We start from the raw sequence: 52,798 nt of genomic DNA on the forward strand, positions 1-52,798 counted from the left end.
CGAGCACGAACGTTCGGGCGACGACTGGGTCACTGAATCCGGCGACGAGGACGATTCCAACGGCGACTGCGGGGGCGACGGCCATCTTCAACACCGCGACCAACCCGACTTCTCTGAGCGTCGCCCCGAGGTCAGCACTGGCGAGTTGGATGCCAAGGATGAGGAGCATGACCGGAATCGAGGAGTCGCCGACGAGTTTCAGTGTCTGCATCGCTGGAATCGTCGTCGGTGGGACGACACCGAGCCATCGTGCAGCGAGTGCGGCGACGACGGCGTATACCAGCGGAATCTTGAGGACGCGGGTGAGGCCGATGCGCCACGCGGCGGGGCCTTCGTCAGTACGGGACGCTCCACGTCCAGCAATGTACACACCCAATGTGTAGACGAGCACGCCCTGTACAGCGAGATAGACGACCGCTGTGGAACGGCCGGTGTCGCCGAAGGCGAACGAACTGACCGGGATGCCGTAGTTACCGGAGTTGGGAAAGGCAGCGACGAGAACGAGCGCGCCGAGAAGCGGTTCAGAGATGCCGACGAGTCGCGCGACGACCCCTGCCACGAGAATCATCAGGACGTGGAAGGCGACGACGCTGCCGACGATGGTCGCGAGCGTGGACCCGGCGAGCTCGGTCGTCGCGAGGCTGTAAAACACGAGTGCTGGCGCGAGCACGTAGACGGTCACGGTGTTGAGCGGGTCGGGGTCGATGTCACGAGTTCTGCCCAGGACGAACCCCACCGCCCCGATCGTGAGGATGGGCAAGAGCGCCGTGACGAAGATAGAGAGAAGTGACGACATACGCGTGGCGACGAAGGTGACACTCTCCAAGGTTTCGCTTCGCTGGCGAGGCCACCTGTATGAGCGCACAAGACGCTCGCGTCGAGATGCAGTGTCGAAACGAGATGGTGGCGGCCGAGGTTAGGCACCGAGGCCGTCGTTGTCGAGGAGACGCCAAGCACCGTCGCCGGCGGATTCGACGACGTCGCGTCGTTCCATCTCTTGGATGACTTCGGTCATCCGGTCGGGTTGGGCGATCTCCATCTCGATACGGTCTACGTCGTGGAACTCAGCGAGGTAGTGACGGATGTCGTCCAACTCGAACGTCTCTTCGTCGGCCTTCGACATGACGCCAGAGATGAGGTCTATCATGTCTTCGATGAAGTTCCACGGGTAGACGACCCACGCCCACTCTTCGAGACGCTCACCGACGTAGTCGGGTTCGAACTCACTCGTCTGGAGGAGTTGAAGCGTCGCGGTGCGGACTTCACCTGCGTTTCGGTCGGTCACGTACTCGTAGGCCCGTTCGATCGACCCGCCGGTGTCGGCGATGTCGTCGATGATGAGCACGTCTTTGCCTTCGACGCTCCCCTCTGGCATGGGGTAGCGTACTTCTGGTTCGTTCGACTTCTGAGCAGTACCGACGTAGTGCTCCATCTTGAGACTCGTCAGGTCGTCGAGACCGACGAAGTCACAGATACAGCGCCCCGCAAACCAACCGCCGCGTGCCAGCGCGACGATGACTTCGGGTTCGAACTCGGACGATTTGACGTCGTCTGAGACGTCACGACAGAGTCCGTAGATGTACTCCCAGTTTGTGATGGTGCACTTAAATTCGTCGGGGAGGTCGCCCATAACTTCTGTTCACCGTCCGTATTGGGGTGCCTGACTCCCTTTAATCTGTACGACTCGCCTCGCCCATGTGGGACAGTCACAACACACGGAAAAATCCCATTAAGATGCCATTAATCGGGTGCTGAAGCGTTCAGGCACTCTATAACCCATGTTAACAAGAGTCATAGTTATAGTGGAATAGCGAGTATCCGACTTCGTAGGTGAAAGACATATGCACACGTGTGGTAACTGTGGTGAGTTCGTGTCCCGAGATTTCGTCCGGGTCTTTGGTAACGATATGGACGAAGTAGTCGGGTGTCCCGCTTGTATGAACATGCGAGAAGTGATGCAGGGCTACGGCGCGGCGGCCAGCGAGAGTCGTGTTCGCTGGACGCGTGCGTAAATCGGCAGTAGATCCCCGCTTTTTCTCGCCCTCCTCGGTTCATTGCTCCCCCGCTCGACCCACGGGTTTGATACAGTCCCATGCAGTGCGCATGTGCATGGACCGCCGACGCGCCCTCCTCGTCGATGCATTCACGACCGAACCGATGTCAGGCAACGTCGCTGGTGTCGTCCCCGACGCCGACGGCCTCGACGCGGAGCAGATGCGCGCAATCGCGGCCGAACTCGGCGCGAGCGAGACGGCCTTCGTCTGTTCGTCGTCCAGCGCCGACCGCCGAATTCGATACTTCACGCCGACACGCGAAATCGACCTCTGCGGGCACGCCACGATTGCGGCCCACGCCCACCTCGCTGCTGAACGCACGCTCGACCCGGGAACCCACACGCTCGAAACGAACGTCGGAACACTCGACATCGACATCGGCGAACTCGGTGAGGTGTGGATGACACAGGACGCACCGACGATTCAACCGCTCGACGTCGACTACGGCCGAATCGCGACCATGCTCGGCATCGACGTCGCCGCACTCCAGGACGTTGGTGAAGACCTCCCCATCGCGCTCGCATCGACCGGACTTCCGTTCGTCATCGTCCCGGTGAACTTCCTCGAACATCTCTCCGGTGCCGCTCCTGACCTCGACGCTATCGACGAATTCACCACCGAGCACGACGCTGCAGGCATCTACGCGTTCACGTTCGACACCATCGACGGCGACTCGACGCTCCACGCTCGCTGTTTCGCCCCTGGCGTCGGCATCCCCGAAGACCCCGCAACCGGAACTGCCAGCGGTGCCTGCGGCGCGTATCTCCGGCAGATGGGTGCGTTCGACTCCGTGCCAGACGAACTCCGGTTCGAACAGGGACACTTCGTGGACCGCCCCAGCCTCGTCCGCGTCACCGTCGACGAACAGATACAGGTCGGCGGACGGGCAGTGCAGTCGCTCGATGGAACACTCACCGTTCCAGCGTTCGAAGACGACGATATCATCGAGGCGTAACGCCCCGAGCGTCGGTGGCCGACGCCGAAATCAGAGTCCGGGCGTCGAAGAACGAGCGTACCCGATGTACCGCAATTACCCGATGTACCGCAAGTCGTCGTCGCTCGCGATTCCGCCCTGTTGTTGCTGCTGCATCTCTTGAATCTTCGCGGCGACTTCTTTCATCTCTTCTGCCCGGTCTTCGAGCGCTTCGAAGTCGACGCTGAAGTCGAGGAAGTCTTGCAGTACCTCGATGACGGCCTGTGCGCTCTGTGGGTCGACCAGATAGCCACTGGTCTCGCCCATGAGACACGCCGCCTCGAAGCCGCGACGGCCACCGAGGCCGAGAAGCAGCCCGGAGACGCCGACGATGCCGCCTGCTGGTTCGTCTTCACGGAACTCGACGCCAACGTCTTCGAGTTCCTCGCGCATCGACTCGTCGGTGACGCCACCGAGAACGGACGGTTCGTCGACGAGCTCACCGGTCGGAACGCCGCCCAGTGCGAACAATCGTTCGGCACCGAACTCCTCGGCAACGTCGAGGAAGGCGTCCGTGAGGTGGTAGTGCCCCTCGTTCGACTGTGCCTGGTGGTCGCCGGTGAGTAACAGCAGGTCAGGTCCCTCGCCCGGTGTCACGACGGCGTGGACTTCGGCGTGGGTCAGTTCGGCGATGCCGTCGTCGAGGCTCACCTGCGGTGGGAACACGTCGGCGTAGATGCGACGGACCAACGTGGCGTCCTCGAACTCTTCGAGCAGGTGCTCGACGGCGAGTTTTCCAACGTTGCCGACGCCCGGCAGTCCCTCGATGAAGACGGGGTCGGTGAGGTCAGCCTCGGCGACAGCCTCGATTTCGATGTCGTCCATGCACATAGTGCCGAACGCACCGGTTAAGAGGGCGTCGGTAGCCGAATCCGAGACTACTCGTCTGCGACCCGGCGCTTGCGCGCACGACGGTACTCGCCGTACGGGTCCTCAGGGTTGAACGGAGCGGGCGCGCTGTTCTCTGTGGATGCGCCACACTCAGGACACGAAGAAGAAAGTGAGTACACCGGGCGTTCGTGGCGGTCGCGCCACACACTACACACCCGGATGTCAGATTTCATTACTCGTCGTCGCCGCTGCGTTCGCGGTGGTACTCTGCGGTGCCACCGGCCGCTTCGATAGCTTCGCGGGCGCGAGCGACACTTGCGTCGAGTTCCGATTCGGCGGTCTTGTAGTCGGGCGCTTTCACCTTGATGCGGTATTCGGGCGCACCGACGTACGTGACCGTCAGTTCGATTTCGTCGCTGACTTCATCGTCGCCTTCGGCGGCCTTGAGCGCCGCCTTCACGTCGTCGACGCCGGTGCCCGCGGGCGAGCGCAGGTCGACGTAGCCCGTGACGTTAACGTACGGGACCGAGACGTTCTGGCGTGCGGTGTCGACGATGGCTTCGATTTCGTCGTCGTCCAGCTCGACGTCTTCGAGCGATTCAGTGCCGTGGATTGCGGCCTGTTCGAAACTGTCGTAGAGCGTCTCGAACTCGGCGAGCAGGGCGTTGGCGATAGCGCCATACCGGTCGTCGTCGATGTCCTCGCCGAAGGCGATGGCCATCCACTTGTCCGCTTTCTGCTCGTTCTTCCACTCTTGAATCTTCTCTTTGCGCTGGTGCTCGTTGACGTCCTTGATAGAGAGGTCTATCTGCTGCGAACTCTCGTTGACGTCGAGCACTTTGGCGACGACGGTCTGTCCCTCGCGGACGTGGTCGCGGACGTTCTTGATCCATCCGCTCGCGACTTCGCTGATGTGGCAAAGCCCACGTTTGTCTTCGTACTCTTCGAGGTCGACGAAGACACCGAAGTCAGTGATGTCGTCTACCTTCCCGACGACGAGTTCGCCGGAGTCGGGCCATCCGCTGTACTTCATGAGAAGTCCTCCAGGACGTTACGCCTCAAGTTCGTCGGTGTCTCGGCGTTCGACCGTCTCGACGACTTCGCCGTGGAACTCGGCGTTGCCGCCGGTTGGCGTGGCGAGGGTCGTCCCGCAGACGGCACAGTTGACGACCGAGGAGGCCTTACCGAAGACGATCTGTTCGTTCTCACAATCACTGCATGCGACTTTGTAGAAATTTCCTGCCATGTGTTTACTCCTGGAACTCGAGACGGCCTGCTCGCCAGCCCTTGCGCATGTGGGCCTTTCCGCAGTCAGAGCAGATGTACTTCAGGTGCGTCTTCTTCGTCGGCTTGTCTCCACCGGGAACCTTGGAGAACTTACCGGCGTTACCGATAGTGGCCTTGCCGCGTCGAGTCTGACGGGCGTTCCACTTCATGCCGGTTGGACGGCCTTTTCGGACTTTTTCGACTTCGTGCTCGTGGTGACCCTTGCAGTTAGGGCAATACGTGTTGAAACGGCGTGGCATCTGCATAGATATCGACCTTGTGGATGGGTTTGGTGTCGCCCGTTAAAACCCGTTTGGTTCGCCGCGACCGTCAAACCCGCTCTCGAAGCCCAGTTCACCCCCTGTGGTACGTGTGGGCAGATACCGCGAACTCGGAGGTCGACGCAGATTCGAGACGGCGCTCGTGGCGTTGTGGTTCGCGGTGGTCACAGCTCGTGACGACTCACGAGCAGCCATCGCACGCAGGCGCGAGAAAAACACTGGTCGACCGTCACTCCACGCTCGAAGCCGAAGCGATTAAGCGGTGACTGTGCCAATCCCGGCACATGAAGAAGCTCATCATCCACGGCGACCCCGGAATTCGGCGCGACGCCGTCATCAAACACGACGGTGAAGAGTACATCTGCTTCGCCATCGACCGGCAGGGCGACTGGCACGGCCCGGACCGCGTCCAACTGTGGTGTACCGTGGGCACCGAAGACGAGCGCGAGGCGTTCGAAAAGCGCGAGTTCGTCCCGCACTGGCTCGAAACCGAGGGCGTCGACGCCGAGGCTATCGAGGTCGTTCGCAAGAGCGGCCAGGTCGCCTAAGGTAGTCTCGCTTCTTCTACCTCGTAGACGACGACCGACCCAGAGCGGTGCACCGGCGTCAACCACGGAACGTCGGTCTCTATCTCTCCGTAGCGGGCGCGTTCGCCGGGACCGACCCAGACGTACTGCACGTCGTATTCCCTGATGAGACGCGTTCGCGTCGATTCGTCGCCCACGTACATCGCGTCGACATCGCGCACCCGGTTGTAGTACGCCTCTGGACCGCGATAGCCGACTTCGTGTGCCCATCCCGCGACTGTCGGAACCCCGGTCAGACTCGATTCGGGATTTCCACGCCACGCGTACATGACGTACTCTCGTTTGTCGTCGACGGTGTCCGACCACTCGGTCCCCGGGGCAGTGAGCATCGTTGGGTTGCCGTCAACGTTCTCGTCGAGCCACGTAATCGCCGTCGCCTCGTCCGAGTGATACCACGTTGCGAAGGCAGTCGCGTCGAGCGTCGTCTCTTGCCGGGGCGTCTGCGTGTGGTCGGAGACGGCGAGGCCGGCGTAGACAGACGTTGAGGCGACGAGGGCGACGACGACGACGATGCCGAGCGCTCGAACCGCCTCGCCACGAATGTGGAACGTCGTGTTCGGCAGCGACAGGTTGCTCACATCGGCCGTGTCGCGGACGAGACCAGCGAGGACCGGCCCCATCGCACACCCCCAGAGCACCCACACCTGCATGTACGTCTTGAAGACGGTGTTCATCCGCCCCGGCCCGGCCTGTTCGTTCACGAAGACGACTTCGACGAGCATCACGAGTCCCGCCCCCGCGACGACGAGCACCGTGTCGAACCGTGGGTCGTCGCTGCGTCTGAGGATGACCCACCCGACGACGACGAACGGAACGACGAGTGCGAGGGCCGCGAAGGAGTGGATGACCGCGACGATGGCCACTGCCGTGAGGCCGGCGACGACTGGCAGGATGCGTCTCGGGCCGAGTCGCGTGGCGTAGTGAAGCGCGAACGCAGCGAGGAACGCGCCGTGAACGAGGACGAGTGCGCCGAATCCAGTTCGTTGGTCCGGCGTGAGAATCTCGATGGTTCGAGTGCTCCCACCGCCTGCGACGCTTCCGAGGAGGAACGGACTGGCGAGAACGAGGGCGACGACTCCTGCGAGCCCGACGACGGCGGTGGTTCCGACGAGTCTCGTGACCTCCCGAGAGACCGGGGTGCGGTCGGTGAGTGCTCGGAGCCGTTCACGACCCGGAACGAGGGTCGATGGCCGCGTCGGTGCGAACACCATCGCGAGGAAGAGGACGCCGAATATCGACGGGAAGCTCCACGTGTCGACGACGACCTGGAGGGCACCGACGACGGCGATGACGCCGACGAGCAGGCGACGTTCACCCACCGCGTCTTCGGGCGTCCGGAAGTACGCGAACGCGAGGCCGGCAGCGAGGAGCAAAAACGGCGTCCCCATCATATGTGCGTGTAAGTCGCCGTTGAGCCACGCGAACAGCGGGAATTCGTTGATGGTGCCCGGAATGACGCGACTGGCGTCCCAGTACGAAAAGTCGGCGGCGCTGGCGAGAATCTTCGAGACAGAATAGCGCGAGCGTTCGGCGACGGCTTCTGCAATCGGGCGCTGAACTCCGTCAGGGAGCGCGAGGAGGACGAACCGACCTGCCGTGACGAGGTTGCTCGCGAACCCGACGAAGAACGCGGCGAGGACGCCACCGAGGCGACCATTCGCGCCGGTCGCAACCGAGATACTCCGCCCCAGTTCGAACGCCGCCGCGACGAGGAAGCCGAAGAACCCGGCCAACGCGAGGTTGTACGCGAATTCGGGTTCGGTTCCAGTCAGCCACGCCAGGAGAATCGACACGAGGTGGCCGCCGTAGTAGTAGCGAACCGGTTCACCGGCGAACCACATGTCTTCGGGTGGCAACACCGCTGCCCGAGAGAGCGACTGGAGAAGTCCGAAATCGAGAAATTTCTCGCCGCCGCCGGCGTGGACCGACGGGTCGAGTGCGCGGAGTCCAACGGCGAACAGGAAGGCGATGGCGAAGACGACTGCCGCCTCTGCGACTGCTCGCCTGTCGATGTCGAGGTCAGCTGCGAGACGAACGTCGCCACTGCGGAGTGCCGTCAGGTCGAGACCACTCGCGGCAGACGCGGCGACCAGCGCGACGACGCCGACCAGCATCGTCGCGGGACCGAACGAGAGGTGACCGACGTAGTAGACCGGCAGCGTCACGACGACGAGCGATAGCGGAAGTGTGAATCCAGCACCGTGGCCGGGGAGGCGGCGGAACAGTCGTGCAGCGAGGGGCAGGCCGACTGCCCACAGGGCCGCGAACATCACCAGCCAACGGACCACGAGGGCGTACTCCATCTGACCGAGGAAGGTTCGGCCGACGCAATACGTTTTGTGATGACTGGTGCGCACGAGAGCGGTTTGCTTTTTACCCCGTTGGAAGAATGGACGTGCATGATGCAGTCTGTCGGGGTCGTGGTGCCAGCCTATCGGCCCGATCCCGATCGCCTGGTTCCGTACGTCCACGCACTCGTCGAGGCGCTGGACCCCGACGCCGTTCGGGTCGAACTCGACGCTCCGCTGGCAGACACACTCGACGCACTCGATGCCCTCCCATCGGTTGCTGTGGTGAACCCGGTCGGCGCCCGTCGTGGCAAAGGCGCGGCCATCACCGCCGGATTCGAAGCTCTCGACACGGATATTCTCGCCTTCGCAGACGCCGACGGCAGTACGCCCGCGAAGTCGATGGCACACGTCGTCGACGCAATCTATCAGGGTGCCGACCTCGCGGTCGGGTCACGGCGACATCCGGACGCGACTGTCGCGTCTCACCAGACGGTCGCACGTCGCTACCTCGGCGACGGATTCGCATGGTTGGCTCGACACCTCACTGAAGTCCCGTTGTACGATTATCAGTGCGGTGCGAAGGCAATCACTGCGGAGGCATGGGCGGACGTGCGAACACACCTCTACGAACCGGGATTCGCGTGGGACATCGAACTCATCGCCGTCTCGGGCGCGTTCGACCACCGAATCGTGGAGGTGCCAGTCGTCTGGGAAGACCAGCCGAACTCGACCGTCTCACCTGTCGATACGACGCTCAAGATGGCCCGTGGACTCGTTCGCTCGCGACACCGAGCGCGGACGATTCGCGAGGACAGAATCCACTCGTTCATCGCCGCCCGCAACGACCAACGGACCCTCGTCGACGACTCCTCGCCAGAGGTCACAGATGACTAATCGCTTTTCTGCGTTGCTGTCGGGTGCTCGAATCGGGAAGTTCGCGTCCGTGGGTGCGGTCGGCGCGGTGTTCGACCTGACCGTGAGCAGTCTGCTCATCGTGCTGTTCGGTGTCGTCGGCGAGGTGGCCAAACTCGTCGGTGCAGAAGTCGCCATCATCATCATGTTCGTCATCAACGACCGATGGACGTTCGCGGACGCGGGGTCGGACCACCTCGTGGCGAAACTTCGCCGATTCGTGAAGTCGAACCTCGTCAGGAGCGGTGGCCTCGCCGTACAGGTGCTCGTCGTCCGTCTCCTCAGAGAAGTCTCGCTGTCGATTCCAGTCGGTGGTATCGACCTCTGGCAACTCATCCCGCTCCCCATCGCAATCGGCGCGTCGATGTTCCTGAACTACGTCGCTGAGAGTCTGATTACGTGGCGTATCGGCACGGGTTCGCGTCACGGTGACTCACGGTGAAAATTGCCACACAGCTAGCGAAACAGAAGCCTTAACAGTAAACGTCGCATTTGTTGATTCAGCGGGATGGGATAGCCAGGAGATTCCGCCGGGCTCATAACCCGGAGATCGGTAGTTCAAATCTACCTCCCGCTATGTTTTTGCCGACCTCAACTCCTGAACGTCGAGTCTCGTCTCGGTGTGATCCACTGAGGTCGGCGTCATAGCTCGGAGTAGTTTGAACACGTGGAACGGAGTGCCGCTGCGTCGACTCCAACACAGGTTCAGTTTTCGACCACGACGACAGCGCCACGCATACCCATCGTTCGGTGAGGTTCGCAGACGTAGCGGTAGGTTCCCACGTCGTCGAACCGGAGGGTGTAGCGGTGGCCGGCGTCAGCGACGAGTGGTCCGCTGTCGAACGCATCGTCTTCGGAGACGACGTTGTGACCGCCGCCGTTGCCCGTCCACTCCCAGACGACCGTCGTCTCGGGAGAGACAGCGACTGCGGCCGGGCCAAACCCGAGGGCACCCATGTTACCCTTCACGCCGACGTGAACGAGTACCTCCGCCTCACCCCGGTGGTCAACAGTGCCGTCGTAGTTGCTGACGTTCTCGAACCAGTCGCCGTACTCCGGTTCGACAGGGAGCGTCGATTCAGTCGTCTCTGGAGACGGTGACTCGCCAGCCCCTGCTGCGACACAACCGGCGAGTGTCGTGAGGGCCAGCAGTCCCGCAGTCCGAAGGTAGTTACGCCGGTCCACGTCTCGTCACCTCCGCAGACAGTCTCGATGCAGACGTGTGTCGTGTTTCGACCACGAAGAGATAGCCGAGCACCACGATGAGTGCGATTTGCACGGCTTTGTCGAGAACGCCGAGCCAGAGCGGCCCCATCGGGAACAACAGGTACCCGACTATCTGAGACGCCGTGAACAGCATGCCGGCCACGTACAAGGGCCGGCGGTGGCGCGGCAGCACGACGAACAGTGCGATTGCGCCCAGGAACCCGACACCAGCGAACAGGAAGGGAAGCCAGTCGTCGGTGACGTACAGGGAGAGATGGATCACACCGGTGATGGCTGCCAGACCGATGGCAGTCCAGTGGATCGGGGTCAGTTCAGTGTTCGTGTTCGACGTGATTGTCGTCGATGCATAGGTAGATGACATACCAACTGATATATGGTTTTATGTAGAGATAATGATATTTAGCGCAACTATTTCACTAGCTTCGCAATAGTTGCCCACCACGCAACCCACTCAGATTGAGAGGGTATCGGCCGTCAGCGCAATCGAGTTCTCGATGTACTCGTCGATGGTTTTGTCTGCCCACGAGCGGATGGTTGGGTTCGTCGTCTCGATAACTGCAGCAGGGATGCCCTGGTCGTCGAAGGGAACCAAGAATGCGACTCCGTCTGCGACTCCGACCATCTGTGGGATGGTCCCTTCGTACAGATAGAGCCGTACTCGGTCGAACGACATCACCTCCGCGAATATGTCTGCTATCTCCGGGTCGGCGAAAGACTGGTCGAGTGTGTTTATGGTGAGAACCGATTCGACCACCTGGTCACCGGCAAGAAACTTCTCGATTCGTTCCAGATGGTCTTCGGGTGACCCCGGGGCAACTGTCGTACTCAGGAGTCGCAGGTGGTCGGCATCGTAGACGAGGTCCTCGACTCGGCGAACGTGTCGGAACGCATCGCCGGTCGTTGGCGTCGTGACGGTGGCGTCACCGAACAGACGAACGTCGAAGTCCATCTGTTCGGTGGGCAACAGCGAGATGACCTTCCCGAGGCGCTGGACGGTTTCGACTGTGTCCAGCAAGTCAGTGAACTCTTCTGCGACGAGTTCACCGAGTGCGGTGAGCGCGTACGTGCGACCGGTTTGTTCGACCCAATTACGCTCCTGAAGTGACCCGAGGACGCGACCGAGCGTCGGCTGAGAGATGCCTGTCTCGTCGTGGAGGTCGGGGCGAGACCATGGCCCCGACATGAGAGTCTGGAGCACCTCCACTCGGTGGGGGGACCGAGCGAGGAACTCTACGTCGTCGAGGGGGGTTTGGTTCGTCATTGACAAACAGTTGCGTAGTATTTCGACTGCAGAGAGCATAACCACAGCAGGTGTCAACTCACAGACGACCGACCGTACGCCGCTACTGGACGGCGCACCCTATCGACTGTTCCATCTCCACTGTGCCGGGTCTCCGTGCCATCCACTTCCGAAGGAGATTTTCCACCCCACACCAACCTCACGCCAATGAGTGACCTCGAACGAATCTGTTCGGTCGGCGACGTGCCTGCGGACACGACGTTTCTCTTTCGCGTTCGCGACGACGACGAGGTACGCGAGGCCATCCTCGTGCGAGACGACGGCGGAATCAAGGGCTGGTTGAACTACTGCATGCACCTGACGCACATCAAACTCGACAAGGGCTCTGGCGCGGAGATGCGCAACGGCGAGATAATCTGCGAGAACCACGGGGCGTACTTCGAGGCCGACACCGGATATTGCAACTACGGACCGTGTGAGGGTGCAGTTCTCGATGGACTGGACATCACCATCGACGGCGAGCACGTCTTCCTCTCGGACGACGATTTCTCCTTCGAGGCGACGGGCGGCATCGAAACCGACCCTGCTGACAGAACGTCGCGTTCGAACGTCGAGTTCTGACGTTTCGGTTGCGTCTACCCCTCGCTCACGGCTACGTTTCGTTCGCGGCTATTTTCCACTCGCGGCTACTCTCCACTCGCGTCGTTCCCGTAGTGCCGTCGTTCGACGTAGTCGTCGTACAGTCGTGAGAGGAGTTTCGTCACCGGGCCGTCGCCGACACCGATGCCATCGACCGTCTCCACGGGCCGGAGTTCCCACGTCGAATTGGTGAGGAACGCTTCGTTCGCGCCGCGCACGTCGTCTGGAGTGAAGCGCCGTTCACGAATCGGGATGTTCTCCTGTCGAGCGAGGTCCAAGACGACCCGACGGGTGATTCCGGGGAGCACTGGGCCGTCGAGACTCGGCGTACAGAGCGCCTCGTCGTCGACGAAAAACAGGTTGCTCGTCGCGCCTTCCGTGGCGTATCCGTCTGAATCGAGCATGAGTGCTTCGTCTGCGCCGGTGACACGGAGTTCGGTTCGGGCGAGGATGCCGTTGAGATAGTTGTGCGTCTTCGCCCGGGCGGGAATCGCGCGGTCTGGAATCCGGCGAGTGCGGACCGTCTGAACCGTCGCCGGACCGTCCCAGACGGGGTCTGACCCGCGACCACCGCGTGGGAGTGGTTCGACGATGACGACGACTCTGGGGTCCACGTCCTCGGCAGGGGTGAGGCGACCCGGTTGACTCCCGCGCGTCACCGAGAGTCGGACGTACGCCTCCGAGAGGTCGTTCGCGGCCAGTGTCTCGTCGATATGGCCTTTCAGGTCGTCGTCTGAGAGGCCGTGGGCCATCCCGAGAACGTCGCAGGTTTCGGCGAGACGGTCTGCGTGGGCCTCCCAGTGGAACACGTCGCCGCCGTACGCTCGAAGCGTCTCGAAGGCAGCGTCGCCGTAGAGAAACCCGCGGTCGGTGACGGGAATCGACGCCTCGTCGGCAGGGACGATGTCGCCATCCACGTAGTACAAGCGGTCCGAGTCGTCACTCATCGGTCAGTCTCCGGTTCCTGGGCGTGCCATGCATTCATCGCCGGCCCCTCGCCAGCGGCGAGCGCGACGAAGTTTCGAACGATAGCTTTCCCCGACTCCGTGAGGATGCTCTCGGGGTGGAACTGCACGCCGATGTGTGGTTTCTCGCGGTGGCGAACACCCATCACGACCTGCGTTTCGTCGGCATCCGTGTTGGGAGCATCGCTGCGAGCGCGCTCGTCGTCGACTGTCGACGCTGTGACGACCAACTCGTCTGGGATGTCGTCGAGTTCGACTGCGAGCGAGTGGTAGCGACCGACTTCGATTCGGTCTGGAAGGCCGGCGAAGAGTCCCTTCCCGTCGTGTTCGATGACCGATGGCTTCCCGTGGACGACTTCGGGAGCGTGGCCGACGTGCGCATCGAGTGCGGCACACAGCGACTGGTGGCCGAGACAGACGCCGAGCGTCGGGTAGGCGAGGTCACGAAACACCGAGATGGAGATACCCGCCTCGGCAGGCGTTCCGGGCCCCGGCGAGACGACGATTCCGTCGGGGTCGATGTCGCGTATGTCGTCGGTCGTCACGGCGTCGTTTCGGTAGACGACGACGTCGTCTGCGAACTCTCCGACGTACTGGACGAGGTTGTAGGCGAACGAATCGTAGTTGTCGACGACGAGGATGCGCGTCATCGGGCGGCCTCCACAGGTATCATCGGTCTGCCCTCACGGGCGTCATCGGTCTGCCCCCACGGTCATCTTCGCGCGCTCACCCAGTGCCTCGTCGATGGCGGTGATGAGCGCACGGGCCTTCGCCAGCGTCTCGTCGTACTCGCTGTCGGGGTCCGAATCGTGGACGATACCGGCACCGACTCGGAGGTGGTACTCGTCGCGGTAGCGGACGAGCGTCCGGATGACGATGTTCAACACCGCCCGGTCGTCGAACCCGATGGCGAACATGCTCCCGGTGTACGGCCCGCGTCGGGTCGATTCGAGTTCGTCGATAATCTGCATCGTTCGGGGCTTGGGCGCGCCGGTGATGGTCCCGCCGGGGAACACTGCCGCGATTGCGTCTGCGAGCGTCGTCCCCTCGCGTCGGCGGCCTTCGACCAGCGACACGAGGTGCATGACCTCGGAGTAGCGGTCGACCCGACGGTACTCGGTCACGTCCACCGACCCGTACTCCGAGACTTTCCCGAGGTCGTTTCGTTCGAGGTCGACGAGCATGGCGTGTTCTGCTCGCTCTTTTTCGTCGGTCGTCAGGTCGACTTCCAGCGCGTCGTCCTCTTCGGGTGTCGCACCCCGCCCCCGAGTACCAGCGATGGGTTCGGTGACGAGTCGGTCGCCATCGATTCGGAGTAAGAGTTCGGGACTGGCGCTCACGAGGTCGAGACCCGGAAGTTCGAGGAGTCCGGAGTACGGCGCGGGGTTGACTGCTCGGAGGGCAGCGTAGGCATCGACGGGGTGGACTGCGGCTGGCGCGACGAGCCGTTGCGAGAGGTTCGCCTGGAAGGTGTCGCCGTCGCGGATGTACTGCTTTGCCGCCCGAACTCGGTCGGCAAACACCGCGCGACCACAGTCACTTTCGAACGCTGCTTCGTGGGATTCGACAGGAGATTCGACTGGGTCTGGCGTCCCGTCGACTGCATCGATTGCGAGTGCAGTTGCTCTCTCGCGTGCGTCGTCGTACAATTCGTCGAGGTCGGCGTCTGCAGAGATTTTGGGGCAACACGTGACTCGAACCGTCGTCTCTCCCGCTGGCCGGGGTTCTTTCCACGATGCGACGAGGTCGTACAGGCCGAGTTGGAGGTGCGGGAGGTGTCGGTCGTCGGTCGTCTGTTCGGGGAGTGATTCGAGTTCGCGGGCGACGTCGTACGAGAGCCACCCGAACAGGCCGCACGGGTAGGGAACGTCGCACGACCCACGGACGAGCGTCTCTGCGTCTGTGAGACCTTCGAGGGCGGCGAGCGTCGGTGCGGTGTCGTCTCGGGAGACGGCCCCTGCCGAGACGGTCAGGCGCTCGGCCGGTTCGACACCGAACGCGCCCCACCCGGGTTGGCCACCGGTCGTCTCGTAGAAGAACCCGCCCGAGTCCCGACGGCTCCGCCGGTAGGCGTCGAAGGGGTCCGAAACCCTGACGCGAACTTCGACGGGGACGCGTGCACCGACGGGTGCGGTCCCGGCAGTCGCGCGAAAGTCGTCTCGGTCGGTGACGACGGTCGGTGCGGTCATTACTCGCACCAATCGTTGCGACAGGTAAACGGTTTCGTGATGTGTCAGCGGTTCTGTTTATGCTTCGTTCGCGCGGTCGATCCAGCGCTGGACCCGCTTCGGCGACACGTCGATTGCGTCGCCAACTTCGTCTGCGTCGGCGACGGCGAGGTCGTCGACCGTCTCGATGCCGATTTCGGTGAGTCGGTCGGCGTAGGCCGGGCCGATTCCGCGAATCATATCGACAGATACCGATTCAGATTCGTCAGCGTCTGCGGTATCGTCGTCAACTTCGGTTTCTTCTTCCTCAGGAACCTCTTCGGCTTCTTCAGCTTCTTCTTCTTCAGGAACCTCCTCGGCTTCTTCAGCTTCTTCTTCTTCAGGAACCTCCTCGGCTTCCTCAACTTCTTCTTCTTCAGGAACCTCCTCGGCTTCCTCAACTTCTTCTTCTTCAGGAACCTCCTCGGCTTCCTCAACTTCTTCTTCTTCAGGAACCTCCTCGGCTTCCTCAACTTCTTCTTCTTCAGGAACCTCCTCGGCTTCTTCAGCTTCTTCTTCTTCAGGAGCCTCTTCAGCTTCCTCAACTTCTTCTTCTTCAGGAGCCTCTTCAGCTTCTTCAGCTTCTTCTTCGTCTTCGACTGCAGGCGCTTCCTCGGCCGTCTCTTCGACCGGTTCTTTCACTGCTGCTTCAGTCTCGACGTGTGCGGTCCCACTTCTATCGCGCGCTTCTCGCTCTTTCGTAACAGTCGCACGCTCGTCACGTCCACTCGATTCGGAGGAGGACTTGTCGCCACCAAGGAGCGATTTCAGGAACGACGAGATACTGTCAAGTAAGCCCATATTGGTTTGTTCTATGCAACCCCGTTATTTAAAAACCGGCGGCCTCACCCGATAGAAAGGTGGTCCCGAAGCGCGGCGTTCATCACTTCGACCGGTGCATCGACGCCAGTCCATAGTTCGAACGCCTCCACGCCCTGCAGCAACAACATCCACGCACCATCGATAGTGACGCCACCCGCGTCGGCCGTTTCTCGGAGGAGTCTCGTCTCGATTGGTGTGTACACGGCGTCGAGAACGGCGAGGTCGGCGTGGAGATACGACGCCGGCACTGGCGTCTCGTCGGGTGCGTCCATGCCGACACTCGTCGCGTTGACGAGCACGTCGGCGTCGCAAACTCGGTCGAGTGTGTCTAATCCGCCACTGGTCGCACCGGGGACGACACTGGCCAGTTCGTCAGCGTTCGCGACGGTTCGATTGGCGATGTGGACCGTTGCACCGGCGTCTGCGAGCGCGAACGCGGCGGCGCGCCCTGCGCCACCCGCACCGACCACGACGGCAGCCGCCCCATCGAGTTCGACGCCGTGGCGGTCGAATGCACGAGTGACACCGGCGGCGTCGGTGTTGTACCCCGTCGGTTCACCACCGCCGAAGTCGATGGTGTTGACCGCCCCAATTCGCGCTGCGAGTGGGTCGGGTTCGACGAGTTCGAGAACGTCCTGTTTGAACGGTATCGTGACGTTCAGTCCGGCGATGCCGAGCGCGTCTGCGCCGGTGATGGCTGCGTCGATCGCCGACCGTTCGGGTTCGAAGGTGACGTATCGCGCATCGATACCGGTCGCTTCGTAGGCCGCTTCGTGCATCGGCGGCGACAACGAGTGCCCAACAGGGTTCCCGACGAGACCGTACACTTGCATGGACGGGTGGAGTCCCGCCGTCGATATAGTTCGCCCGCCCCCGTCGGATTCCGCCGCGACCCGAGTCGGTGCCGTGTCATATGCTGACGCTCGCTTTGTGTACCGGCGTACTTTTACTTCCGCGTCAGACTACCTCCGCGTATGTCGGCACTCGCAACCCTGGTTTCCGTCGATACCGCTATTCTTCTGGCAGGTATCGCCGCACTCTATCTCGGGGCAGAAGCACTCGTCGAGGGTGCGTCACGCCTCGCTATCGGGCTCGGTCTTCGCGCCGCAATCGTCGGTGTGACCATCGTCGCGTTCGCGACGACGACGCCCGAACTGTTCGTCGCCGTGTTGAGTGGACTGGGGTACAGTTCTGACCTCGGACTGGGTGCAATCGTGGGGTCGAACATCGCGAACATCGGCCTCGTGCTGGGTATCTCCGCACTCATCCAACCGATGGGCGTCTCGACGGCGACGCTCCGGCGTCACGTTCCGTTTATGATTGCTGCTGCCGTGGCGCTCGTCGTCCTCGGACTCGATGGGAACCTGAACGCGTACGATGGTGTCGCACTCCTCGTCATCCTCGTGGCGTTTACTGGCTTCTTGCTCTACCGCGCTCGCTCCACGAAAGCCGACGCTCTCGGTGTAGACGAACTCGATATCGACGACGAAGACGAGGTGTCCGCACGGTTCAAAGACGTCGCCTACCTCGGCCTCGGCCTCGTCTTGCTCTTCCTCGGGTCGAACTGGCTCATTCAGGGCGGGAAAGGCCTTCTCGAAGCGTACGGCTTCAGTACGCGATTTATCGGCCTGACGATTCTCGCGTTCGGGACGTCACTTCCAGAACTCGCGGCATCCGTCATCAGTGCGGTCCGCGGCGAGTCCGAGTTCAGTATCGGAAACGTCGTCGGGTCGAACATCTACAACGTCGTCGCCGTTCTCGGTATCCTCGCCATCATGGTCCCAGTGAACGTCCCAGCGCGAACCATCTCGCTGGACTTTCCGGCACTCCTCGCCTTCACGTTCGGCGTCATCGCCTTGATGCTCCGCAACCGTGACGTGTCCCGACTCGACGGGGGGATTCTCGTCGGTGGATATCTCGTCTTCTTCTGGCTCATCCTCCCGTAACGAGAGCGCTCACTCTTCACGGCGGGATTTTCTTCTCACAAATTTGAAACGCAAAAGCTACCGGCCTCCCAGTCACATCTGTAGCAACGATGGTACGACGACGACTGAGCCACCCGTTGGTCGCGGTGTTCGGCGCTGCGTTGCTCACAGTACCGTGGCTGGGGCTCCACACGCTGTTCGGCATCGAGCTACAGACTGCCGTCACTGTCGCGCTGAGCGGTATCGCAGTCCTCGGTGCGTCGTTCCTCCTCGCGTGGGGTGCCGAGACGGCGGAAGCGGACGTTCCACGCGCCTTCGCGCTGGCGATTCTCGCAGTCCTCGCTGTCGCCCCCGAGTACGCTGTCGACGCGCTCTACGCGTGGGAGGCCGGTATCAATCCGGGCACGCCAGAGTCTGCAGAGGCCGCCAGTCTGGCCGTCGCCAACATGACCGGAGCGAACCGAATCCTCATCGGCATCGGCTGGTCCGCAATCGCGCTCTTCACCGTTTTCCGGGCGCGTGACACCGGGGACAAAGCAGTCGAGAACCGACCCGGGTTCCTCGCGGACGCCGTCCGCCTCGACAAGGACATCTCGACAGAGATTCTGTTCCTCTTCGCGGCGACGGTGTTCGCATTCTTCGTCCCGCTCGGCGGTGGCATCGGCGCGTTCGACATGTTCGTCCTCGTCGGTCTCTACGTCTCGTACATCCTCGTCGCGTTGAACTCCCCCCACAAACACGATGAGCAGATTGGCGTCCCCGCGTATCTGCAATCGTACGTCAAACCGAAACGCATCGCCACGACACTCACGCTCTTCGTCTTTTCTGGCTTCGTCATTCTCGTCGCCGTCGAACCATTCGCTCACGGTCTCGAAGAACTCGGCACCGCCGTCGGCATTCCGCCTTTCTTGATGATTCAGTGGGTCGCGCCACTCGCGAGTGAGAGCCCCGAACTCATCGTCGTCGCCTATCTCGTCAACAAGGCGCGGTCTACCGCCGGGTTCAACGCGCTCATCTCGTCGAAGCTCAACCAGTGGACGCTCCTCATCGGGACGCTCGTCCTCGTCTACAGTCTCTCGCTCGGTTACTACGCCCCGCTTCCCCTCGACACGCACCAGATGGGTGAAATCTGGCTGACTGCGGCACAGAGCTACTTCGCCATCGCCATTCTCATCACGCTCGCTATCAGCGTTCGTGAGGCACTGGTTCTCCTCGGACTCTTCTTCGCCCAGTTCGTCTACGCTGTCACTGGGACGACAGTCTCGCTCACTATCCCTCCCCTCGGACTCGTGACGTTCGACGGAACGACGTCACTCATCGCTTTCGCTGTTATTTACATGGTGCTCGGGACGGTGCTGTTCCTCGTCAGATGGCGGCAACTGATATCGGTCGCAAAACGGTCAGTTCGACGGGTCAGAGGGGATTTCACCGACCCACCAGGCGACACTGTCGCCCCCGCCGAAGACTGAACGACCCGGCCGCTGAACGACCCCGCCGAAGACTGAACGACCCGGCCGCTGAACGACCCCGCCGAAGACTGAACGATCCGACTGCCGGAGAGTGAACTGACCGGTCGCCGGTTCCGACGCTCTTTTCGCCACCCTCAGCGACTCACGAGTCGTGATTGGAATCGTCGTCAGCCGCGCCGACAGCGCATCGGTTCACATCGGTGAGCACCTCTTGTCGCTCGCTGACTGGGACGTACAGACAGACGACGAGCGGTCGGACGCCGATGGTGGTGGGACAGTCTACCGACGTGACGGGTTCGAACTCCGCGAGTTCGACGACTTACACATCTATCTCGACGACCCTGTCGAGGCGTTTTCTGCTGACCTCGACCTGCTCGTCGTCGTCTCTCGGCACTCCGGTGAGACGGGGCCACTGCTGACCGCACACTTCACTGGGAACTTCGGCCCCGCCGAGTACGGTGGTGAATCCGGACAGTTCGCTCGTGCCTGCCCGAACGCACAACGCGCCGTCGTCGCGGCCCTCAGAAACCACGCCCCAGCGGGATACGACGTTGGAATCGAAGCGACGCACCACGGCCCGACTGAACCAACCGTCCCTTCGATGTTCGTCGAACTCGGGAGCGGCGAGAACGAGTGGGACGACCCGGACGGTGCGCGTGCCGTGGCGGCCGCCGTCCTCGACATCGAGGGTGTCGAGCCCGATACGCACCGACAACTCGTCGGGTTCGGTGGCGGGCACTACGCACCACGGTTCCTTCGCGTCCTCGAAGACACGGACTGGTGCATCGGGCATATCGCCGCCGACTGGCAACTGAAGGCGATGGGCGACCCAGACGCGAATCGAGGCGTCATTCGTCGCGCGTTCGACGCGTCGGCGAGCGATATCGCGCTCGTCGATGGGGACCGTGACGAACTCGCGGCCGTCCTCGACGACGAGGGGTACCGAGTCGTCTCCGAGACGTGGGTTCGCGAGACTGCTGGCGTCCCACTCGAACGCGTTCGCGAACTCGAATCTGACATCACGCGAATCGAAGACGGCCTCAGGTTCGGCGCGGATGTCGACGCCGAGTCGTACGAGACTGTCTCGCTCCCAGACGGCCTGCTGGGCGAGGCACAGGGCATCGACCTCGACGCGGCACTCGACGCCGTCACAGCGACGACAGTTGCCTTCCACACGACCGAAGGCGGAACGCGCGCCCTCGGACGCGCCGCAGTCACTGGCGACAACTACGACCAACTCGTCGAGCGCCTCTGTGAGATTCTCCGTCGAAAGTACGACACTGTCGTTCGTGAAGACGGTCACGTCACCGCGAGCGTGAGCGCGTTCGACCCTGCGGCCGCCCGAGACCGTGGCGTCCCCGAGGGGCCGGCGTTCGGTAAACTCTCGTCTGGGCAGCCAGTCGACGTCGATGGGACGACGATAACCCCCGCGGACGTCTCGCGCGAGCGGGTTATCGAGTTCACAGTTTGACTCAGATAGTCATCAGTTAGCTGCAATCTCCCGGTTTCCCCGGAGAAAATGTCATTGAATACCAATTAAATGCCCCGAATATCGTCAATGTCAGACGCATGTCTGACACAAGGGGGAAAGATAATTAGTCATCCTCGTAAACCATCTGCTCAAATATGGACTCAATCGTCGACGACGCAATCGATGAGGCCGAGGACATGGGGGATGGGGCGACCGACGTCGGCGGCCCAGAGAACATCAACCGGTCTGGTACGATGACTGATGACGAGTTGAAAGCGGTTCTCAAGGACCTACAGACCAACATTACGGTGGTCGGGTGCGGTGGTGCGGGTGGCAACACCGTCAACCGAATGCACGACGAAGGCATCAAGGGAGCCAAACTGGTCGCCGCGAACACCGACGTGCAGCACCTCGTCGAAATCGGGGCTGACACGAAGATTCTCATGGGCGAGCAGAAGACCCGTGGCCGTGGTGCAGGGTCGCTTCCGCAGGTGGGTGAAGAGGCCGCACTCGAATCGCAAGAGGAGATTTACGACGCCATCGAGGGCTCTGACATGGTGTTCGTCACGGCCGGCCTCGGCGGCGGAACCGGGACTGGCTCTGCCCCCGTCGTCGCCAAGGCGGCACGCGAATCCGGCGCGCTCACGATCGCGATCGTGACGACGCCGTTCACGGCAGAAGGCGAAGTTCGACGCACGAACGCCGAGGCGGGTCTCGAACGTCTTCGCGACGTCTCTGACACCGTCATCGTCGTGCCGAACGACCGCCTGCTCGATGCCGTCGGGAAACTCCCCGTTCGGCAGGCGTTCAAGGTCTCTGACGAAGTGCTGATGCGCTCTGTCAAGGGTATCACCGAACTCATCACCAAGCCCGGCCTCGTCAACCTCGACTTTGCCGACGTGAAGACGGTCATGGAACGTGGTGGCGTCGCCATGATTGGTCTCGGTGAGTCCGACTCGGAGTCCAAGGCTCAGGAATCTGTGAAGTCTGCGCTGCGCTCTCCGCTTCTCGACGTGGATATCTCCGGTGCAAACTCCGCGCTCGTCAACGTCACTGGTGGGACGGACATGAGCATCGAAGAGGCAGAAGGTGTGGTCGAGGAGATTTACGACCGCATCGACCCCGACGCCCGTATCATCTGGGGGACGTCCGTCGACGACGAACTCGAAGGCATGATGCGGACGATGATCGTCGTCACCGGTGTCGAGTCGCCGCAGATTTACGGGCGAAACGGGCAGGTCCAACAGCAGGCCCAAGAACGCCTCGAAGACATCGACTACGTCGAGTAATCGACGCCGGACCGCGACTTCGACGAGACGGCATCGTCAGTCGCGAACACGCCCGTTTTTTGCGTTCGACCGTCGTGCCAGAGTCGTGAGTACTCAGCAGTCTGCATCAATAGATAGAAAAAGCCGGCCGTCTTAGCCCCCACCAACATGGACGTCAAGTACGATCTGAACAGTTACGTTCGCGTGCTGAAACTCGCGAGCACACCCTCCTGGCAGGAGTTCTCACAGATCTCCAAAATCGCCGGTGCGGGTATCTTCCTCGTCGGGTTGCTCGGCTTCATCATCTTCGCGGTCATGAGCTTCCTCCCCGGGGGCGTCTGAGATGCCAATCTTCGCCGTAAAGACGACCGCTCGACAGGAGCGAACGGTCGCGGACATGATCGCCACGAAGGAGTTCGCGGAGATTCACGCCGTCTTGGCTCCCGACTCACTGACGAGTTACGTGATGGTCGAAGCAGACTCCGACGCCATCGTTACCCGCGTCCTCGAAGAGATTCCGCACGCCCGTGGCCTCGTCGAGAGCGGTGGGATGGTCGGCACCTCCAGCATGTCCGAAGTCGAGCACTTCCTCTCGCCGACGCCGGACGTCGAAGGGATTGCAGAGGGAGACATCGTCGAACTCATCGCTGGGCCGTTCAAAGGCGAGAAGGCGCGCGTCCAGCGCATCGACGAGACGAAAGACCAGGTCACCGTCGAACTCTACGAGGCGACGGTCCCGATTCCGGTCACCGTCCGCGGCGACCAGATTCGCGTCCTCGACTCCGAAGAGCGATAATCTCGCGTTCGGTCCGTTTTTCTTCTCTCTTCGCGTCGCACGACCACCACAGACGAGCGACGGGGTCGGTTCAGCGAGGGTGCAGGTTACAGCGCACCTTGTTCACGGAGCGTCTGGACGACGTTGTTGAGATTTGCCTCCTTTTCGACAGTCGATTTGACGTCTTCTCGGATACGGACCGCCGTCGAGTCCGCTTCGTACGCCCGGACGAACTCCGCGCGCGTGTGTTCGTCGAACGCGTGACGAATCGCGAAGTATCCCTCGGGGACGATGGTTCCACACACTTTACACTCGTGTCGTTCGTGTTCCGTCGTCTGGTGGATGATGACGCTTTCGACGTCTTCGAAACGTCCACCGCACCCTTCGACACCGCACTTCCACCTGGACATATTCTCCCCGACGGACCTAGGGGACAAAACCGTTTCTTCGGTCTATTTGCGTCGTAGAACTGACATCCCCCATCGTAGACGGCGGGATTCTCTCTTGCAGAAAGATAGCAACCACTAACTATCATCTACCCGGAGGTGGTCGTGTGACCGCGAGCACGACGACTCGGGTAGACATGCACGTGAAGATTCTCGACGAGCGGGTCGTCTCGCGTGCGAAAGCCCGGGGCATCGACGTACTGGTATACGCTCCCCACTTCGTCCGTCTCCCCACCATCCGTGCTCGTGCCGAACGATTTTCTGACGACGAACTCCTCGTCGTCCCCGCGCGTGAGGTGTTCACCGGCGCGTGGAACGACCGCAAACACCTCCTCGCAATCGGACTGTCGGACCCGGTCCCCGACTTCATCACACTCGATGGCGCACTCGACGAGTTCGCGCGACAGGAAGCGGCGACGCTCGTTCCCCACCCGGAACTCCTCACGGTGAGTCTCACCGCCGACGACGTCGCCGAACACCGCGAATCCCTCCACGCCGTCGAGACGTACAACGCCAAAGCGTTCGCGCGCCACAACCGACGCGGCCGTGAAATCGCTCACGAGGTTGGCCTCCCGGGATTCGGGTCGTCGTACGCCCACCTTCGCGGAACGATTGGCGAGGCGTGGACCGAGTTCGACCGCGACATCGACTCGGAGGCGGACCTCGTCGACGCGCTTCGTGAGGGTGCAGACCGCCGCGTGAAACGACGTTCTGGCCTCTCGCACACACTTCGCGGCGCAATCGAATTCGCTCACCTCGGCTACGAGAACTCGTGGGGGAAAGTCGACCGATTGCTCCTGTCGGGGATGGAACCGACGCATCCGAACCACATCGCGTACGACGGTCGATTCGACGACGTGAGCGTCTACTGATTCTGCAACAATGGCGCAGGTGCCGAGTTAGAGTATCGCGCTGAAGGACGCTGCCGCCGCCGCGAGCGACACGTCGAGCGAAACGAGGTAGTAGTGGACGCCGGCGAGGACGGCGAGTTCAGCGACGGTCACGACGAGCGTCACGGAGTCGGCGTACTTCGAACTCGTCGCCACGCCCGTCGGCAAGTCGTACTCCTGCGGTGAGAGCGGGTAGAACAGCGCGATGCCGCGTTTCGATCCGACCATGTCGAGAACGTAGTGCGTGGCGACGCCAATCCAGACGAAGTGGAGATTGTTGAAGAATATCGGGAAGACGAGGAACGTAATCAACACAGGCAGGTTGTGGAGCGTCTTGCGGTGTTTCCCGAAGGCGGTGTCCACGTCGGGAAAGAGCGCACCGAGAACGACCGGAAGCGACAACTGCCCAATCTTCTCGGCGACGAGGAGGTAGTCCTCGGTGTTGTTCGGTTGGAACGTCCACGGGTCCACACTGAGAATGACACCGAGGCCAAGCGCGAGCAGGATGGCGTTGAGTACGTGTCCCTTCTTGTTCATGCGCTGAAACTGACCTGCCGGGTTACAAAGCTTTCCCAGTAAATCGGCCGACTGCGCTCCCTCCTCGTCGTAAGTGTCCGCGCCGTCTCAGCCGTCGCCGCGTTCGCCGACCGACGCCACTTCCTCGATGAGTACCGCCAGCGCCCCACGTGCAATCTGTTCTTTGACCTGCGTTCGCGACCCGTCGTACTCGAACCGTTCGACGCGTGTATACGACGCTTCGGACCCCCACGGGGCGGCGAAGGCCACACCGACGAAGACGGTTCCCACGGGTTTGCCGGGGAGCGCCCCACCCGGTCCCGCGATGCCCGTCGTTGCCACTCCCCACGTCGTGTCGGCAACGTCGCGGACGCCGGCGGCCATCTCGCGCGCAACTGGTTCCGAGACGGCACCGAACTCGTCGAGTGCTTCTCGCGAGACGGCCAGTTCGTGGCGCTTGGCGTCGTACGAGTAGACGACGAGCGAGCGGTCGAAGTAGTCGCTCGACCCCGGCACGTCGGTGAGGAGCGACCCGACGAGGCCGCCGGTACAGGACTCCGCGACGGCGACGGTGTGGCCCGCGTCGCGGAGGGCGTCGCCCGCGCGTTCTTCTTCAGGTGGGTCGGATGCGAACTCGCGCATACGCCAGCCATCGCTCGGGGACGACAAAAACCCGGGCGGCGAGTCGGTGTCGTCGTCTCGCGTACACGACACGTCGCGCGAGCTTCCGATACCGAGAAGTACACAAACCAGCGCCGTTTCGGGTCCCACATGGACATCGACGTGGAGCCGACTGACCGCCCCGAGGAGACGGACGACGCTGGCGACGACGGACCAGCGGAGATAGAAGTCGAAGTCACCGACCCCGAAACGACGACGACTGACCGCGCGGGTCTGCCACGCGGTATCGACGCGCCGGACTACGTCCTCTACGGCGGCAAAGGCGGCGTCGGAAAGACAACGATGGCGGCGGCGACGGCACTCGCCAGCGCGGCCGATGGAACGTCGACGCTCGTCGTCTCGACCGACCCCGCACACTCGCTGTCGGACACGCTCGGCGTCTCGCTCCACGGCGAACCGTCGAGAATTAAGGAGGACATCCCCCTCTACGCCGCCGAAATCGACCCCGATTCCGTGATGGAAGGCCCGTTCGCGGGCGCGGGCGACACCCCCGCAGACGAGACTGAGTACGACACGAACGAGTACGACGACGACAACCCGTTCGTCGGCGACGATGGAGGGGACTCGCCGTTCGGCGGTATGGGTGACGCGATGGGTGGATTCGAGGACTTGCTCGGTGGCGACGGGCCGATGGGAATGGGCGGTCCGATGCCCGGCGCGGACGAAGCGGCGGCGATGCAACAACTGCTCGAATATCTGGACGACCCGCGGTTCGACCGTGTCGTCATCGACACCGCGCCGACCGGCCACACGCTCCGACTGCTCGAACTCCCCGAGATGATGGATTCGATGCTCGGTCGTATCGTCCGCATGCGCGACCGATTCTCGGGGATGATGGACAACATCAAGGGGATGTTCGGCGGCGGCCCAAACGACCCGCAGGCAGGCATGGCCGACCTCGACGAACTCAGAGAGCGCATCGAGCGACTCCGGGCCGTCCTCCGCGACCCCTCGAAGACGGATTTCCGCGTCGTCATGATTCCCGAAGAGATGAGCGTCGTCGAGTCGAAACGGCTCGTCGCCCGCCTCGACGAGTTCGGCATTCCGGTCCAGACGCTCGTCGTCAATCGCGTCATGGAGAACGTCGACGACGTCGCCGACGTGGACTCGTCGTGGTTCGAGTCACCGGACCTGGAGAACTGTGGCTTCTGCCAGCGCCGCTGGAAAGTCCAGCAGGATGCACTCCGCTCCGCGACAGACCTCTTCCGTGGTCGTGACGTCAAACGAGTTCCGCTGCTCGCGGACCAGGTACAGGGAGAAGACGCCCTCCGCGTCGTGGCGTCCTGTCTCGACTAAGCCGCGTCCTGTCTCGACGAGGGCCGGGAACGCGAAAATCGATAAAAAACGGTCGTCGTGCGGTTTTCAGGGGAGTTTTCGAGCGAATTCGAACAGCGTGTCACGCCACGAGTCGGGGAGAAACCGACCGAGGACGGTGACGCGAGCGACGGTTCCGGGCTGGTACCGTGCGTGTGGTTTCGTCGAACTCGCAGCGTCGACGATGTCGTCTGCGACGCGTTCTGGCGGAATTGCACCGGGCATAGTTCCGCCGAGTGCGTCTCTGTCCTCGAAGAGTTTGTAGAACTTCTCGTAGGCACCCGAGCGCTCGATGCCGTCCTGTTCTTCGCCGCCGTTGACCTCCGCTTCGACGCGGTCTGCGAACTGCGTCTCGACCGGCCCGGGTTCGACGAGGACGGCGTCGATGCCGTACTCCTCGACTTCGGCGCGAAGCGCGTCGGTCATCGCTTCGAGGGCGAACTTCGACCCCGCGTAGACGCCGCCGCCGGGGAACGAGACGCGCCCGACGACGCTGGAGACGTTGATAATCGTCCCGTCGCCCTGCGACCGCATGTGGGGCAAGACGGCGCGAATGAGTCGGTGCGGTCCGTAGACGTTCACGTCGAACTGCTTGTGGACCATCTCGGTCGGCACGTCTTCGAGGGGGCCCATCTGGCCGTAGCCTGCGTTGTTGACGAGACAGTCGATTCGTCCCTGTTCGTCGACGATGCGGTCGACGACGCGGTCGACGTCTCCCTGGTCGGTCACGTCGAGCGTCGCGATGTTCGCACCGCGTTCGCCCAGCGTCTCGATGTCCGCTGGGTTTCGGGCGGTGGCGTAGACCTCCCACTCCTCGTCGAGGAATCCGAGCGCCGAGGCGCGCCCGATTCCCGAGGAGCAACCGGTGATGAGGACCGTCTTTTGGTGCACGTCGGTAGGTCGAACCGTGCGCTGTTAAGTGTACGCGATTCGGCACGACCACTGGTCGCTCGAATGCCCGCCGACGGTGGCTACTCGTACTGTGCTTTCGCCTCGTCGGCGTACGCGTCAGCGAGACGCGTCGGTTCGGGGAGTTTGTAGTCACCGGAGAGACGCGAGACGAGGTCGACAGTCGTCTCCGCCGAGAGACGGTGACCGGGGCTCACGTACAGCGGGTTCACGATTGGCCGTGAGTCGTACTGTCGCGACTGGAACGCGTAGCCGATGACTGTGTCGGACGTTGCAGGATGGCCGCCGACAGCGTCCACCGAGTCGTCCGCTCGAATTGGAGTTCGCCAGCCTTCGGGGCGGCCGTCTACGTCTTCGTCGGGCGTGCCACAGAGGAGCGATTTAGCGACGCCGATGCTCGGAACGTCGCAGACGACGCCGATGTGGGTCGCGAGGCCGGCCTGTCTGAAGTGGATTCGTCCCGAGCCGTCGAAGACGAGGAGGTCTGGGTCGCTGTCGAGTTTCGCGAGCGCGTCGAGGATAGGCCCGCCTTCGCGAAACGAGAGGAGGCCGGGAATATACGGGAGCGTCAGTTCGGAAACGGCGTGGACGCGTTCGACGACCGAACCGCCACGGAGCACGACGACGGCACTCACCGCTCGGTCGTCGAGAAACGACTGGTCGATACCGGCGACGAGGGGCGGGTCTGAATCGGAGGTGAGCGTCGTCGTTTCGGGGTCCGCAAGCGAGACAGTCGTCGGGTCGAACGAGAGGTGGTCTTCGAAGACGGCAGTTTCAGCGACGCGGCGCTGGAGTGACTCCATCTCGGCCTTCGCGAGGCCGGGTTGTGGTGCGAGTTCTGGATGTGCCTGTCGCATCTCAGAAGCGGCCACGTCCGGGGCCACCGGGGCCACGACGCATTCCGCCGCCGATAGACATCTCCGACGGGACGTTCCGCTTGCCCTTTACCCGCTCGCCGTACGCGAGGCCGATGACAAGGCCGATGAGGTGGGCGAAGTGGGCGACTCCGTCGGCGCTTTGGTTGACGAAGAAGAACACCGAGATGCCGGCGAATCCAATGGTGAACAGCCACAGTGGGACGGGGAGGATGAAGTACAGATAAATCTTCAGCCCCGGGTTCAGGACGGTCAGGACGCCGAGGATGGCCATGATTGCCCCACTCGCTCCGACGACGGCGGTCGGGATGCCCGGCGACAGTACCATCGACGAGGCGATCTGTGCGAGTCCGGCGAGCATCCCGCTGACGAGGAACAGCACCGTGAACTTTCTCGACCCGATGTAGCGCTCGACTGGCGGGCCGAAGAAGAACAGCACGATGGAGTTGCCGACGATGTGGTAGAACCCACCGTGGGCGAAAATCGACGTCACCCACGTCCAGACGTACTCGGGGTGGACACTCGTGAGATAGAAGAGATTCGAGGTGAGGCCGCGGAATCCGAGCGACCCGAGGGTGAGCTGCGCGAGGAACGTGAGCCACATCAGTGCCAGGAACAGATACGTGACGTTCCCGCGGAAGTAGCTGAACACGCCCCCAGTCCCGGTGAGAGAGTCGAGGAGCCCGCTGCTGCTACGCTGATTGCTCACGGAGGAGTCGAACGAACTCTCGAAGACTCCTGCGGGGTCGTCCCAGTCTGACAGCCCCGTACAGTTGTGATTCTCGGGGAGGCGATGGTTGGAGCAGAACGTGCCGCCACACCGTGAACAGCGGTATGGCAGACTCTCGTCCGCGCCGCACACGTCGCAAATAGCCATTACCAACGCCTTGCGGCGGCGAGATAAAAAGGGGTTCCCTCCTGCGCGTCGTATCTGCACAGCTCGATGTGAGCGGCGAGCGGTGGGAGATGGCTCTCTGGGGGAGTCGTCACGCGATGTGTAGAAAGCTCAGGCGTCGTCTGTCTCGCTGTCCACCTCGTCGGCGGCGTCGCTCTGGGCGTCAGCAGGGGGCGTGAAGTTCGTCGGAACGACCGTCATGTGGTTCACTCCGAGACGGGGTTGTTTGGCTGCCATACTCAGTTGGACAGTGGGTGGCCACGGACAAATAATTACTCATGCGCATAATTTATCTGATGACGTGGTGGGATAACTGCGGCGTATGGGTAGTGCCGCCGGACGACAGTTTCGACTGATGAGTCTCGAAGCGCATCGCGAAATCCACGTGTCGATACCGGTTGCTGCTCCCCGTCTGTCCTGTCGATATCAGATGCTACCCCGTCTGCACAACGTCAAAAGAGAGAGTGAGAACTGTCGCTTACGCGAAGTTCTCTTCGTAGAGGTCCATCGCGTGTTCGATGGCGTCCTTCGCTGCCTGCTTGTCTTCCCATCCGAGCGTCTCGACTTCTTTGCCCGCTTCGAGGTTCTTGTAGGTCGAGAAGAACTCGTCAATCTCGTCCTGCAGTTGCTGTGGGATGTCTTCGAGATCCTCGATGTGGTCGTAGCGTGGGTCCTCAGTGGGGACGGCGATGACCTTGTCGTCCTGTTCGCCGTCGTCGTCCATCTTCATGAGCGCGACGGGTCGTGCTTCGATGACACAGCCGGGGAACGTCTGGTCTTCGACGAGAACGAGCACGTCGAAGGGGTCCTCGTCGTCGTAGTACGTCCGCGGCATGAAGCCGTAATCCGAGGGATAGTGAACGTTCGAGTGGAGTACACGGTCGAGAACGACACCGGGGATGTCCTTGTCGTACTCGTACTTGTTGCGCTCGCCTTTCAGGCATTCGACAACAGCGTAGATTTCGTCCGGTGCGTTCGGGCCGGTCTCCATGTCTTCCCAGAGATTCGCCATACTGAATCCATCCTCGAAACGGGCAAAAGTACTTTCGGGATTGCTCTCAAACTCCGGTTATCGAGCAGTGACCGGTCCTCGAACTGTGCTAGTGACTGTCCTGTGGATTTACCTGAAAACGGATATATTCTTCAGAGAATCCCAAGATGTACCTCTCCTTAAGCCCTAGATAATCTTCTAGTATGCCTCTACTAACAACCCTATCAAAACTACTGATATTCAGAATCTAATTCCTTTCCCCATATTCCGGCATAAATGTGCGCTTCCGTCGCATTCCCGCTATTCTGTGGGACTCGGCATTTATCAACCCAATGGCGCGTTGACAAAGTTTAAATAGGTAGATGACATTTCCACATCCATGTCAGAGGCACAAACTATTGGCAACAAATCCGGTGCGGCTCGGGACCTCACCGCGTTCCAACAAAATATCCTCGTCATCCTTGCCGAGGAGCCGATGTACGGGCTGGCAATCAAGCGACACCTCGAAGAGTACTACGACACCGAAGTCAACCACGGGCGTCTGTACCCCAACCTCGACGACCTCGTCGAGATGGGCCTCGTCGAAAAGAGCGAACTCGACAAGCGTACGAACCAGTACGAACTGACCGACGACGGCCTCGAGGCAGTCCTCGGCCGCTTCGACTGGATGCTCTCGAAGTTCGTCACCGACGACGAACGCGGCGAGATGGTTTCCGAGCTCATCGAAGCCAAACTGTAATCACGTAAAACCCCGGTTTCGCTCACTCGTATTCGGGCAATTCGGCGCCTGCGGCGTCGAACACGAATTCAAGCGATTCCGAAAGTATCGACCGCTGTTCAGTGGTCGGCCACGCATTGCGTGGATAATATTCTTTGACGAACTCACGAACCTCAGGAGCGCCAGCCGTCTCTATTCGCCGAACGTAGTGATTCCCGAGGAAATCTGCGAATGCGCGGGCGTTCGCGGCGTGGTCGGCACCGTGTTCGTCGGCAACGGCGTCGACGATGGCGGCGTTGTGTTCTTCGACGGTACTCCACTCGTGGTCTTCGCCCGTGCCCGACAGCGGTCGTTCTATCCCTCGGTCGACGTCGTCTATCTGTGCCGGGCGGACAGTCCCCTCGTCGTCGACCCACTCGGCCGGGTGGAGAACGAGCACGTCGTCTTCGTCGCGGTGGCGGGCGACGAAGTCGTACGGCTCGACGAATTCGTCTCGTGCCGAGAGATACATCTCACGTTCAGCTGGGTCGATGGCGTCGCGGGCCAACCGGGTCAGTCGCTCTGCTTCGTTTACTACCTCTTCGGGGAGTTCTGACTCAGGCATTATCGAGGGCCTCGTTGGCTAGAGAGTCTGCGCGGTCGTTTATCTCTCGCGGAACGTGTTCGAGCGACCAGCGGTCGAATTTCGTGAGCAACTCGTTTGCTTTCACGCGACGCTCACGGAGTCCGGGGTCGTTGGTCTTCCACTCGCCGCGGACCTGCTTGACGATGAGTTGGGAGTCTCCACGAACGTCGACTTCGTCGTAGCCGTACTCTGCGGCCACCGACAGCGCATGGATGAGTGCTTCGTACTCGGCGCGATTGTTGGTCGTCTTCCCGATGCGCTTCGAGCCTTCGGCGACGATTCCGTTACTCGTCACGATTGCCCAGCCAATCGCTGCCGGACCGGGATTTCCGCGACTCGCACCGTCGAAGTAGACGTGTGCCCGGCCTCCTTTCGGTTGCAAGATGGCCAGCAAATCTGCGGGGTTAGCCCCCTGAACGACGACTTTGTCGTCGTACGCGACTGCGCTGGCGTCTCCTCGCTCGGCACGCCAGCGTTCGTACTCGGTGTTGCCTGACTGTACGGCTACACCCGATTCTTCGAGTCGTCGTCGTGCTTCGTCGGGGTCACACTCGACCGTCGGCATACCTCCACCTCGCTTGGGCCACGGTAAAGGCACTCCGTTCGTGGGGGGGTGACCAGTTGAACAGGTTCACGAATCAGGGAAAACTTTCAAGTATCACCAAACAGACAATATAAAAATGCGATGAAACGGCCCACCCGCCAGCGGGAACGTGAGTACGACCGTGCTCGATGGGGAGACGAGTCGGAAGACGAAGAGGCGATGGACGAATCCGAGGTAGACCTAGAGAATCTCGATTCTGACGAAGTCATACGAACGGCAGACGGTGAGTTGATCCACGAAGAGACCGGCATCATCATCGAAGAAGAACAAATCGACCGGGGGCCAGAGTGGCGTGCGTTCAACCACTCGGAACGCCAGTCGAAGTCGCGCGTCGGTGCCCCAACGACGAAGACGATGCACGACAAGGGGTTGACGACGACCATCGACTGGAAGGACAAAGACGCCTACGGTCGGTCGATATCGTCGGAAAAGCGCTCACAGATGCACCGCCTTCGCAAGTGGCAAGAGCGGATTCGAACGAAAGACGCGGGCGAGCGAAACCTCCAGTTCGCGCTCAGTGAAACCGACCGCATGGCGTCGGCACTCGGCGTTCCGCGGTCCGTCCGCGAAGTCGCATCCGTCATCTATCGTCGCGCCCTCGACGAAGACCTGATTCGGGGACGCTCCATCGAAGGCGTCGCGACCGCCACGCTCTATGCCGCCTGTCGGAAAGAGGGAATCCCCCGTTCGCTCGAAGAGATTGCCGAGGTGTCGCGCGTCGAACGGAAGGAAATCGGGCGGACCTATCGGTACATCTCTCAAGAACTCGGGTTGGAGATGCGGCCAGTCAACCCCAAGAAGTACGTCCCTCGGTTCTCGTCTGAACTGGACCTCTCGAAAGAGGTGCAGTCGAAAGCGAACGAGATTATCGAGACGACGGCCGAGCAGGGCTTGCTCTCGGGCAAGTCCCCGACTGGATTCGCCGCCGCTGCAATCTATGCGGCCTCGTTGCTCTGTAACGAGAAGAAGACACAGCGCGAAGTCGCAGACGTCGCGCAGGTGACCGAAGTCACCATCCGGAACCGGTACCAAGAACAGATCGAAGCGATGGGCATCCACGCCTGAACCGTCGGTCTCTCCGGGTCCACACCGACTCGGCGCGACCACTGCAAGAAAACCCCCGTCAGTAGAGACGGGACGCGCGTCGAACTGCTTCGTTTTCAGTCGGCTCACTACACCCCGTCGCTATGCTGCGTGGAGTGTGTCCCTATTCGCAGTCAGCGTCGACGGTTACGGTTGCGTTCTCAGCGACTGCGTCCCCGTCACAGGCGTAGTGACCGTCTTCACTGCAACTCTTGCTGTGGTCGTACGACTCGTTTCCGTTCGTCTCTCTGTGGGCCATCGCCTGGAGCGTCGCGTCTGATTCGAGCGGGGTGTCGAGTTCGACGGTGACGTTCTCGTGTGTGCCCGAGGAGAGATAGTCGCTCACGCCGAGTGTGTCGTGGTCCAGTGTGTGGACGACGGCGTACCCACCGTCGGGAAGGGTGATTTCGTCGACGACGAGTTCGTAGCCGGCGGTCTGCTGGTCATCGAAGGAGACGGACGCGCAGTCGTCACGCTCGTCTTCTTCGGTTCCGTCTGCGTCGTCATCATCGGTTCCGTCTGTGTCGCCGTCTTCGGTTCCGTCTGCGTCGCCGTCTTCGGTATCGCCACCGACGTTTTGCTCGTCGTCTTCCTCTCCGATAGTCAGGTCGGCCGAGGCGGACTCTCCAGCACTCTGCTGGTTGACGACGAGCGTGACGGTGCTCGTCCCCTCGCCGGGATTGACGACGCCGTCGACGACGACGACGAGTTCGTCACCCGACTCCAGCGAGTAGTTTCCACCGAGGCCGAGCGTGAGCGTCTCGCCGTCGTTGCTCGCGCTCACACTGCTGACGTCGTCAGCAGCGTCCACGTCGACGGTGGCACCGCTCGCGTCGTCGCCACGGTCGATCCCAATCACCGACACGTCGTCGGTGCCGACGTCGCTCACGTCGCCGCCGGTTCCCGTGTAGTCGAGGACGAGCGAGTTCCACGAACTTCCGACGGCGTCGCCATCGACGGTAACCGTCGCGGTGTGTGTCGCCGTCTCTCCGGGCGTGGATGGTGATGCCGACAGTGAGGCGTTCGACGCGGCCATGACCGACGACGAGAGCGCTGCGAACGGGAGTGCCGATGCGACCAGTCCGAGGGTTCGTCTGCGTGTGATTCGTACCATTATCGTCGTTCCGAGTAGCGTTCAGACATCGTTCGATTGATTCACTCCGGGTCAACAAACGGGGACCCGGCGTGGACAGGTTGTGCCGAGTGTGTCGTTATTATCGACCGAATAAGCGAGTTGCAACAGTCGGTCGGGTCCGTGTCGAAGGGGAGCGACCGAACGGCCTCCGCGTCTGTGAAGGGTGAACCGACCACGTCCGTCGCCGAAGGTTCATACCGGAGGGCGACCCACATCCGGTGATGCGGCTCGACGAGTTCATGGACATCGAGCGAGACGAACGCGCAGAGCGCCGCCGCCTCGCCGAAGAGAAGTCCTACGGCATCCTCGACCACCTCGAAACGTTTCAAGACCGATTCGAGGAGACGGTGCAGGGTGATTCGCTCTACGGTGGCGTCTCGCCGTCTATCTTCGTCGGGCGTTCGAACTATCCGCGTGTCTCGACGGGCATCCTCTCGCCCGTCGGTCACGACGAAGACGCCGCGTCGTTCGAGACGAGTGCCGCGTGGTACGACGAAGGCGTGAGTATCTCCGACGTGTTTCAACGCCGGACCTCGCTTCTCAACTCGAATCGCGGCACGAAAGTGACGAACGTCGCCGACTCGTGGGACGGATTCCTTGGCACACAGCGCGAAGTCGCTATCGCCGACCGCCCAGTGACAGTCGAAATCGGCCTCGACGGAACGCCGGATTTGAATCTGGACGCCCACACCGACGACGTGGCGACGCCGGTCGGCCCCCGCGCCCACGCTCGGTCTGCTGACCTCGCGGAGAACCCACACGTCCCCCGAGCGGTGAAGAAGACGCTCGAAGACGACGACTGGAACGCGCAGGGTGCGATGACCTACCTCTACCGCCGCGGATTCGACGTCTACGACATCAACACGATTCTATCGGCCGGCGCACTCGGTCAGACCAAACAGCGCCGTCTCGTCCCGACGCGCTGGTCGATTACTGCCGTCGACGACACGCTCGGTCAGTATCTCCGTGGAACGGTAAAACACGCACCCTCCATCGACAACGTGGAAATCTACCGAAACGAGTTCATCGGGAACGCGTTCTGGGTTATCCTCGCACCGGGTCGGTGGGAGTTCGAGTTAGTCGAGATGAAGGCTCCCGGGAGCGTCTGGAACCCCGACCCTGAAGCAGGGATGTATCTTGCCGCAGACAGCGAGGGCTACGAAGGTCGGTCCGCGTACGTGAACGAGACGGCAGGCGCGTATCACGCCTCTCGGCTCGGGGTGCTCGAACATCTCCACGACAGAGGCCGACAGGCCAAGGCGCTCGTCCTTCGACACGTCTCCGACGACTACTGGGGTCCGGTCGGTGTCTGGCAGATTCGAGAGTCGATTCGTCACGCCTTCGAGGGCGAGAAAGCCGGTGCGGAGACGTTCGGTGCCGCCGTCCGCGACGTGACGAACTATCTTCCCGTCTCGCTCGGTGACCTCCGGAGAAAATCGACGATGGCAGCTGGCCTCCAGACGAACATCTTCGACTTCTCCTGAGCGAATCGGCTCCTCCTGAACGAAGGCTTTTGACAATCTAACGCCATGTTTTTTGTATGGTCCCCCTCCAGATTCCCGGCGGTCCGGAACTGCTCGTAATCGCACTTATCGTCGGCCTCCTCTTACTCCCTGCTGTCGCGATCGTTGCGGTGATGTACGTCGTCTCGGCACTGAACGGCGACGACGACGACAGCGAATTTGGTGGCAGTGGTAGCGACGGACGCAGCACTGACGGAGTAGAAGACGGTGGGTCGACGGAGTAACCGGGTAGACGGTTGGTCAACCGAATAAACGGGCCGACCGGAAAACGACGACAGTTACGCTTCGACAGCGTCGAGGTTGGCGAGCGCCTTCTCGACGAGTTCACCCGTCTCGGCGATGATGTCTGCCATCTCGTCGTTGTCGGGTGCGATGCCGATGAGTCGGGCGACGCGCATGATGCTCAGGTGGTAGACGACCTGTGTGCCCGGTTCTTCCTCCCAGACGACCACGTTGCACGGGAAGAGGCCGCCCATCTTGTTGTCAGTGGCACCGAGTGCACGGTCCGCCATCGAGGGGTTACAGGCACCGAGGACGTGGTACGGGTCACGTCCGGCATCTACCTTCTCGTTGAGCATCTCCGACGGCGAAAATTCGGTTGCGATACCAAACCCAGCGTCCGTGAAGGCCTCGCGGACGTGCTCGATTGCCGCCTCGTGTTCCATGTGCAGAACGACTCGCTCTTCACCGATGTCTTCCGGTTTGATGGCTGTTGGGTCGATTGGGAGTCCCATAGGTTCGTGTTCAGGCTCCAGCGGTGAAAATCTACGGTATTGTAGTCGATTTGCACAGGAGACAATTGTTTTCGAAACGGAGGCGAGTACGGAATCGACCCAGAACGGTGGCCCGAAGCGTTCTCTCGCGCTTCCAGTCTGTTGTGAGTCACTCACTCCGACTGTCGAGACGCTTCGAGCACCGACTCCACGAACGACGACTTCGCGTCGGTGTAGGCCGAGCGCTCGTCTGGATGTGCCTCGGCCAACGACTGCTTTAGCCGGTCGTACTCGGCCGCGAGTTCGGGGTCCGCCCGCAAGGCATCACGAAACGTAACCTGTTCTCGGTGGCAGTCGCTTCCGTGTTCGGTCACAGAGAGATAGTGCGTCCGGCGGGACGGTGGTCCACGGGCGAAAAATCGCCGGTCTGGAACGTCGTCGTTCGGTCGCTCTTCGTAGCCCACGTCTTCGAGTTCCGCTGCCAGCCCGTCACGCTCGTCGAGGTCCGAAACCAACAGCAGCATATCGACGATTGGCTTGGCGGCGATACCCGGAATCGCAGTGCTCCCGACGTGCTCGAATCCGAGGACCGTGATGTCGAGTCGAGACCGAAGGCGCTCGATTTCGCGTTCGTAGGCGTCGTGCCACGCCGGATTGTGGGCGACGAGTTCGACCGTTCCGCGAGCGAGTCCGAGTGGTGACTTGCTGTCGTCACTGGTGTCTGTTGAACCGTCTTCGTCACCTTCGCCGGCGGTCATAGCGGAATTGGAAGCCACTGCAGTGCTGCGGCCACCTCGTCCGGTGGGAACAGCGGTGGGTGGAGCACCAACCAGTCGAGGAGGATGAGTCCGAATCCGTGGGCGACGATGGACGGAAGAATCGAGTCACTCTCGTAATCCACGAGGCCGAAGAGCACGTCAGTTGGGGCCGACAACAGAAGCTCTATCGGTGGTTTTCCGACGTGGTGGAACGCGTAGAGAATCGGACTGATGAGCGCGCTCTTCCGACCGATGTCGCGGATGCCGACACAGAGCAATCCTCGGTAGTACGTCTCCGCGGCGACGACGACGAGCAGTTGCTGTGCGGCGTGCGGGACGAACTCGACGAGTGCCGTCGAGGTGTGCCACATCGGGTAGTACGTCCGAATCGTCGGGAGTGACGACCCGACGAGGTAGAACGGGAGGACGAACAGTGCGAGGAGGACGGTGTTTCTGAGTGCCGTTCGGTCTACGTTCCACCCGAGATTACGGCCGTGTGAGAGTGCGAGCGCTCCGGGGACGAGGATAAACAAGAGCGCGTCGTGGACCGCACGGTAGGTAAGGTCGCCGGCAGGAATCGGCCAGAGGCTCCACGCGGCACCGACCACGCCTCCGACGAGAAGGGCGCGATAGAGCCACGGAAGTCGCGCGAACCGACGACGGAGCACCGCTATTCGGTCGCGACCGGACCTCGGCCGACGACGTCCAGCACGTCGTTGACGAAGGTCTGGCGCGTGTCGAAGTACGTCTCGTCGACGTCGGCGAGAACGTCTTCGAGCGTCTGTGGGCCGCTCGGTGTCCGAATGACCGCGTCGCCTTCTTTCTTCAGGATGCTACTCTTCTCTTGGGGCCACGTCAGTCGAGACGCCACACGCGCGAGGGGCGCACCTTCGACGGACTCGCCTTCGCCAAGTTCCACGGCAGGCGCTTCGTCTGCTTCCTCGTCAGCCATGGGCGGAGGTTAGCCACCGCGCATGATAATCCCTTCGAGATTCCTATCGGCCTCGACGCCGGTCGAGAACGCAAGCCCACGACGTGTCGATAAACAGACAATCGTCTGACGCATCGTTTTAGGGGCAGGTTTCGTACACGGTTTCATGACCAGTCTTTCGGAGGCATATCACGGCGGCCGGGGTGGCCCGAGTCTCCGACGGCTGTCCCTGGGGTTCGGGGTCTTCATCACCGGTGTACTGCTCGTCATCGCGGGCATCGTGGTCACGACGACCGACGTCTACACGTCGGGGGGTGCCACACTCGGTGAGGCTCGCGAACTCGGGGGCATCCTCGGAGGAATCGGCGTTCCTGCCGTCTTCCTCGGTGTGTTTGCCGTCTTACCGGCAAGTCGTCGCACTCGTGCAGCAGCGGTCATCGGCGCGAGCATCGCTGTTCTGGGTGTGGGCCTCTTCTCACACGCCTACCCCTGCCAGTGGACCGGTGCCACCTGTGGCGCTGGCCTCACTGACCTGACTCTCGAGACCGTCACCGTCTACTTCTTCGGCGCAATCACCACCTTCTGGTGTCTCTTCGTCGGCGTCGCCAACTTCAAGACGCGAAACGACCCCGGTGGGACGGCCACCGTGCAGGTGACGAAGAAGGGAGAGACCCGCATCGTCGAAGTCGAACAGAGCGTCCGCGGCGGCCTCAGCAGTATCGGCTTCCTCGGCGGGACGCCCGACGGCGACGTGGAGACACAGACCAACTCGGCTTCGAGTTCGCCTATGACCAACACCGCAGGAGCAACCGACGGCGGTGCGTCGTCGCAGACGATTACACCGCTCGACCTCGAACCGGCCACACAGTCCACCGAGACGACGCACTCTGCGCAGGGTGTCGATACTGTCGGCGCTTCGCCGACCCGGTCACCGGAAGGTGCGATGGAACACCCGGACGCGAACCGACCACAGGACAGCATGGTCGGCGACCGATACTGCGGTAACTGCACCTACTTCGAATACGTCCGCACCTCGGACGGCCTCCAACCCTACTGCGCTGCGCACGACGAGATGATGCAGGATATGGAAGCCTGCGACGAGTGGTTCCCCCGAAGTCGCTACTAACTCGACCGCGCAGTTTCGACGTTCTCGTTTCAGTTCTCGTTTCAGTTCTCGTTCAACCGTGACTCGACGTCGCGCCAGTGACTTCCTCGCCAGAACACCTGTCCGCAGTCACGACACCGCCAGAGTGTCGTCTCCGTCGGGTCCGGAGCGAACTCCGGAATCGGCTCGTCGTCACCGAGTGGTCCGACCGGTCCATTGCACGCGCCACACCGTGCTGGCCGTTCACCGAGTTCGATGGTGAACCCCACCGATTCGAGTTCACGCAGTTGAACTATCGGCGTTCGCCCGGCCAAGAGGACGCTTCGGTCGGCCCGCCCGGCCAGCGAGATATCGCGGGTGAGAAGGACACGGTGTTCGGCACTGGCACGCGCGAGCAATCGCTCGTCGCCGGGGTCTTCCCCGTCTCCGTCCATCGCGTACGCGGCGTCGTATCCGCACATCCGCAGGTAGGTTGCGAGTTTGCCGAGCATCACGTCCAGAAGGAGTGCAGTGTCGTCAGCTGTGGCCGTCTCGACGCCCGATGCGACCGTTCCGGGGTGGTTCGCGCCGATTTCGTCGCGGTCAGTTTCGTCGCGTCCTGTCTCGTCGTGGCCATTTCCGTCGCGCGTTGTTTCGTCGCGGTCGCCCTCAGTCGGCCGAGCGTCGTCAGTCAATGCAGGAAGTCCGTCAGGTCCTCGACAGGCCACGTGTTCACCACGTCGGCCGCCTCGACCCAGCCACGACGTGCCGTGTGAATGCCGTAGCGAATCTGGTCTAAACCGGCCGGCCGGTGTGCGTCGGTATCGATGGCGATGGGTGCACCCGCTTCGACGGCGATTTTGAGCGCTTCGCCGTTCAGGTCGAGGCGGTACGGACTCGCGTTGAGTTCGAGTGCGACGCCGTTTTCGACGGCGGCCGCGGCGAGTCGTTCGTAATCGACTGGGAGACCCGGGCGCTGGTTGATGAGGCGGCCTGTGGGGTGACCGAGGATATCGACTGCAGGGTGTTCCATCGCTCGGACGAGTCGTTCGGTCGCCGTCTCGCGGTCCTGGTCGAGTGCGCTGTGTGGGGAGGCGACGACAACGTCTAGTTCGTCGAGGACCTCGTCGGCCACCGAGATGCCGCCTTCGGCGTCGATGTTGGCTTCGACACCGGTGAAGACAGTGATGTCGGCGTCGGCGGCGACGGCGCGAACTTCGTCGACCTGTTCGAGGAGTTCATCGTCTTCGACACCGACACCGCCGACCATCCCCGGTCCCGTGGCGTGGTCAGAGACGACGTGATACTCGTAGCCGCGTTCTTCGGCAGCGGCGACCATCTCCGCGATGGTGTTGTTTCCGTCCGACCAGACGGTGTGCGTGTGGAGGTCACCGCGAATCTCGCCTTCTTCGATGAGCGTCGGCAACGTTCCATCGGTGGCCGCCTGTATCTCGCCGGTATCTTCGCGCATCTCGGGCGGGATGAGGGGCAAGTCGAGCGCGGCGTACATCGACTCCTCTGTTTCGCCGGCGACGCGTGTCCCGACACGAGGGCCGCTCTCGGCGTCTGCAACGTCGGAGATATCGAACATCCCGTACTCGTTCATCTTGAGGCCGCGGTCGATTGCGATGTTTCGCAGGTGGACGTTGTGGTCTTTGCTTCCCGTGAAGTACTGGAGTGCAGCACCGTACTCTGTGGAGTCGATGACGCGGAGGTCCACGCGCATCGCGTCGACGCGAATGCTCGCTTTCTGTGCGCCCGCTTCGATGGTGTCTGCGACGAGGTCCGACGCGAGGAAGTGGTCGATGACCGCCTCGGGGTCGTCGCTCGCGACAAGGATATCGATGTCACCGACCGTCTCGCGCCACCGCCGCATCGACCCGGCGGGTTCCGCCCGGCCAACTGCGTCGCTCTCGCGGAGATACGCCAGTAAGTCGTCCGCGATGGGCCGTGCTTTGCCGAGCGTCTCTCGGCCAGTGGCCTCGCGGGCGAACTCGATACCGTCGAGGATGTTGGCTTCTGTCTTCGCACCGAAGCCCTTGAGTTCCTGAATCTTCCCGTCGCGGGCGGCGGCTTCCAACTCGTCTAAGTCGGTGACTCCGAGTGCGTCGTAGAGTTTGCCGACCGTCTTCGGGCCGACGCCTTCGACGCTCGTCAACCCAGCCATATCGACGGGTAACTCCTCGCGCAGGTCGTCTAACTCCTCGATGTGGCCCGTCTCGAAGTACTCGACGATCTTCGACGAGATGGCGTCGCCGACCCGGTCGATTTCTTCGACGGCGTCTGCGCCGTCGGCGGCGAGTTCCTCGATGGGTGTCGGATACTCGCGGACGTTCTCGGCGGCGCGGCGGTAACTCGACGGTTTGTACGCCACGTCTTTCGCGTCGAGTAAGTCTGCGAACTCTTCGAGGAGTCTCGCAACCTCGTCGTTTCGACTCATCGGCCACCTCGCTTGCCTTTGCCGCCATCGCGTCCGAGCGCCTTCTTCAAGAAGTTCATCCAGCGCTTCTGGTCGGCGGCGTTCTGCAGTTTGGCCTCCTGTTCGAGGTCGGCAGGTCGGAGTTGCTCGAGGGCGTTCAGCGCCCGGTCGATACCGATGATGTCGTCGACGAGTTTGCGTCCTTCCTCGTAACTTATCTCGCCGTCTTCGATGGGTTGGAGCCGTTCGATGCGCTCCCGGCGGAGATTTCGCTTTGCCTGGTCGACCTGGTCACGCTCTCCCGGCGGGACGGTGTCGCGGCGTTTTATCTCGAAGACGAACTCCTTGAGGTCTATCCGTTCTCCCTGGATGTCGATTCGGTCGGGAATCTGTGCGCCCACCGTCGCCCCCTCGCGGTTGACGCGCTCCAGGAGTTGTTTGCGCTCGAACTCCTTCACGTACTGACGTTACCTCGCGTGGCACTTCGCTCCTTCGCCCACACCAGTGTCTTACAGTACCCGAAGAACTTCACGGGGAGTAACAGGTCCGAAAACCCCAGATAACGGTTATCTTGTATTCTAACGTATTTCTTAGCAACCATGTCCACTGGTAACATGCAACAGTCTGGAGAGCAGGGCGAATCGACGGCGTTCAAGCGCGCCCGTATCTATGCGTTTTATCTGCTCGCGTTGGTGACGCTCGGAATGGCAGCGGCGTTCGTTTCGGACCTACTCATGTTCTCGTTCACCGGGTGGGGGACCGGCGGCGAGGTGCTCGCAGAACATCGCCTCCACGTGATGATTATCGCGGCGAACGTCTGGATAGTCATCCTGAGCGTGGCGAGTCAGTTGTACCGCCCGCTCAAGCGGGTGGCACTGATGCAAGCCGCGTTCGCCCTCATCACGCTCCTCCTCATCGGAACCATCGTCGGTGGCGGCCCGGTCCAGGAAGTACTGCCGTTCTTCGTCCTCATCGGGTTGATGTCACTGTTCCACCCGGCCGGCGGTGAGATGCTCTCGTTCGGTGACGACTACAGTCCGGCGCTCCTCGGCCTCGTCGCCGTGGCGGCCATCCCCGTCCTCGCGTTCGCGGTGAACCAGTTCACCCTGCAGGGTTCGGGCGACGTCCACTCGCTCTTAGGCCACTACATGGAGATGACGACGATGGCCATCGGACTGCTCCTGCTCGGGCTCGTGGCCTCTGCGGGCGCTACTGGCCACCGCTTCGTCGCGTGGTTGACCGCTGGTCTCGCCATCTACTTCGGTGTCCTCTCTCTCGTCTTCCCGACGCAGACATCGAGTCTCGGGCTGATGTGGGCGTCTGCGCTCATCCTGTGGGGTGTGGTGTTCGTCGCCGTGAGCGAACTTCGTGCGACTGGACGGACCTCCATCTCGAGTGAACGACCGCTCAACATACGCGGGTCGCCGCGGGCCTGACCGCGACGCCTGTTTTCGTCCCGCTAACCTGTTTTTCTGCCCTGCTTTGACCTGTCATCTGCCGGCAACGCTCTCCGCGGTCACGGACACGCGCTCGTATTCGTCGTACATCGCCGCAAACGCGCGTACATAGACGAACCTTCTTATGGCTATCTTGGATATCGTGAAGCATGGGTTTGTTCGACCGACTCCGTGGAAAGGACCATCCCCGCGTCGCCTTCATCGGTATCGACGGGGTACCATTTAGCCTCCTCTCTGAGCATCCCGAGGAGTTCCCGAACTTCGCGGCACTGGCCGACGACGGTTCGGGTGGTGCTATCGACAGTATCGTCCCGCCAGAATCCAGCGCGTGCTGGCCGGCACTTACGACCGGTGTCAATCCCGGTGAGACTGGCGTCTACGGGTTCCAAGACCGCGAAGTCGGTTCGTACGACACGTACGTCCCCATGGGTCGTGACGTACAGGCGACTCGCGTCTGGGACCGCGTCACCGACGCAGGGCGGCAGGCCACGGTGATGAACGTCCCCGTGACGTTCCCACCGCAACGCAACATCCAGCGCATGGTCTCTGGGTTCCTCTCGCCCAGCGTCGACAAAGCCGCCTTCCCCGACGAGTTCCGCGACGACCTCGAAGCGATGGGCTACAAAATCGACGTCAACGCCAAACTCGGCCACGACGACGACAAGACGGCCTTCATGGAGGACGCCCACGAGACGCTCGACAAACGATACGAAGCGTTCGAACACTACCTCGAGAAAGACGACTGGGACCTCTTCTTCGGCGTCTTCATGACGACCGACCGCGTCAACCACTTCCTCTTCAAAGATTACGAACGCGACGGCCCGAACAAAGACGCGTTCGTCGAGTTCTACCGCAAAGTCGACGAGTACATCGGAAACATCCGTGACCTCCTCCCCGAAGACGTGACCCTCGTCGTCGCCTCCGACCACGGCTTCACCTCGCTCGACTACGAAGTCCACTGCAACACCTGGCTCGAACAGGAAGGATGGCTCTCTTACGAGTCCGACGACCACGACTCGCTGAACGACATCGACTCCGATTCGAGGGCGTACTCCCTCATCCCCGGTCGCTTCTTCATCAACCTCGAAGGCCGCGAACCTCGTGGCTCGGTTCCGGAAGACGAGTACGAAACCGTCCGTGCCGAACTGAAAGCCGAACTCGAAGCCCTCGAAGGCCCCAACGGGAAGAAGGTCGCAGACCGCGTCGTCGTCAAAGAAGAGGCCTTCCGCGGCGACCACGACGACATCGCTCCGGACCTCGTCGTCATCCCGAACCACGGATTCGACCTGAAGTCCGGGTTCAAAGGCCACGACGAAGTCTTCGGAACTGGTCCGCGAAACGGCATGCACTCGTTCGACAACGCGTCGCTCTTCGTCGACGACCCAGAGGCAGAAATCGAAGACGCCGACCTCTACGACATCGCGCCGACGATTCTCGAACTGATGGAACTCGACTACACGCGCACCGAACTCGACGGCGCGAGTCTGATTCGCCAGTAACCGCGACTCGTACCAACCCACGACTCGGCAGACGCGTTCTGCGTCAACCGAACATTCTCCGTTCTCGCCGCTTACAGCAAATCGTCCAGTTCGTCGTTCGCCCACTGCTCGGTCTGGTCCGTTCGTACTTCGGTCTCGGCATCTTCGATAGCCTCGCGAGCGCGTTTCATGAACGATTCGACGCGCTCTGAGCGCTCGACGCCGCTGAGGAGGACGAGTGATGCGAGGCGTCCACTCTCCAGCGGGAAGTCGCCACCGCGGACCTGCATGCTCCCCGTTTCGTCTTCGACCCACCGCCGGGCGCGCTCGACGCCTTTCCGCGGAATCACCTCTGGTTTCCCAGCGACGACGACGAGCGCCGAATCGGCGGTGCTCGCGTCGGGCAGACTCGTCCCGGTGAGAAGCGACCGCCGGGTCGTGCTCATGACGGCGTTGATGTTCTCTTCTGCAACCTCCGAGGCTTCGGCGCTCGCGAATCCGAGTGCGGCGATGCCGCCGGCGCGAAGCGTGTTGATGACTTCCGAACTGTCGACGACGCTCTCGCCGACGCCTTCGACTGCTTCGCCGGCGGCGAGGAGGAGTCCGACACGTTTGGCGATTGCGTCGTTGATGGCGTCGTAGCCTTCCTGCATCGACTCGCCGGACGACCGGAACGCGTCGTTGTCGACGAGGAGGACCGCATCTGCCTCGCGTGCGATGGTCTTGAGCGACCGGCCGGCGTTCACCTGATACATCGCACCCTCGTCTTCGCCGGGGAGGATACCGAGGACGTAGACGGGGATGTCGTAGACGCGGCTGAGTGCCTTGGCGAGGACGGGCGCACCGCCCGACCCCGACCCGCCGCCGAGGCCGGCGACGACGAATATCGACTCCGTCTTCGCCGTGACGCGACCGTCGAGTGCCGACATCACCTCCGCCGAATCTGCCTTCATCACGTCGGCACCGAGTTCGTTGTCGCCGCCGACACCGTGTCCCTTGACCCGGTCTTGGCCGACGAGAACGGTCTCGAAGGGAAGCGACTGGAGGTCTGTCTTCGCGGTGTTCACCCCGATCGCGTCGAGGACGGCACCGAATCCCATCTGCTGGTCGAACGACTGGAGGGCCGCTGTGAGTTTTCCACCTGCTTGTCCCACACCAATCAGGACGGTTTTCATACCACAAGCCACTCTGGGGCGTCTCTTCAACGTTCCCCAGCGGTGACGTGTTGCGAGCGAATGCGCACCCCGTCTCTCGGTCCTGAGGTTTATGTCGGATGACGGGTCCACGCCCGTGGCAACGGAACGGAGTCGCTCACCTACGCCCGCGACGGGTCGACAGTCACAATCGACTGGGACGACGACGGGACAGCAGAGACAGTCGGTCAGAGCGAGCGCGTCGCCTTCACTGTCGAGACGGCTATCGTCATCGCCGTCCCGCCATCGGGAGTCGGCGTGGGTGACATCGATGGTGACGCCGATGAACGCTCGGAAGGATGGGCGGGCGGACCTGGGTGTACCATCCCCACCGACTGTCGAGGTGTGTGACGGTCGTCGTCCACTACCCATCCCGTACCGAGTGACAACCGTTTTGCCGCCCGACTGCCCAAATCCCGGTATATGTTGTACGACGCCGTCGCGAATCCCGGCACCGTCACCGTCGACGAACTCCGGGCCGCCTACGAAGACGAAGTCCGCGAGGCAGTTGCTGCGACCGGGACGACCACCGCCGCCGACGCCGCCAACGTTTCTGAAGAGACGCTCTCGAACGGGGTGCTGGAACTGACGCTCGAACAGGCCGCGTCGATTCTCGCGCTCGCCGACGGATACCCCGACGCAGACGCCATCGTGTGGGAGTTCCGCGACCATCTCCTCATGGGAATGACGACGGGAATCCTCGACGTGGACACACTCGCGTCCGAAGTCGACCTCGACCTCTCTGGGCAGGAGATTCAGCAAGCTATCGAGGGCCGGACGGCGGCGACGCTCGACGAACTCGCCGCCATCCACCACGTCATCGCCGTTCGAAACGAGCGATGAGGGTCGCCATCCTCGGCTGTGGCTACGTCGGCCTCGAACTCGCCCGCCAACTCGTCGCCGACGGCCACGACGTGTGGGGCGTCCGGCGGTCTGACGCCGGTCTCGACGCCGTTTCTGCAACCGGTGCGACGGCGATTCGTGCCGACGTGACCGACGCGGAATCTCTCGAGAACATCCCCGACGTGGACCACGTCGTCTTCGCGGCGAGTTCTGGCGGGCGCGGTGCGGATGCGGCCCGACGAGTCTTCGTCGAGGGGCTCCGAACCGCCATCGACCACTTCGCCGCGCGCGACGACGTGCCGGACAGAGTCGTCTACACGTCGAGTACGGGCGTCTACGGCGACCACGGCGGTGCATTCGTGGACGAATCGACCCCGCTCGACCCGACGACCGACAAGACACGCGTGCTGGCCGAGGCAGAACGCGTCGCACGCGAGTACGCCGCCGAGTGCGGACTCGACGGTACTGTCGCTCGCTTCGCCGGTCTCTACGGTCCAGACCGGTATCGCCTCGAACGCTACCTGACCGGCCCGGTCACCGAAGGCTATCTCAACATGGTCCACCGCGACGACGCTGCCGGTGCCGTCGCGTACCTCCTCGAAACCGACCGCGCACGAGACGACACAGTCCTCGTCGTCGACGACGAACCCGTCTCGAAACACGCGTTCGCAGATTGGCTTGCCGACGAGTGCGGCGTTCCCCGCCCCGAAAAGCAGTCGAAAGCCGACCGACTCAACGATGGTGACCTCTCCGAGGCCGCTCGTCGTCGCATCCTGACGAGCAAGCGCTGTTCGAACGAGCGGCTCCGAAAACTCGGTTACGAGTTCACATTTCCAACATATCGAGCTGGCTACCGCGCGGCAATCGACGCCTATCGGGCGAATCACCACTGAGCATCTTCTCTCGCCGATAGGTTTGGCCCCCAGACAACCTGTCAATCGTGAATGCTCGAATAGGGGGAATATTCATAGCATCTCCTCCAGTCGTCTTGGGTATGGCCGGTTCGGTGGGGCAGTACGACTCGACCGAGATATTCGAGTCGGTTGGCTCGTTCGTCAGCACTCACCCGGAGTTAGCGGCGGCCATCGTCGTCGGAATCGGTGCCGTCGTCCTCGCGCTCTACGCCGCGATTCGCTTCAAGCGCCCGATGGGGACACGCTTCGTGGAGGCACTCGAAGATGTTGACGAAGTGGCGGTCCTCATGCACCCCAACCCGGACCCCGACGCGATGGCGGCCGCAATCGGCGTCGCCTGTCTCGCAGAACAGGTCGGCACGACGCCGACGATTCAGTTCGCAGGGCAGATTCGCCATCAGGAAAACCGCGCGTTCCGAACCGTGCTCGACCTCGATTTAGACGCTATCGACCACGTGAGTGACCTCGCCGCCGAGGCAGTCGTCCTCGTGGATCACAACTCCCCGCGTGGATTCGCGGGGGCAGAAGGCGTCCTCCCGTACGCAGTCATCGACCACCACCCCGGCGATGGCACGGGCGAGGCGTTCACCGACGTGCGCACCGACTACGGTGCCTGTTCGAGTATCGTCGCGGAGTACTTCCGAGACGTTGGCGCGAAACCCGTCCCCCCGGACATGCACGCGAGCGAAGTCAACTCGACCTACACGGTTCCCTCGCAAGTTGCGACGGGGCTCGTCTACGGAATTCTCACCGACACCAAGAACCTCACAGCGGGATGTTCGTCCGCCGACTTCGACGCCGCGGGCTATCTGTTCCCCGGCGTCAACGAAGACCACTTGGACCGCATCGCCAACCCCGAAGTCTCTCGCGAAGTGCTCGAAGCGAAAGCACGCGCCATCGCTGGGCGCGACGTTCGCGGCCCGTTCGCCGTCGCCGACATCGGGTCGCTCTCGAACGTCGACGCGATTCCCCAGGCGGCAGACGAACTCATCCAGCTCGAAGGCGTCACCGCCGCCGTCGTCTGCGGCGAACGCGACGGCAACGTCTATCTCTCGGGTCGCTCCCGCGACGACAGAGTCCACATGGGCCGAACCCTCGAAGCGGCGCTCACCGACTACCGTGGTGCCAGCGCCGGCGGCCACGCTCGCATGGGTGGCGGACAGATTCTCCGCCCTGACACCGTCGCTGACGGCGGCAACGGGAACGGCATCGTCCGTGACGAACTCATCGAGGACATCTTCGAGGCGCTCACGGGCGACATCTGACGCGTCGTCGAAGCGTTCGCTGTTTGCTGTTCGATGCTTGGCTGCCGAAGCGTTCGATTCGATGTTCACTGCTTGGCTGCCGAAGCGTTCGATTCGATGTTCACTGCTTCGCTGCCGAACCGGTGGCCCTTAACCGTCTGCCAACCTAGCGCCGCGCATGGCTACTGAACGGGGGACGTGGACCTACCGTGATCGCTTCGGCGACAGTTTCGGTCGGACCTTCTTCCGTCGATTCGGCCCCGGTGTCGTGTCGAGTATCGGCATCGGGACGTATCTCGGAGCGCCAACAGACGAGGTAGACGACAGATACCGTGAGTCGCTCGTGCTCGCACTGGAGAGCGGTATCAACCTCGTCGATACGGCGTCGAACTACCGCCACGGCCGCTCAGAACGCGTGGTCGGCGACGCACTCCGCGAGACAGCGACCGACCGCGACGCCGTCGTCGTAGCGTCGAAGGCAGGGTTCGTCCCCTTCGACCGCTCCAAGCCAGAAAACCCCGGCCAGTACATCCGAGAGACAGTTCTCGACGCCGGACTCGCAACTCGGGACGAACTCGCACACGGCAGTCACACCATCGCCCCGCAGTTCGTCGACGAGATGGTCGACCGCTCGCTCGACCTCTTGGACCTCGACCACATCGACCTCTACTACCTCCACAACCCCGAGACACAGTTGGCAGTCGCCGACTGTGAGACGGTGTACGACCGCATCGAGGCGGCCTTCGAAGTCCTCGAACGGCGCGTCGCCGCCGACGATATCGGTCGGTACGGTGTCGCCACGTGGGAGGCGTTCCGCGTCCCACCCGACCACGACGCGTATCTCTCGCTTCCAGAAGTTGTTCGTCGGGCCGAACGCGCGGCCGAGACAGTCGGTAACGACGAGTCTGGGCTCGACGCGATACAACTCCCGTTCAACGTCGTGATGGCCGACGCGTTCACCGTCGATGCCCACGAGACCGATGATGGCGACCTGACGAGTGCGCTGTGGTACGCACACGAACACGACCTCCACGTCTTCGCCAGCGCGAGCATCGCACAGGGTGACCTCGCACGGGAGATTCCGGAATCCGTCTCCGACGTGCTGACGGGAGAGACGCTCGCGCAACGCGCGCTCAACTTCTCACGGAGTGCGCCCGGTGTCACTGCCGCATTAGTCGGTGCGTCGTCGCCTGACCACGTCGCAGAAAATGTTGCCGCTGGCACGTTCGACCCGCTTGGCGCGCGGGCATTCGATTCGGTCTTCGAGTGACGGCGAGAGAGGGTGGTTCGGTCGGTGTGATTCGAGAGGGTTGGTGTCTTATCTGAGTTCTTTGTACTGGACCCCACAGTCGGGGCAGATGCGGAGCGCGAACACTTCGTCCGGGTCGTTCCGTTTCTTCAGTGATTCGCCGCACTCTGCGCAGGTCAGTCGCCCGTAGGTGTCTTTATCCAAGTCGCCGTCTCGAAGGCCCTTCCGCGTTGTCTTCATGAATCTTCGTTTGTGTAACGCACATAAAAAGCCGCCGGCAACCCGGCAACTGAATCTCGCTTCGAAAGGGTTGTCACTCCAGGGACCGGGGTTTCGAGCGTGTCACGTGGCCGCCTCTTTGGAACCCTCTGTGGGATGATATTTCTCGTCAATCTGGCGCGAGTCGTCTTTGCCCCTCTCCTCGGTGAGTTCATCACGTTCTTCGAAGTCAACCGAGCGACTGTCGGATTCGTCGCGACGCTCGTCTGGCTTGGGAGTGCAACCCTCCGAATCCCGACGGGATGGATTCTCACGCGGGTTCCCCGCCACTACGTCGTCCTCGGTACCGGCGTCATCCTCATCCTCGCGTCCACGTTGACCGCCAGCGCCCAGTCGATCGAGATGTTGATGGTCGGTGCTGCGTCCATGGGCCTCGCTTCGGGTGCATACTTCGTCGCGGCGAATCCACTCGTGAGCGAACTGTATCCAGAGCGCGTGGGACGCGCGATGGGTATCCACGGAACTGCGAGCGCACTCGCCGCCGTGACCGTCGCTCCCTTCGTCACGCTCGTCCTCGCTGTCGGGCCGGAAATCGTGACTCGTTACGGATTCGTCTCGGCGTCGTGGCAACTCGTCTTCGTCTGTATCGGTCTCGCCGCCGCCATCGTTACCGTCGCACTGTTCCTCACCGCACGTTCGACTGACCTCCCGGCTGCTGGGGCGTCGGACCGTGACCTCCTCGAGGCCGTCCGCAAAGAGTGGCGTATCATTCTCACCGGCATCGTCATCCTCGGATTCACGGGATTCGTCTGGCAAGGCGTGTTCAACTTCTACGAACTCTACATGGAGACGAAAGGCCTCCCGCCGGCGACAGCGCGCAACATGCTCACCGTCGTCTTCGGCGCGGGTGTGCCGGCGTTCTTCGTCTCGGGGCGTCTCGCGGACAGACTCCCACGGGTGCCGTACATCCTCAGCGTCCTCACCGCGTTCGTCGCCTCGCTCCTCGTCCTCACCCAGACGACGGGCTTCGTCGCCTTGCTCGTCGTCACAGCTATCATCGGATACGTCATGCACAGCCTGTTTCCGGCGCTCGATGCGTACTTGCTCGACACGCTCCCCGACGAGAGTCGTGGCAGCGCGTACTCCGTCTATTCGTTCGGGATGATGATTTTCCAGGCAAGCGGGTCGGGCGTCGTCGGCTATCTGACCGACGTCGGGTACTCTTTCGACCAAGTGTTCGTCGGATTCGCCCTCGGACTTGGTGTCGTCGTCACGGGATTAGTCGTCTTCCAGCGGACCGGTCGGATTCCAAACTGAGCGACAGCGTCGGCAGTCGCCGCCACTCTCGCCGCACTTTTGCTCACCCAGTCCCACGACTCAGTCGATGGAGTACGTACAAGAGCGGGTCACCACGCTCCACGACCTCTCTGGGTCGATTCCGGACGCCCCGATAGACCGGGCGGCCGTCGTTGTCCCGATGACCGAACGGGAGTACGCCGGCCTCGCGGCCGAACACGTCCTCTCGACACTGGAGTCGCTGTCGCCCGCCCGCGTCGTCGTCCCGCTTCGCGCACCCGCCGAGCGCGTCGTTCCGTTCGTCGACTGGTTGAACGAGTTCGACCTCCCGCTCGACGTGGTCTGGTGTGATGGACCTCGCGTAACCGAACTCCTCGACGACCACGGCATCGACGGCGAACGAGGGAAAGGCCGAGACGTCTGGTTAGCCCTCGGCTGTGCCGCCCGCGAGGAGTACGTCGTCGTCCATGATGCAGACACGAAGACCTACGACGAACGGTACGTCACGAGACTCTTGTTCCCCCTCGCTCACGGCCACGACTTCTCGAAGGGATACTACGCCCGCGTCGAAGACAGCACCCTGTACGGCCGC

62 protein-coding genes, 1 tRNA gene and 1 pseudogene (2 of these 64 only partly in view) are annotated in these 52,798 nt (G+C 62.2%); 28 read left to right on the plus strand and 36 right to left on the minus strand.

Translation table 11 applies throughout. From position 1 onward, the window contains the following. Both ACK3SC_RS04310 and ACK3SC_RS04315 read right to left on the minus strand, forming a co-directional pair. Nucleotides 1–796: the 5' portion of an AEC family transporter gene (locus ACK3SC_RS04310; protein WP_416838888.1), read on the minus strand. The gene continues 179 nt to the left of window position 1, outside the view; 796 of the gene's 975 nt are visible here — the first part of the coding sequence; the start codon lies at nt 794–796; the stop codon falls past the left edge of the window. A gap of 120 nt (nt 797–916) precedes the next feature. After that, entirely contained in the window at nt 917–1,630 is a 714-nt protein-coding gene (locus tag ACK3SC_RS04315; protein ID WP_416838889.1) for a phosphoribosyltransferase, read from the minus strand. Nucleotides 1,631–2,109: 479 nt separating this feature from the next. Here ACK3SC_RS04315 and ACK3SC_RS04320 point away from each other — a divergent pair, with 479 nt between their 5' ends. Continuing rightward, nucleotides 2,110–3,009: a PhzF family phenazine biosynthesis protein gene (locus tag ACK3SC_RS04320; protein ID WP_416838890.1), complete on the plus strand. Its 900-nt coding sequence runs from the start codon at nt 2,110–2,112 to the stop codon at nt 3,007–3,009. A 75-nt stretch (nt 3,010–3,084) separates the two neighbouring features. Here ACK3SC_RS04320 and ACK3SC_RS04325 read toward each other — a convergent pair whose 3' ends face one another. Genes ACK3SC_RS04325 through ACK3SC_RS04345 form a run of 5 tightly spaced genes read right to left on the minus strand, consistent with a single transcriptional unit; the run spans nt 3,085 to nt 5,390 of the window. Beyond that, nucleotides 3,085–3,852: a proteasome assembly chaperone family protein gene (locus ACK3SC_RS04325; RefSeq protein WP_416838891.1), complete on the minus strand. Its 768-nt coding sequence runs from the start codon at nt 3,850–3,852 to the stop codon at nt 3,085–3,087. Between the two features lie 53 nt (nt 3,853–3,905). After that, entirely contained in the window at nt 3,906–4,091 is a 186-nt protein-coding gene (locus ACK3SC_RS04330) for an RNA-protein complex protein Nop10 (protein WP_416838892.1), read from the minus strand. Further along, nucleotides 4,091–4,891, minus strand: coding sequence for a translation initiation factor IF-2 subunit alpha (locus ACK3SC_RS04335; RefSeq protein ID WP_416838893.1), 801 nt, complete (start codon nt 4,889–4,891; stop codon nt 4,091–4,093). The genes ACK3SC_RS04330 and ACK3SC_RS04335 overlap by 1 nt, the downstream gene beginning before the upstream one ends. A gap of 18 nt (nt 4,892–4,909) precedes the next feature. Continuing rightward, on the minus strand, nt 4,910–5,104 hold the full coding sequence (locus tag ACK3SC_RS04340) for a 30S ribosomal protein S27e (RefSeq protein WP_416838894.1): 195 nt from the start codon (nt 5,102–5,104) through the stop codon (nt 4,910–4,912). A gap of 4 nt (nt 5,105–5,108) precedes the next feature. Continuing rightward, nucleotides 5,109–5,390 carry a 50S ribosomal protein L44e gene (locus ACK3SC_RS04345; RefSeq protein WP_058572609.1) on the minus strand — a complete coding sequence of 94 codons (282 nt, stop codon included), beginning with the start codon at nt 5,388–5,390 and terminating at the stop codon, nt 5,109–5,111. 299 nt (nt 5,391–5,689) lie between these two features. Here ACK3SC_RS04345 and ACK3SC_RS04350 point away from each other — a divergent pair, with 299 nt between their 5' ends. Then, entirely contained in the window at nt 5,690–5,953 is a 264-nt protein-coding gene (locus ACK3SC_RS04350; protein WP_416838895.1) for an HAH_0734 family protein, read from the plus strand. Here the strand turns inward: ACK3SC_RS04350 and ACK3SC_RS04355 are convergent. Continuing rightward, nucleotides 5,950–8,295: a DUF2298 domain-containing protein gene (locus tag ACK3SC_RS04355; protein ID WP_416838896.1), complete on the minus strand. Its 2,346-nt coding sequence runs from the start codon at nt 8,293–8,295 to the stop codon at nt 5,950–5,952. The genes ACK3SC_RS04350 and ACK3SC_RS04355 overlap by 4 nt on opposite strands. 96 nt (nt 8,296–8,391) lie before the next feature. On the opposite strand from ACK3SC_RS04355, the gene ACK3SC_RS04360 reads away from it, so the two are divergent. From ACK3SC_RS04360 to ACK3SC_RS04370, 3 genes are all read left to right on the plus strand, one after another. Next, nucleotides 8,392–9,177, plus strand: coding sequence for a glycosyltransferase (locus ACK3SC_RS04360; RefSeq protein WP_416838897.1), 786 nt, complete (start codon nt 8,392–8,394; stop codon nt 9,175–9,177). Further along, a complete protein-coding gene (locus tag ACK3SC_RS04365; protein ID WP_416838898.1) occupies nt 9,170–9,637 on the plus strand; it encodes a GtrA family protein in 468 nt (155 codons plus the stop codon). The genes ACK3SC_RS04360 and ACK3SC_RS04365 overlap by 8 nt, the downstream gene beginning before the upstream one ends. A 60-nt stretch (nt 9,638–9,697) precedes the next feature. After that, a tRNA-Met gene (locus ACK3SC_RS04370) sits at nt 9,698–9,772 on the plus strand. 128 nt (nt 9,773–9,900) lie between these two features. Here ACK3SC_RS04370 and ACK3SC_RS04375 read toward each other — a convergent pair. The 3 genes from ACK3SC_RS04375 to ACK3SC_RS04385 form a co-directional block, all read right to left on the minus strand. After that, complete coding sequence (locus ACK3SC_RS04375) at nt 9,901–10,380, minus strand: halocyanin domain-containing protein (RefSeq protein WP_416838899.1); 480 nt, start codon at nt 10,378–10,380, stop codon at nt 9,901–9,903. Beyond that, on the minus strand, nt 10,367–10,783 hold the full coding sequence (locus ACK3SC_RS04380) for a hypothetical protein (protein ID WP_416838900.1): 417 nt from the start codon (nt 10,781–10,783) through the stop codon (nt 10,367–10,369). The genes ACK3SC_RS04375 and ACK3SC_RS04380 overlap by 14 nt, the downstream gene beginning before the upstream one ends. Before the next feature lie 90 nt (nt 10,784–10,873). Next, nucleotides 10,874–11,683 carry a helix-turn-helix transcriptional regulator gene (locus ACK3SC_RS04385; protein WP_416838901.1) on the minus strand — a complete coding sequence of 270 codons (810 nt, stop codon included), beginning with the start codon at nt 11,681–11,683 and terminating at the stop codon, nt 10,874–10,876. A gap of 186 nt (nt 11,684–11,869) precedes the next feature. Between ACK3SC_RS04385 and ACK3SC_RS04390 the strand changes: the two genes are divergently transcribed. Further along, nucleotides 11,870–12,283: a Rieske (2Fe-2S) protein gene (locus ACK3SC_RS04390; protein WP_416838902.1), complete on the plus strand. Its 414-nt coding sequence runs from the start codon at nt 11,870–11,872 to the stop codon at nt 12,281–12,283. A 65-nt stretch (nt 12,284–12,348) separates the two neighbouring features. Here ACK3SC_RS04390 and ACK3SC_RS04395 read toward each other — a convergent pair whose 3' ends face one another. Genes ACK3SC_RS04395 through ACK3SC_RS04415 form a run of 5 tightly spaced genes read right to left on the minus strand, consistent with a single transcriptional unit; the run spans nt 12,349 to nt 17,128 of the window. Beyond that, nucleotides 12,349–13,248: an aminotransferase class IV gene (locus tag ACK3SC_RS04395; protein ID WP_416838903.1), complete on the minus strand. Its 900-nt coding sequence runs from the start codon at nt 13,246–13,248 to the stop codon at nt 12,349–12,351. Continuing rightward, complete coding sequence (locus ACK3SC_RS04400) at nt 13,245–13,916, minus strand: anthranilate synthase component II (protein ID WP_416838904.1); 672 nt, start codon at nt 13,914–13,916, stop codon at nt 13,245–13,247. Before ACK3SC_RS04400 ends, ACK3SC_RS04395 begins: the two co-directional genes overlap by 4 nt. A gap of 42 nt (nt 13,917–13,958) precedes the next feature. Beyond that, nucleotides 13,959–15,455, minus strand: coding sequence for an aminodeoxychorismate synthase, component I (gene pabB / locus ACK3SC_RS04405; RefSeq protein WP_416838905.1), 1,497 nt, complete (start codon nt 15,453–15,455; stop codon nt 13,959–13,961). 57 nt (nt 15,456–15,512) lie between these two features. Continuing rightward, a complete protein-coding gene (locus ACK3SC_RS04410; RefSeq protein ID WP_416838906.1) occupies nt 15,513–16,274 on the minus strand; it encodes a helix-hairpin-helix domain-containing protein in 762 nt (253 codons plus the stop codon). A gap of 44 nt (nt 16,275–16,318) precedes the next feature. After that, a complete protein-coding gene (locus tag ACK3SC_RS04415; RefSeq protein ID WP_416838907.1) occupies nt 16,319–17,128 on the minus strand; it encodes a shikimate dehydrogenase in 810 nt (269 codons plus the stop codon). 141 nt (nt 17,129–17,269) lie between these two features. On the opposite strand from ACK3SC_RS04415, the gene ACK3SC_RS04420 reads away from it, so the two are divergent. The 6 genes from ACK3SC_RS04420 to ACK3SC_RS04445 all read left to right on the plus strand — a co-directional run bounded on the left by ACK3SC_RS04420 (nt 17,270) and on the right by ACK3SC_RS04445 (nt 23,224). After that, on the plus strand, nt 17,270–18,241 hold the full coding sequence (locus tag ACK3SC_RS04420; protein ID WP_416838908.1) for a calcium/sodium antiporter: 972 nt from the start codon (nt 17,270–17,272) through the stop codon (nt 18,239–18,241). A gap of 89 nt (nt 18,242–18,330) precedes the next feature. Next, the gene (locus ACK3SC_RS04425) at nt 18,331–19,689 is read left to right on the plus strand and encodes a sodium:calcium antiporter (protein ID WP_416838909.1); all 1,359 of its coding nucleotides are present in this window, start codon (nt 18,331–18,333) and stop codon (nt 19,687–19,689) included. Between the two features lie 151 nt (nt 19,690–19,840). Continuing rightward, a complete protein-coding gene (locus tag ACK3SC_RS04430) occupies nt 19,841–21,160 on the plus strand; it encodes a D-aminoacyl-tRNA deacylase (protein WP_416838910.1) in 1,320 nt (439 codons plus the stop codon). Nucleotides 21,161–21,315: 155 nt separating this feature from the next. Next, entirely contained in the window at nt 21,316–22,449 is a 1,134-nt protein-coding gene (gene ftsZ / locus ACK3SC_RS04435) for a cell division protein FtsZ (RefSeq protein ID WP_416838911.1), read from the plus strand. A 147-nt stretch (nt 22,450–22,596) separates the two neighbouring features. Continuing rightward, entirely contained in the window at nt 22,597–22,770 is a 174-nt protein-coding gene (locus ACK3SC_RS04440; RefSeq protein ID WP_004044219.1) for a protein translocase SEC61 complex subunit gamma, read from the plus strand. 1 nt (nt 22,771) lies between these two features. Next, nucleotides 22,772–23,224, plus strand: a complete 453-nt coding sequence (locus ACK3SC_RS04445; RefSeq protein WP_416838912.1) for a transcription elongation factor Spt5 — start codon at nt 22,772–22,774, stop codon at nt 23,222–23,224. An 86-nt stretch (nt 23,225–23,310) separates the two neighbouring features. On the opposite strand, the gene ACK3SC_RS04450 is transcribed toward ACK3SC_RS04445, so the two are convergent. Then, nucleotides 23,311–23,613, minus strand: coding sequence for a hypothetical protein (locus tag ACK3SC_RS04450; protein WP_416838913.1), 303 nt, complete (start codon nt 23,611–23,613; stop codon nt 23,311–23,313). A 173-nt stretch (nt 23,614–23,786) separates the two neighbouring features. Between ACK3SC_RS04450 and ACK3SC_RS04455 the strand changes: the two genes are divergently transcribed. Beyond that, the gene (locus tag ACK3SC_RS04455) at nt 23,787–24,521 is read left to right on the plus strand and encodes a PHP-associated domain-containing protein (RefSeq protein ID WP_416839936.1); all 735 of its coding nucleotides are present in this window, start codon (nt 23,787–23,789) and stop codon (nt 24,519–24,521) included. 27 nt (nt 24,522–24,548) lie between these two features. Here ACK3SC_RS04455 and ACK3SC_RS04460 read toward each other — a convergent pair whose 3' ends face one another. Both ACK3SC_RS04460 and ACK3SC_RS04465 read right to left on the minus strand, forming a co-directional pair. After that, nucleotides 24,549–25,076 (minus strand): metal-dependent hydrolase, encoded by a 528-nt coding sequence (locus ACK3SC_RS04460; protein ID WP_416838914.1) that lies wholly within the window; start codon nt 25,074–25,076, stop codon nt 24,549–24,551. A gap of 87 nt (nt 25,077–25,163) precedes the next feature. Further along, nucleotides 25,164–25,697, minus strand: coding sequence for a CinA family protein (locus ACK3SC_RS04465; protein ID WP_416838915.1), 534 nt, complete (start codon nt 25,695–25,697; stop codon nt 25,164–25,166). Between the two features lie 129 nt (nt 25,698–25,826). Between ACK3SC_RS04465 and ACK3SC_RS04470 the strand changes: the two genes are divergently transcribed. Further along, nucleotides 25,827–27,032 (plus strand): ArsA family ATPase, encoded by a 1,206-nt coding sequence (locus ACK3SC_RS04470; RefSeq protein ID WP_416838916.1) that lies wholly within the window; start codon nt 25,827–25,829, stop codon nt 27,030–27,032. A 66-nt stretch (nt 27,033–27,098) separates the two neighbouring features. Here the strand turns inward: ACK3SC_RS04470 and ACK3SC_RS04475 are convergent, their stop codons facing one another. The 5 genes from ACK3SC_RS04475 to ACK3SC_RS04495 form a co-directional block, all read right to left on the minus strand. Then, complete coding sequence (locus ACK3SC_RS04475; protein ID WP_416838917.1) at nt 27,099–27,941, minus strand: SDR family oxidoreductase; 843 nt, start codon at nt 27,939–27,941, stop codon at nt 27,099–27,101. Nucleotides 27,942–28,021: 80 nt separating this feature from the next. Continuing rightward, nucleotides 28,022–28,816, minus strand: coding sequence for an endonuclease V (locus ACK3SC_RS04480; RefSeq protein ID WP_416839937.1), 795 nt, complete (start codon nt 28,814–28,816; stop codon nt 28,022–28,024). A 1-nt stretch (nt 28,817) separates the two neighbouring features. After that, the gene (locus ACK3SC_RS04485; protein WP_416838918.1) at nt 28,818–29,711 is read right to left on the minus strand and encodes a rhomboid family intramembrane serine protease; all 894 of its coding nucleotides are present in this window, start codon (nt 29,709–29,711) and stop codon (nt 28,818–28,820) included. 129 nt (nt 29,712–29,840) lie between these two features. After that, the gene (locus tag ACK3SC_RS04490; RefSeq protein ID WP_416838919.1) at nt 29,841–29,966 is read right to left on the minus strand and encodes a hypothetical protein; all 126 of its coding nucleotides are present in this window, start codon (nt 29,964–29,966) and stop codon (nt 29,841–29,843) included. 241 nt (nt 29,967–30,207) lie between these two features. Next, complete coding sequence (locus ACK3SC_RS04495; RefSeq protein WP_416838920.1) at nt 30,208–30,741, minus strand: inorganic diphosphatase; 534 nt, start codon at nt 30,739–30,741, stop codon at nt 30,208–30,210. A 358-nt stretch (nt 30,742–31,099) separates the two neighbouring features. On the opposite strand from ACK3SC_RS04495, the gene ACK3SC_RS04500 reads away from it, so the two are divergent. Continuing rightward, complete coding sequence (locus tag ACK3SC_RS04500) at nt 31,100–31,459, plus strand: PadR family transcriptional regulator (RefSeq protein WP_416838921.1); 360 nt, start codon at nt 31,100–31,102, stop codon at nt 31,457–31,459. A 22-nt stretch (nt 31,460–31,481) separates the two neighbouring features. On the opposite strand, the gene ACK3SC_RS04505 is transcribed toward ACK3SC_RS04500, so the two are convergent. Both ACK3SC_RS04505 and rnhA read right to left on the minus strand, forming a co-directional pair. Beyond that, entirely contained in the window at nt 31,482–32,042 is a 561-nt protein-coding gene (locus ACK3SC_RS04505) for a rnhA operon protein (protein ID WP_416838922.1), read from the minus strand. After that, complete coding sequence (gene rnhA, locus ACK3SC_RS04510; protein WP_416838923.1) at nt 32,035–32,628, minus strand: ribonuclease HI; 594 nt, start codon at nt 32,626–32,628, stop codon at nt 32,035–32,037. Before rnhA ends, ACK3SC_RS04505 begins: the two co-directional genes overlap by 8 nt. Nucleotides 32,629–32,748: 120 nt before the next feature. Here rnhA and ACK3SC_RS04515 point away from each other — a divergent pair, with 120 nt between their 5' ends. Continuing rightward, nucleotides 32,749–33,732 (plus strand): transcription initiation factor IIB, encoded by a 984-nt coding sequence (locus ACK3SC_RS04515; protein WP_416838924.1) that lies wholly within the window; start codon nt 32,749–32,751, stop codon nt 33,730–33,732. Between the two features lie 142 nt (nt 33,733–33,874). Here the strand turns inward: ACK3SC_RS04515 and ACK3SC_RS04520 are convergent, their stop codons facing one another. Further along, a complete protein-coding gene (locus ACK3SC_RS04520) occupies nt 33,875–34,864 on the minus strand; it encodes a hypothetical protein (RefSeq protein ID WP_416838925.1) in 990 nt (329 codons plus the stop codon). Between the two features lie 242 nt (nt 34,865–35,106). Here ACK3SC_RS04520 and nreA point away from each other — a divergent pair, with 242 nt between their 5' ends. Continuing rightward, nucleotides 35,107–36,369 carry a DNA repair protein NreA gene (nreA, locus tag ACK3SC_RS04525; RefSeq protein ID WP_416838926.1) on the plus strand — a complete coding sequence of 421 codons (1,263 nt, stop codon included), beginning with the start codon at nt 35,107–35,109 and terminating at the stop codon, nt 36,367–36,369. Between the two features lie 56 nt (nt 36,370–36,425). Further along, complete coding sequence (locus ACK3SC_RS04530; protein ID WP_416838927.1) at nt 36,426–36,632, plus strand: hypothetical protein; 207 nt, start codon at nt 36,426–36,428, stop codon at nt 36,630–36,632. 54 nt (nt 36,633–36,686) lie between these two features. Here ACK3SC_RS04530 and ACK3SC_RS04535 read toward each other — a convergent pair whose 3' ends face one another. The 4 genes from ACK3SC_RS04535 to ACK3SC_RS04550 form a co-directional block, all read right to left on the minus strand. Continuing rightward, on the minus strand, nt 36,687–37,142 hold the full coding sequence (locus ACK3SC_RS04535) for a DUF302 domain-containing protein (protein WP_416838928.1): 456 nt from the start codon (nt 37,140–37,142) through the stop codon (nt 36,687–36,689). A 152-nt stretch (nt 37,143–37,294) separates the two neighbouring features. Next, nucleotides 37,295–37,879, minus strand: coding sequence for a GrpB family protein (locus ACK3SC_RS04540; protein ID WP_416839938.1), 585 nt, complete (start codon nt 37,877–37,879; stop codon nt 37,295–37,297). Further along, nucleotides 37,876–38,547 (minus strand): type II CAAX prenyl endopeptidase Rce1 family protein, encoded by a 672-nt coding sequence (locus ACK3SC_RS04545; RefSeq protein WP_416838929.1) that lies wholly within the window; start codon nt 38,545–38,547, stop codon nt 37,876–37,878. The genes ACK3SC_RS04540 and ACK3SC_RS04545 overlap by 4 nt, the downstream gene beginning before the upstream one ends. A 2-nt stretch (nt 38,548–38,549) precedes the next feature. Continuing rightward, on the minus strand, nt 38,550–38,831 hold the full coding sequence (locus ACK3SC_RS04550; protein ID WP_151110123.1) for a DUF5789 family protein: 282 nt from the start codon (nt 38,829–38,831) through the stop codon (nt 38,550–38,552). A 145-nt stretch (nt 38,832–38,976) separates the two neighbouring features. Between ACK3SC_RS04550 and ACK3SC_RS04555 the strand changes: the two genes are divergently transcribed. Continuing rightward, nucleotides 38,977–39,936 (plus strand): ribonuclease BN, encoded by a 960-nt coding sequence (locus tag ACK3SC_RS04555; protein WP_416838930.1) that lies wholly within the window; start codon nt 38,977–38,979, stop codon nt 39,934–39,936. Nucleotides 39,937–39,977: 41 nt separating this feature from the next. Here the strand turns inward: ACK3SC_RS04555 and ACK3SC_RS04560 are convergent, their stop codons facing one another. The 3 genes from ACK3SC_RS04560 to ACK3SC_RS04570 form a co-directional block, all read right to left on the minus strand. After that, nucleotides 39,978–40,487: a Mut7-C RNAse domain-containing protein gene (locus ACK3SC_RS04560; protein ID WP_416839939.1), complete on the minus strand. Its 510-nt coding sequence runs from the start codon at nt 40,485–40,487 to the stop codon at nt 39,978–39,980. A gap of 98 nt (nt 40,488–40,585) precedes the next feature. Continuing rightward, complete coding sequence (polX, locus tag ACK3SC_RS04565; RefSeq protein WP_416838931.1) at nt 40,586–42,334, minus strand: DNA polymerase/3'-5' exonuclease PolX; 1,749 nt, start codon at nt 42,332–42,334, stop codon at nt 40,586–40,588. Continuing rightward, nucleotides 42,331–42,771, minus strand: coding sequence for a DUF5788 family protein (locus tag ACK3SC_RS04570; protein WP_416838932.1), 441 nt, complete (start codon nt 42,769–42,771; stop codon nt 42,331–42,333). Before ACK3SC_RS04570 ends, polX begins: the two co-directional genes overlap by 4 nt. Before the next feature lie 156 nt (nt 42,772–42,927). Between ACK3SC_RS04570 and ACK3SC_RS04575 the strand changes: the two genes are divergently transcribed. Continuing rightward, a complete protein-coding gene (locus ACK3SC_RS04575) occupies nt 42,928–43,749 on the plus strand; it encodes a hypothetical protein (protein ID WP_416838933.1) in 822 nt (273 codons plus the stop codon). Nucleotides 43,750–43,919: 170 nt separating this feature from the next. Then, nucleotides 43,920–45,269: an alkaline phosphatase family protein gene (locus ACK3SC_RS04580; protein WP_416838934.1), complete on the plus strand. Its 1,350-nt coding sequence runs from the start codon at nt 43,920–43,922 to the stop codon at nt 45,267–45,269. A 71-nt stretch (nt 45,270–45,340) separates the two neighbouring features. On the opposite strand, the gene ACK3SC_RS04585 is transcribed toward ACK3SC_RS04580, so the two are convergent. Then, nucleotides 45,341–46,423 (minus strand): tubulin/FtsZ family protein, encoded by a 1,083-nt coding sequence (locus ACK3SC_RS04585; RefSeq protein ID WP_416838935.1) that lies wholly within the window; start codon nt 46,421–46,423, stop codon nt 45,341–45,343. Between the two features lie 102 nt (nt 46,424–46,525). On the opposite strand from ACK3SC_RS04585, the pseudogene ACK3SC_RS04590 reads away from it, so the two are divergent. The 5 genes and pseudogenes from ACK3SC_RS04590 to ACK3SC_RS04610 form a co-directional block, all read left to right on the plus strand. Continuing rightward, nucleotides 46,526–46,792, plus strand: a pseudogene (locus tag ACK3SC_RS04590) (hypothetical protein); the annotation flags it as partial. 72 nt (nt 46,793–46,864) lie between these two features. Next, nucleotides 46,865–47,284 (plus strand): DUF5791 family protein, encoded by a 420-nt coding sequence (locus ACK3SC_RS04595; protein ID WP_416838936.1) that lies wholly within the window; start codon nt 46,865–46,867, stop codon nt 47,282–47,284. Beyond that, nucleotides 47,281–48,177 (plus strand): SDR family oxidoreductase, encoded by an 897-nt coding sequence (locus tag ACK3SC_RS04600; RefSeq protein WP_416838937.1) that lies wholly within the window; start codon nt 47,281–47,283, stop codon nt 48,175–48,177. The genes ACK3SC_RS04595 and ACK3SC_RS04600 overlap by 4 nt, the downstream gene beginning before the upstream one ends. Nucleotides 48,178–48,278: 101 nt before the next feature. After that, on the plus strand, nt 48,279–49,463 hold the full coding sequence (locus ACK3SC_RS04605) for a DHH family phosphoesterase (protein WP_416838938.1): 1,185 nt from the start codon (nt 48,279–48,281) through the stop codon (nt 49,461–49,463). Nucleotides 49,464–49,620: 157 nt separating this feature from the next. Continuing rightward, a complete protein-coding gene (locus tag ACK3SC_RS04610) occupies nt 49,621–50,712 on the plus strand; it encodes an aldo/keto reductase (protein ID WP_416838939.1) in 1,092 nt (363 codons plus the stop codon). A 48-nt stretch (nt 50,713–50,760) separates the two neighbouring features. Here the strand turns inward: ACK3SC_RS04610 and ACK3SC_RS04615 are convergent, their stop codons facing one another. Further along, nucleotides 50,761–50,931: an HVO_0758 family zinc finger protein gene (locus ACK3SC_RS04615; RefSeq protein ID WP_416838940.1), complete on the minus strand. Its 171-nt coding sequence runs from the start codon at nt 50,929–50,931 to the stop codon at nt 50,761–50,763. A 135-nt stretch (nt 50,932–51,066) separates the two neighbouring features. Between ACK3SC_RS04615 and ACK3SC_RS04620 the strand changes: the two genes are divergently transcribed. Both ACK3SC_RS04620 and ACK3SC_RS04625 read left to right on the plus strand, forming a co-directional pair. Beyond that, complete coding sequence (locus ACK3SC_RS04620) at nt 51,067–52,227, plus strand: MFS transporter (protein ID WP_416839940.1); 1,161 nt, start codon at nt 51,067–51,069, stop codon at nt 52,225–52,227. Nucleotides 52,228–52,294: 67 nt separating this feature from the next. Next, nucleotides 52,295–52,798 carry the beginning of a glycosyl transferase family 2 gene (locus ACK3SC_RS04625; protein ID WP_416838941.1) on the plus strand. It continues 597 nt past the right edge of the window, so the window shows 504 of its 1,101 coding nt (coding positions 1–504); it begins with the start codon at nt 52,295–52,297; its stop codon lies beyond the right edge, outside the window.

It is taken from the genome of Haloferax sp. DFSO52 (assembly GCF_048158745.1).
Taxonomy (GTDB): Archaea; Halobacteriota; Halobacteria; order Halobacteriales; family Haloferacaceae; genus Haloferax.

What these genes read in the sequence shown, in the direction of transcription:
- ACK3SC_RS04610 (WP_416838939.1), top strand. Translation starts at nt 49,621, where the DNA reads ATGGCTACTGAACGGGGGACGTGGACCTACCGTGATCGCTTCGGCGAC.
- nreA (WP_416838926.1), top strand. Translation starts at nt 35,107, where the DNA reads ATGCGGCTCGACGAGTTCATGGACATCGAGCGAGACGAACGCGCAGAG.
- ACK3SC_RS04450 (WP_416838913.1), bottom strand. Translation starts at nt 23,613, where the DNA reads ATGTCCAGGTGGAAGTGCGGTGTCGAAGGGTGCGGTGGACGTTTCGAA.
- ACK3SC_RS04355 (WP_416838896.1), bottom strand. Translation starts at nt 8,295, where the DNA reads ATGGAGTACGCCCTCGTGGTCCGTTGGCTGGTGATGTTCGCGGCCCTG.
- ACK3SC_RS04385 (WP_416838901.1), bottom strand. Translation starts at nt 11,683, where the DNA reads ATGACGAACCAAACCCCCCTCGACGACGTAGAGTTCCTCGCTCGGTCC.
- ACK3SC_RS04400 (WP_416838904.1), bottom strand. Translation starts at nt 13,916, where the DNA reads ATGACGCGCATCCTCGTCGTCGACAACTACGATTCGTTCGCCTACAAC.
- ACK3SC_RS04500 (WP_416838921.1), top strand. Translation starts at nt 31,100, where the DNA reads ATGTCAGAGGCACAAACTATTGGCAACAAATCCGGTGCGGCTCGGGAC.
- ACK3SC_RS04345 (WP_058572609.1), bottom strand. Translation starts at nt 5,390, where the DNA reads ATGCAGATGCCACGCCGTTTCAACACGTATTGCCCTAACTGCAAGGGT.
- ACK3SC_RS04580 (WP_416838934.1), top strand. Translation starts at nt 43,920, where the DNA reads ATGGGTTTGTTCGACCGACTCCGTGGAAAGGACCATCCCCGCGTCGCC.
- ACK3SC_RS04315 (WP_416838889.1), bottom strand. Translation starts at nt 1,630, where the DNA reads ATGGGCGACCTCCCCGACGAATTTAAGTGCACCATCACAAACTGGGAG.
- polX (WP_416838931.1), bottom strand. Translation starts at nt 42,334, where the DNA reads ATGAGTCGAAACGACGAGGTTGCGAGACTCCTCGAAGAGTTCGCAGAC.
- ACK3SC_RS04480 (WP_416839937.1), bottom strand. Translation starts at nt 28,816, where the DNA reads ATGCGACAGGCACATCCAGAACTCGCACCACAACCCGGCCTCGCGAAG.
- pabB (WP_416838905.1), bottom strand. Translation starts at nt 15,455, where the DNA reads ATGACCGCACCGACCGTCGTCACCGACCGAGACGACTTTCGCGCGACT.
- ACK3SC_RS04460 (WP_416838914.1), bottom strand. Translation starts at nt 25,076, where the DNA reads ATGAACAAGAAGGGACACGTACTCAACGCCATCCTGCTCGCGCTTGGC.
- ACK3SC_RS04520 (WP_416838925.1), bottom strand. Translation starts at nt 34,864, where the DNA reads ATGGTACGAATCACACGCAGACGAACCCTCGGACTGGTCGCATCGGCA.
- ACK3SC_RS04365 (WP_416838898.1), top strand. Translation starts at nt 9,170, where the DNA reads ATGACTAATCGCTTTTCTGCGTTGCTGTCGGGTGCTCGAATCGGGAAG.
- ACK3SC_RS04395 (WP_416838903.1), bottom strand. Translation starts at nt 13,248, where the DNA reads ATGAGTGACGACTCGGACCGCTTGTACTACGTGGATGGCGACATCGTC.
- ACK3SC_RS04465 (WP_416838915.1), bottom strand. Translation starts at nt 25,697, where the DNA reads ATGCGCGAGTTCGCATCCGACCCACCTGAAGAAGAACGCGCGGGCGAC.
- ACK3SC_RS04330 (WP_416838892.1), bottom strand. Translation starts at nt 4,091, where the DNA reads ATGAAATCTGACATCCGGGTGTGTAGTGTGTGGCGCGACCGCCACGAA.
- ACK3SC_RS04440 (WP_004044219.1), top strand. Translation starts at nt 22,597, where the DNA reads ATGGACGTCAAGTACGATCTGAACAGTTACGTTCGCGTGCTGAAACTC.
- ACK3SC_RS04535 (WP_416838928.1), bottom strand. Translation starts at nt 37,142, where the DNA reads ATGGGACTCCCAATCGACCCAACAGCCATCAAACCGGAAGACATCGGT.
- ACK3SC_RS04620 (WP_416839940.1), top strand. Translation starts at nt 51,067, where the DNA reads ATGATATTTCTCGTCAATCTGGCGCGAGTCGTCTTTGCCCCTCTCCTC.
- ACK3SC_RS04530 (WP_416838927.1), top strand. Translation starts at nt 36,426, where the DNA reads ATGGTCCCCCTCCAGATTCCCGGCGGTCCGGAACTGCTCGTAATCGCA.
- ACK3SC_RS04455 (WP_416839936.1), top strand. Translation starts at nt 23,787, where the DNA reads ATGCACGTGAAGATTCTCGACGAGCGGGTCGTCTCGCGTGCGAAAGCC.
- ACK3SC_RS04615 (WP_416838940.1), bottom strand. Translation starts at nt 50,931, where the DNA reads ATGAAGACAACGCGGAAGGGCCTTCGAGACGGCGACTTGGATAAAGAC.
- ACK3SC_RS04320 (WP_416838890.1), top strand. Translation starts at nt 2,110, where the DNA reads ATGGACCGCCGACGCGCCCTCCTCGTCGATGCATTCACGACCGAACCG.
- ACK3SC_RS04415 (WP_416838907.1), bottom strand. Translation starts at nt 17,128, where the DNA reads ATGCAAGTGTACGGTCTCGTCGGGAACCCTGTTGGGCACTCGTTGTCG.
- ACK3SC_RS04470 (WP_416838916.1), top strand. Translation starts at nt 25,827, where the DNA reads ATGGACATCGACGTGGAGCCGACTGACCGCCCCGAGGAGACGGACGAC.
- ACK3SC_RS04585 (WP_416838935.1), bottom strand. Translation starts at nt 46,423, where the DNA reads ATGAAAACCGTCCTGATTGGTGTGGGACAAGCAGGTGGAAAACTCACA.
- ACK3SC_RS04490 (WP_416838919.1), bottom strand. Translation starts at nt 29,966, where the DNA reads ATGGCAGCCAAACAACCCCGTCTCGGAGTGAACCACATGACGGTCGTT.
- ACK3SC_RS04515 (WP_416838924.1), top strand. Translation starts at nt 32,749, where the DNA reads ATGAAACGGCCCACCCGCCAGCGGGAACGTGAGTACGACCGTGCTCGA.
- ACK3SC_RS04600 (WP_416838937.1), top strand. Translation starts at nt 47,281, where the DNA reads ATGAGGGTCGCCATCCTCGGCTGTGGCTACGTCGGCCTCGAACTCGCC.
- ACK3SC_RS04410 (WP_416838906.1), bottom strand. Translation starts at nt 16,274, where the DNA reads ATGGGCTTACTTGACAGTATCTCGTCGTTCCTGAAATCGCTCCTTGGT.
- ACK3SC_RS04595 (WP_416838936.1), top strand. Translation starts at nt 46,865, where the DNA reads ATGTTGTACGACGCCGTCGCGAATCCCGGCACCGTCACCGTCGACGAA.
- ACK3SC_RS04495 (WP_416838920.1), bottom strand. Translation starts at nt 30,741, where the DNA reads ATGGCGAATCTCTGGGAAGACATGGAGACCGGCCCGAACGCACCGGAC.
- ACK3SC_RS04555 (WP_416838930.1), top strand. Translation starts at nt 38,977, where the DNA reads ATGACCAGTCTTTCGGAGGCATATCACGGCGGCCGGGGTGGCCCGAGT.
- rnhA (WP_416838923.1), bottom strand. Translation starts at nt 32,628, where the DNA reads ATGCCGACGGTCGAGTGTGACCCCGACGAAGCACGACGACGACTCGAA.
- ACK3SC_RS04350 (WP_416838895.1), top strand. Translation starts at nt 5,690, where the DNA reads ATGAAGAAGCTCATCATCCACGGCGACCCCGGAATTCGGCGCGACGCC.
- ACK3SC_RS04380 (WP_416838900.1), bottom strand. Translation starts at nt 10,783, where the DNA reads ATGTCATCTACCTATGCATCGACGACAATCACGTCGAACACGAACACT.
- ACK3SC_RS04575 (WP_416838933.1), top strand. Translation starts at nt 42,928, where the DNA reads ATGCAACAGTCTGGAGAGCAGGGCGAATCGACGGCGTTCAAGCGCGCC.
- ACK3SC_RS04540 (WP_416839938.1), bottom strand. Translation starts at nt 37,879, where the DNA reads ATGACCGCCGGCGAAGGTGACGAAGACGGTTCAACAGACACCAGTGAC.
- ACK3SC_RS04390 (WP_416838902.1), top strand. Translation starts at nt 11,870, where the DNA reads ATGAGTGACCTCGAACGAATCTGTTCGGTCGGCGACGTGCCTGCGGAC.
- ACK3SC_RS04425 (WP_416838909.1), top strand. Translation starts at nt 18,331, where the DNA reads ATGGTACGACGACGACTGAGCCACCCGTTGGTCGCGGTGTTCGGCGCT.
- ACK3SC_RS04335 (WP_416838893.1), bottom strand. Translation starts at nt 4,891, where the DNA reads ATGAAGTACAGCGGATGGCCCGACTCCGGCGAACTCGTCGTCGGGAAG.
- ACK3SC_RS04505 (WP_416838922.1), bottom strand. Translation starts at nt 32,042, where the DNA reads ATGCCTGAGTCAGAACTCCCCGAAGAGGTAGTAAACGAAGCAGAGCGA.
- ACK3SC_RS04445 (WP_416838912.1), top strand. Translation starts at nt 22,772, where the DNA reads ATGCCAATCTTCGCCGTAAAGACGACCGCTCGACAGGAGCGAACGGTC.
- ftsZ (WP_416838911.1), top strand. Translation starts at nt 21,316, where the DNA reads ATGGACTCAATCGTCGACGACGCAATCGATGAGGCCGAGGACATGGGG.
- ACK3SC_RS04360 (WP_416838897.1), top strand. Translation starts at nt 8,392, where the DNA reads ATGATGCAGTCTGTCGGGGTCGTGGTGCCAGCCTATCGGCCCGATCCC.
- ACK3SC_RS04605 (WP_416838938.1), top strand. Translation starts at nt 48,279, where the DNA reads ATGGCCGGTTCGGTGGGGCAGTACGACTCGACCGAGATATTCGAGTCG.
- ACK3SC_RS04420 (WP_416838908.1), top strand. Translation starts at nt 17,270, where the DNA reads ATGTCGGCACTCGCAACCCTGGTTTCCGTCGATACCGCTATTCTTCTG.
- ACK3SC_RS04325 (WP_416838891.1), bottom strand. Translation starts at nt 3,852, where the DNA reads ATGGACGACATCGAAATCGAGGCTGTCGCCGAGGCTGACCTCACCGAC.
- ACK3SC_RS04485 (WP_416838918.1), bottom strand. Translation starts at nt 29,711, where the DNA reads ATGGCTATTTGCGACGTGTGCGGCGCGGACGAGAGTCTGCCATACCGC.
- ACK3SC_RS04340 (WP_416838894.1), bottom strand. Translation starts at nt 5,104, where the DNA reads ATGGCAGGAAATTTCTACAAAGTCGCATGCAGTGATTGTGAGAACGAA.
- ACK3SC_RS04550 (WP_151110123.1), bottom strand. Translation starts at nt 38,831, where the DNA reads ATGGCTGACGAGGAAGCAGACGAAGCGCCTGCCGTGGAACTTGGCGAA.